Origin of the sequence: Amycolatopsis thailandensis (assembly GCF_002234405.1) — a bacterium.
Taxonomy (GTDB): Bacteria; Actinomycetota; Actinomycetes; order Mycobacteriales; family Pseudonocardiaceae; genus Amycolatopsis; species Amycolatopsis thailandensis.
In genome coordinates, this window is record NZ_NMQT01000093.1 from 1 (window position 1) to 50,981 (window position 50,981).

General features: G+C 68.2%; 48 protein-coding genes. 25 read left to right on the plus strand and 23 right to left on the minus strand.

The window, feature by feature from the left end; all coding sequences use genetic code 11:
* Positions 1-363: 363 nt before the first annotated feature.
* The 8 genes from CFP71_RS25215 to CFP71_RS25250 all read right to left on the minus strand — a co-directional run bounded on the left by CFP71_RS25215 (position 364) and on the right by CFP71_RS25250 (position 9,772).
* Positions 364-1,998 carry an ArnT family glycosyltransferase gene (locus tag CFP71_RS25215; RefSeq protein WP_244199821.1) on the minus strand — a complete coding sequence of 545 codons (1,635 nt, stop codon included), beginning with the start codon at positions 1,996-1,998 and terminating at the stop codon, positions 364-366.
* Positions 1,999-2,394: 396 nt separating this feature from the next.
* Positions 2,395-3,348, minus strand: a complete 954-nt coding sequence (locus CFP71_RS25220; protein WP_093936421.1) for a squalene cyclase — start codon at positions 3,346-3,348, stop codon at positions 2,395-2,397.
* A gap of 10 nt (positions 3,349-3,358) precedes the next feature.
* Entirely contained in the window at positions 3,359-4,090 is a 732-nt protein-coding gene (locus CFP71_RS25225; protein WP_244199822.1) for an HpcH/HpaI aldolase family protein, read from the minus strand.
* A gap of 20 nt (positions 4,091-4,110) precedes the next feature.
* Positions 4,111-4,896, minus strand: a complete 786-nt coding sequence (gene hpaH, locus CFP71_RS25230) for a 2-oxo-hept-4-ene-1,7-dioate hydratase (RefSeq protein WP_093936423.1) — start codon at positions 4,894-4,896, stop codon at positions 4,111-4,113.
* Between the two features lie 100 nt (positions 4,897-4,996).
* Complete coding sequence (gene hpaD / locus CFP71_RS25235; protein WP_093936424.1) at positions 4,997-6,091, minus strand: 3,4-dihydroxyphenylacetate 2,3-dioxygenase; 1,095 nt, start codon at positions 6,089-6,091, stop codon at positions 4,997-4,999.
* Positions 6,092-6,121: 30 nt separating this feature from the next.
* Positions 6,122-7,627, minus strand: a complete 1,506-nt coding sequence (gene hpaE, locus CFP71_RS25240; protein ID WP_093936425.1) for a 5-carboxymethyl-2-hydroxymuconate semialdehyde dehydrogenase — start codon at positions 7,625-7,627, stop codon at positions 6,122-6,124.
* A 13-nt stretch (positions 7,628-7,640) separates the two neighbouring features.
* Positions 7,641-8,312 (minus strand): GntR family transcriptional regulator, encoded by a 672-nt coding sequence (locus CFP71_RS25245; RefSeq protein WP_093936426.1) that lies wholly within the window; start codon positions 8,310-8,312, stop codon positions 7,641-7,643.
* Entirely contained in the window at positions 8,294-9,772 is a 1,479-nt protein-coding gene (locus CFP71_RS25250) for a fumarylacetoacetate hydrolase family protein (protein ID WP_093936427.1), read from the minus strand. The genes CFP71_RS25245 and CFP71_RS25250 overlap by 19 nt, the downstream gene beginning before the upstream one ends.
* 150 nt (positions 9,773-9,922) lie before the next feature.
* On the opposite strand from CFP71_RS25250, the gene CFP71_RS25255 reads away from it, so the two are divergent.
* Positions 9,923-11,296 carry an MFS transporter gene (locus CFP71_RS25255; RefSeq protein WP_093936428.1) on the plus strand — a complete coding sequence of 458 codons (1,374 nt, stop codon included), beginning with the start codon at positions 9,923-9,925 and terminating at the stop codon, positions 11,294-11,296.
* An 18-nt stretch (positions 11,297-11,314) separates the two neighbouring features.
* Here CFP71_RS25255 and CFP71_RS25260 read toward each other — a convergent pair whose 3' ends face one another.
* Entirely contained in the window at positions 11,315-12,004 is a 690-nt protein-coding gene (locus CFP71_RS25260) for an IclR family transcriptional regulator (RefSeq protein ID WP_093936429.1), read from the minus strand.
* A gap of 71 nt (positions 12,005-12,075) precedes the next feature.
* Here CFP71_RS25260 and CFP71_RS25265 point away from each other — a divergent pair, with 71 nt between their 5' ends.
* The 5 genes from CFP71_RS25265 (at position 12,076) to CFP71_RS25285 (ending at position 17,861) form a co-directional block, all read left to right on the plus strand.
* Positions 12,076-12,606 (plus strand): flavin reductase family protein, encoded by a 531-nt coding sequence (locus tag CFP71_RS25265; RefSeq protein ID WP_093936430.1) that lies wholly within the window; start codon positions 12,076-12,078, stop codon positions 12,604-12,606.
* 19 nt (positions 12,607-12,625) lie between these two features.
* Positions 12,626-14,080, plus strand: a complete 1,455-nt coding sequence (gene hpaB / locus CFP71_RS25270; protein WP_093936431.1) for a 4-hydroxyphenylacetate 3-monooxygenase, oxygenase component — start codon at positions 12,626-12,628, stop codon at positions 14,078-14,080.
* 237 nt (positions 14,081-14,317) lie between these two features.
* Positions 14,318-14,749 carry a Fur family transcriptional regulator gene (locus tag CFP71_RS25275; protein ID WP_093936465.1) on the plus strand — a complete coding sequence of 144 codons (432 nt, stop codon included), beginning with the start codon at positions 14,318-14,320 and terminating at the stop codon, positions 14,747-14,749.
* 33 nt (positions 14,750-14,782) lie between these two features.
* Complete coding sequence (gene katG / locus CFP71_RS25280; protein ID WP_093936432.1) at positions 14,783-17,017, plus strand: catalase/peroxidase HPI; 2,235 nt, start codon at positions 14,783-14,785, stop codon at positions 17,015-17,017.
* A gap of 88 nt (positions 17,018-17,105) precedes the next feature.
* Positions 17,106-17,861, plus strand: a complete 756-nt coding sequence (locus tag CFP71_RS25285; RefSeq protein ID WP_093936433.1) for a ZIP family metal transporter — start codon at positions 17,106-17,108, stop codon at positions 17,859-17,861.
* Positions 17,862-17,864: 3 nt separating this feature from the next.
* On the opposite strand, the gene CFP71_RS25290 is transcribed toward CFP71_RS25285, so the two are convergent.
* The 4 genes from CFP71_RS25290 to CFP71_RS25305 form a co-directional block, all read right to left on the minus strand.
* Positions 17,865-19,307 (minus strand): alpha/beta fold hydrolase, encoded by a 1,443-nt coding sequence (locus tag CFP71_RS25290; protein ID WP_093936434.1) that lies wholly within the window; start codon positions 19,305-19,307, stop codon positions 17,865-17,867.
* A 98-nt stretch (positions 19,308-19,405) separates the two neighbouring features.
* On the minus strand, positions 19,406-19,861 hold the full coding sequence (locus tag CFP71_RS25295; protein WP_093936435.1) for an ester cyclase: 456 nt from the start codon (positions 19,859-19,861) through the stop codon (positions 19,406-19,408).
* On the minus strand, positions 19,858-20,754 hold the full coding sequence (locus tag CFP71_RS25300; RefSeq protein WP_093936436.1) for a hypothetical protein: 897 nt from the start codon (positions 20,752-20,754) through the stop codon (positions 19,858-19,860). The genes CFP71_RS25295 and CFP71_RS25300 overlap by 4 nt, the downstream gene beginning before the upstream one ends.
* Positions 20,755-21,384: 630 nt before the next feature.
* Positions 21,385-22,395 carry an SdiA-regulated/phytase-like domain-containing protein gene (locus CFP71_RS25305; protein WP_093936437.1) on the minus strand — a complete coding sequence of 337 codons (1,011 nt, stop codon included), beginning with the start codon at positions 22,393-22,395 and terminating at the stop codon, positions 21,385-21,387.
* Positions 22,396-22,587: 192 nt separating this feature from the next.
* Between CFP71_RS25305 and CFP71_RS25310 the strand changes: the two genes are divergently transcribed.
* The 4 genes from CFP71_RS25310 to CFP71_RS25325 are packed head-to-tail and all read left to right on the plus strand — an operon-like array spanning position 22,588 to position 26,018.
* Positions 22,588-23,988: a fatty acid desaturase gene (locus CFP71_RS25310; protein WP_093936466.1), complete on the plus strand. Its 1,401-nt coding sequence runs from the start codon at positions 22,588-22,590 to the stop codon at positions 23,986-23,988.
* Complete coding sequence (locus tag CFP71_RS25315) at positions 23,985-24,179, plus strand: ferredoxin (RefSeq protein WP_093936438.1); 195 nt, start codon at positions 23,985-23,987, stop codon at positions 24,177-24,179. The genes CFP71_RS25310 and CFP71_RS25315 overlap by 4 nt, the downstream gene beginning before the upstream one ends.
* 2 nt (positions 24,180-24,181) lie before the next feature.
* Positions 24,182-25,390: an NAD(P)/FAD-dependent oxidoreductase gene (locus CFP71_RS25320; protein ID WP_093936439.1), complete on the plus strand. Its 1,209-nt coding sequence runs from the start codon at positions 24,182-24,184 to the stop codon at positions 25,388-25,390.
* Between the two features lies 1 nt (position 25,391).
* Positions 25,392-26,018 (plus strand): TetR/AcrR family transcriptional regulator, encoded by a 627-nt coding sequence (locus CFP71_RS25325; RefSeq protein ID WP_093936440.1) that lies wholly within the window; start codon positions 25,392-25,394, stop codon positions 26,016-26,018.
* Here CFP71_RS25325 and CFP71_RS25330 read toward each other — a convergent pair.
* Entirely contained in the window at positions 25,992-26,573 is a 582-nt protein-coding gene (locus tag CFP71_RS25330) for an AAA family ATPase (protein WP_093936441.1), read from the minus strand. The two genes, CFP71_RS25325 and CFP71_RS25330, sit on opposite strands and share 27 nt — an antisense overlap.
* A gap of 58 nt (positions 26,574-26,631) precedes the next feature.
* Between CFP71_RS25330 and CFP71_RS25335 the strand changes: the two genes are divergently transcribed.
* Positions 26,632-26,934 (plus strand): DUF1905 domain-containing protein, encoded by a 303-nt coding sequence (locus tag CFP71_RS25335; RefSeq protein WP_093936442.1) that lies wholly within the window; start codon positions 26,632-26,634, stop codon positions 26,932-26,934.
* A gap of 3 nt (positions 26,935-26,937) precedes the next feature.
* Here the strand turns inward: CFP71_RS25335 and CFP71_RS25340 are convergent, their stop codons facing one another.
* Complete coding sequence (locus CFP71_RS25340; RefSeq protein WP_244199823.1) at positions 26,938-27,918, minus strand: ArsR/SmtB family transcription factor; 981 nt, start codon at positions 27,916-27,918, stop codon at positions 26,938-26,940.
* A 66-nt stretch (positions 27,919-27,984) separates the two neighbouring features.
* Here CFP71_RS25340 and CFP71_RS25345 point away from each other — a divergent pair, with 66 nt between their 5' ends.
* Positions 27,985-29,172 carry an MFS transporter gene (locus tag CFP71_RS25345; RefSeq protein WP_093936444.1) on the plus strand — a complete coding sequence of 396 codons (1,188 nt, stop codon included), beginning with the start codon at positions 27,985-27,987 and terminating at the stop codon, positions 29,170-29,172.
* Here the strand turns inward: CFP71_RS25345 and CFP71_RS25350 are convergent.
* Positions 29,159-29,380: a hypothetical protein gene (locus CFP71_RS25350; RefSeq protein WP_093936445.1), complete on the minus strand. Its 222-nt coding sequence runs from the start codon at positions 29,378-29,380 to the stop codon at positions 29,159-29,161. The two genes, CFP71_RS25345 and CFP71_RS25350, sit on opposite strands and share 14 nt — an antisense overlap.
* A 47-nt stretch (positions 29,381-29,427) precedes the next feature.
* Positions 29,428-31,458, minus strand: coding sequence for an MMPL family transporter (locus tag CFP71_RS25355; RefSeq protein ID WP_093936446.1), 2,031 nt, complete (start codon positions 31,456-31,458; stop codon positions 29,428-29,430).
* A 106-nt stretch (positions 31,459-31,564) separates the two neighbouring features.
* Here CFP71_RS25355 and CFP71_RS25360 point away from each other — a divergent pair, with 106 nt between their 5' ends.
* The 5 genes from CFP71_RS25360 to CFP71_RS25380 all read left to right on the plus strand — a co-directional run bounded on the left by CFP71_RS25360 (position 31,565) and on the right by CFP71_RS25380 (position 37,046).
* A complete protein-coding gene (locus CFP71_RS25360) occupies positions 31,565-32,047 on the plus strand; it encodes a MarR family winged helix-turn-helix transcriptional regulator (RefSeq protein WP_093936447.1) in 483 nt (160 codons plus the stop codon).
* A gap of 48 nt (positions 32,048-32,095) precedes the next feature.
* The gene (locus CFP71_RS25365) at positions 32,096-33,568 is read left to right on the plus strand and encodes an SDR family oxidoreductase (RefSeq protein WP_093936448.1); all 1,473 of its coding nucleotides are present in this window, start codon (positions 32,096-32,098) and stop codon (positions 33,566-33,568) included.
* Positions 33,569-33,796: 228 nt separating this feature from the next.
* On the plus strand, positions 33,797-34,474 hold the full coding sequence (locus CFP71_RS25370; RefSeq protein WP_093936449.1) for a response regulator transcription factor: 678 nt from the start codon (positions 33,797-33,799) through the stop codon (positions 34,472-34,474).
* Complete coding sequence (locus tag CFP71_RS25375; protein ID WP_093936450.1) at positions 34,467-35,861, plus strand: sensor histidine kinase; 1,395 nt, start codon at positions 34,467-34,469, stop codon at positions 35,859-35,861. The genes CFP71_RS25370 and CFP71_RS25375 overlap by 8 nt, the downstream gene beginning before the upstream one ends.
* A 57-nt stretch (positions 35,862-35,918) precedes the next feature.
* Positions 35,919-37,046: an acyltransferase family protein gene (locus tag CFP71_RS25380; protein ID WP_093936451.1), complete on the plus strand. Its 1,128-nt coding sequence runs from the start codon at positions 35,919-35,921 to the stop codon at positions 37,044-37,046.
* 1 nt (position 37,047) lies between these two features.
* On the opposite strand, the gene CFP71_RS25385 is transcribed toward CFP71_RS25380, so the two are convergent.
* Positions 37,048-38,496 carry a DHA2 family efflux MFS transporter permease subunit gene (locus CFP71_RS25385; RefSeq protein ID WP_093936452.1) on the minus strand — a complete coding sequence of 483 codons (1,449 nt, stop codon included), beginning with the start codon at positions 38,494-38,496 and terminating at the stop codon, positions 37,048-37,050.
* Positions 38,497-38,718: 222 nt separating this feature from the next.
* Between CFP71_RS25385 and CFP71_RS25390 the strand changes: the two genes are divergently transcribed.
* Complete coding sequence (locus CFP71_RS25390) at positions 38,719-39,570, plus strand: maleylpyruvate isomerase N-terminal domain-containing protein (protein ID WP_341866902.1); 852 nt, start codon at positions 38,719-38,721, stop codon at positions 39,568-39,570.
* Between the two features lie 65 nt (positions 39,571-39,635).
* Here CFP71_RS25390 and CFP71_RS25395 read toward each other — a convergent pair whose 3' ends face one another.
* The 3 genes from CFP71_RS25395 to CFP71_RS25405 all read right to left on the minus strand — a co-directional run bounded on the left by CFP71_RS25395 (position 39,636) and on the right by CFP71_RS25405 (position 42,904).
* A complete protein-coding gene (locus tag CFP71_RS25395) occupies positions 39,636-41,459 on the minus strand; it encodes a fibronectin type III domain-containing protein (protein WP_093936453.1) in 1,824 nt (607 codons plus the stop codon).
* A gap of 83 nt (positions 41,460-41,542) precedes the next feature.
* On the minus strand, positions 41,543-42,451 hold the full coding sequence (locus tag CFP71_RS25400; RefSeq protein ID WP_244199824.1) for a helix-turn-helix domain-containing protein: 909 nt from the start codon (positions 42,449-42,451) through the stop codon (positions 41,543-41,545).
* 60 nt (positions 42,452-42,511) lie between these two features.
* Positions 42,512-42,904: a winged helix-turn-helix transcriptional regulator gene (locus CFP71_RS25405; protein ID WP_093936455.1), complete on the minus strand. Its 393-nt coding sequence runs from the start codon at positions 42,902-42,904 to the stop codon at positions 42,512-42,514.
* 98 nt (positions 42,905-43,002) lie between these two features.
* Here CFP71_RS25405 and CFP71_RS25410 point away from each other — a divergent pair, with 98 nt between their 5' ends.
* Positions 43,003-43,410, plus strand: a complete 408-nt coding sequence (locus tag CFP71_RS25410; RefSeq protein ID WP_093936456.1) for a RidA family protein — start codon at positions 43,003-43,005, stop codon at positions 43,408-43,410.
* Positions 43,411-43,413: 3 nt separating this feature from the next.
* Here the strand turns inward: CFP71_RS25410 and CFP71_RS25415 are convergent, their stop codons facing one another.
* Together CFP71_RS25415 and CFP71_RS25420 are read right to left on the minus strand one after the other, a co-directional pair.
* Positions 43,414-43,893: a cupin domain-containing protein gene (locus tag CFP71_RS25415; protein ID WP_093936457.1), complete on the minus strand. Its 480-nt coding sequence runs from the start codon at positions 43,891-43,893 to the stop codon at positions 43,414-43,416.
* Between the two features lie 487 nt (positions 43,894-44,380).
* On the minus strand, positions 44,381-44,812 hold the full coding sequence (locus CFP71_RS25420) for a VOC family protein (protein WP_093936458.1): 432 nt from the start codon (positions 44,810-44,812) through the stop codon (positions 44,381-44,383).
* Between the two features lie 111 nt (positions 44,813-44,923).
* Here CFP71_RS25420 and CFP71_RS25425 point away from each other — a divergent pair, with 111 nt between their 5' ends.
* The 6 genes from CFP71_RS25425 (at position 44,924) to CFP71_RS25450 (ending at position 50,766) form a co-directional block, all read left to right on the plus strand.
* Positions 44,924-45,580: a GntR family transcriptional regulator gene (locus CFP71_RS25425; RefSeq protein ID WP_093936459.1), complete on the plus strand. Its 657-nt coding sequence runs from the start codon at positions 44,924-44,926 to the stop codon at positions 45,578-45,580.
* Positions 45,581-45,582: 2 nt separating this feature from the next.
* On the plus strand, positions 45,583-46,110 hold the full coding sequence (locus tag CFP71_RS25430) for a hypothetical protein (RefSeq protein WP_244199825.1): 528 nt from the start codon (positions 45,583-45,585) through the stop codon (positions 46,108-46,110).
* 190 nt (positions 46,111-46,300) lie between these two features.
* Entirely contained in the window at positions 46,301-47,614 is a 1,314-nt protein-coding gene (locus CFP71_RS25435) for an ABC transporter substrate-binding protein (RefSeq protein ID WP_093936460.1), read from the plus strand.
* Entirely contained in the window at positions 47,614-48,570 is a 957-nt protein-coding gene (locus tag CFP71_RS25440; protein WP_093936461.1) for a carbohydrate ABC transporter permease, read from the plus strand. The genes CFP71_RS25435 and CFP71_RS25440 overlap by 1 nt, the downstream gene beginning before the upstream one ends.
* Entirely contained in the window at positions 48,563-49,402 is an 840-nt protein-coding gene (locus tag CFP71_RS25445) for a carbohydrate ABC transporter permease (RefSeq protein WP_093936462.1), read from the plus strand. Before CFP71_RS25440 ends, CFP71_RS25445 begins: the two co-directional genes overlap by 8 nt.
* Before the next feature lie 32 nt (positions 49,403-49,434).
* The gene (locus CFP71_RS25450; protein WP_093936463.1) at positions 49,435-50,766 is read left to right on the plus strand and encodes a GH1 family beta-glucosidase; all 1,332 of its coding nucleotides are present in this window, start codon (positions 49,435-49,437) and stop codon (positions 50,764-50,766) included.
* Positions 50,767-50,981 lie beyond the last annotated feature (215 nt).

The following is a 50,981-nucleotide window of genomic DNA, read 5'->3' on the forward strand; positions in this document are numbered from 1 at the left end:
GTCGAGCCTTCACCACGGTCATGTCTCCCGAACGCAGAGTCCGTGAAGGCCTCCTTGAGGGACCCAGGGTCCCTCAAGGAGGCCTTCACGGACCGGTGCTCCTCGGCGGCGACTGGCAGGGCGAAGGGGACTTTCCCCTCATCACACGAGCGGAAAGTCCCCTTCACCCCAGGGCAGGCAGTCTCCGGGGTGGCGGCGACACGAGGCTGGCGTGCAGGCAAGCGATTCACAGTCATTGCGGCACCACGAAATACCCGGACAGGCGACGAGAGCGGGCGACGCGGCTGGCGGAACCCGGCCTCAGCCGGTGAGGCGATCAAGCGGATAGCCGACCCGCAGCTCCGCACGCGACGCGTGCCCGGCTCACCCGCCTGCCCCGTTGGCCGGGGCGGGCGGCGCGGCGGGGATCCGGCCCGACTCCGGGCCGGCATTGGCGTCGAAGGACATGCCGGAGTAATCGGGGTCCAGCACGGAGATCGCGTATGTGGCGGGTGCAGCCATCACGGCCGCGACCCCGACGGCGAGCCCGGCGGTGACCAGGCGGGGCGAGACGGTCTTGACCACGCGCGTCAGAACCAGCGCGACGACAGCGGCCACGCCCAGCGCGAGCGCACCCCATTTCGCCCATGGCAGGAAATTCGGGTAGTGCGACCACAGCCACGCGGCCCAAGCCACCTCGGCCGCCACCGCGAGTGGCAACAGCCAAGCCTGCTTGCCGCCCTCCCGATACGCCCGCCAGAACAGCACGATGCCCAGGGCGGAGAGCGCGGCGACCGCGGGCGTGAGCGAGGCCACGTACGCGGTGTGCGGCACGTCGGCGACGCTGAAGACCAGGCCGAAGGTCAGCAGCCACACTCCCCACATCACCAGCCCACCGCGCACCGGATCGGAGCGTTCGGCCCTACGCCGCCACCACAGTCCGCGCAGCAGGGTCAGCAGCACGAGCGGGTACAGCCAGCCGACCGCGACGGCGAGGTGGCCGTCGAACAGCTTGGCCCCACCGTGCTGGACCGGCCTGCTCGTCGCCTTCGTCGGGTCCTCATCGGGATTTCCCCGTTTGGCGGGAATGATGTCACGCTGCTGCGGGTCGATCGCGCCGCCGTCGTTGTCGAACTTCCTGGCGCCAGGCAGTTCGATGCCCAGGTGGCTGAGGCCGTTGTAGCCGAACACCATCGCGAAGGCGCTGTTGTTCGTGCTGCCGTCGACGTAGGGCCGGGAACTTGCCGGGGTGAGGGTGAACAGGGCGATCCAGGACAGCGACACCGCCAACGTCACCGCACCGGCGATCGCCACGTGCTTCACCCGGCGGCGCAACCCGGTCGGCGCGCTCAGCAGGTAACCGATCGCCAACGCGGGCAGGATCATCCACGCCTGCAGCATCTTCGCCTGGAAGCCCAGCCCCACCCAGACCCCGGCCCACACCAGCGACCGGAGCCGCCCTTCCAGGACGGCGCGCTGGTAGGCGTCGACGGCGAGCACCAGGCACATCGTCAGCAGACCGTCCTGCATGCTGTGCCCGAACATCGACGCGGCGACCGGCGTCAGGGTGAAGATGCCCGCGGCGAGCAGGCCGGGAACGACGCCCGCCCAGCGCCGCACGACCCGGTACATCACGAGCACCGAGATCACGCCTTCGATCACCTGCGGCAGCGCGAGCGACCATTCGCTGTAGCCGAAGATCTTGGCCGACACGACCTGCGGCACGAACGAACCGGCGAGCTTGTCCAACGTGGCCGTCGCCTCCGCGTCCACGGCCCCGAACAGGAAGGCCTTCCAGCTCCCGGACATGCTCTTCACGGCGTCCGAATACAGCGGCGCTAGGTCCACCACCGGCAGATTCCACGCGTACAGCACCGCCGCCACCGCCGTGATTCCCAGCAACACAGGCCGGGCCCAGCGGGGCTGATCGGCAGGCGAATGCCACACCGCCCAGCGCGGGGACGTGCTTTCGGACACGACGTCCGGCGACAACGGACGACGAGCAAGTGTTTCGGACACTCCGATACCTCCAGGCACGGGTAAACCGGCCGAGTCATTTTCAGTGCATTCCCCAGTGCGCGAATTCGTCCCCGCACGCGCGCTACGGCCGGAACTCTCGCGGACTCCGACGTTATCCGCGGATGATCACCACCCATACCGCCGATCGGATTCGCAAGCGCCGGACATGCGTTACGCAGAGCCCCATTTCGGCTGAGGATCGCGGATCCCGACGGATGACGTTCAGCCAGTCGGTGTAGGCATCAGCCACCGCGTGAAGTCATCCGGCCACGGCGGTGACGGCTTATCTCAGCAGAAAATCGAGTTAATGCGAACGAATTCATTCGGTATCGAAGGCTTTGCGGACCAGTTTCGCGGATTCCGTCGGCTTTGTGCGATACCGGGTCATCCCACGTCCTAGCGCGATCCGGAGTCCCACCAGTTCAAAACCCGCGTCCCGTACAGAGCCAGCCACTTCGAAGGCACACCCGCCGCGACATCGACCTCGAACCACACCCGCCCGGCATGCCGATGTGCCTGTAGCCAGGTGCCGTCCGGCTGCCGGGCGGAACGGATGAGCTCGACGGCTTCGGCCATCCGCCGGTCCGGAGCGGTGCCGTCGTGCAGCGAGGCCTCACGGAAGTAGTCGGCCGCGTTCAGCACGTCGTAGAACCAGCGGAACGGGTAGGCGAAGACGGCGATCCACGGCGCGATGACCGCACCGGTCGACAACCGCCGGAACAAGCCGCGTTCCAGCAGGTACTCCTCACCCGTGCGCCGGGCGGCCCGTGAGGCCGAGGTGCCACCGGTCGCCGCCTCGAACGAGAGCAGGCCCTTGAGCGAGTTCAGCGTCGAGTGGACGGACGACCGCTTCGAACCCGAGACCCATTCGCAGTTCCAGCCACCGTCGGGCTGCTGATGTTCCGTGAACCACGAGGCGAGCGAAGTGACGTCGGCGCCGAGCCACAATCCGTTCGCGAGGGTCCACGCGTTGATACAGCAATCGACCTCGCCGCCCCAGTACGGCAGGTCGTCGTACTCCCACCGGCTGTTCGCGGCGAGGAGGCCGGCGGTCCCGCGCAGGACCCCGGCGTCCATTCCCCACTCCCGCAGGGTGTTCAGCGACCACGTCGTCGCCGTCCACGGCTGCCCGATCTCCTCACCCGAAGACAAGCCGGAGAACCCGGCGGGGAAGAACGCGCCGCCCGCCCACTGGCCGTCCGGATCCTGGTGGGCGAGCAGACGCGCGCCGAAGCCCTCGGTCGCGATCCGTGCCCGCGTCGCCTCCCAGACCTCGGGCGGTTCGTGCGCGAGGTCGCGTTCCACCTGCCAGCGCAGGGCCGGATCGGAGTCGAGCAGCCACGGGATCATGTGCGAGAGATTAACCCGGATGCCGCCGCGCGAGCGCCTCCGAACCTTGGGCGAGCAGGGTGACGTCGGCGCCGACCAGGACGAACGACGCACCGGCGTCGAGATAGCGCTGGGCCTGCGCCGGATCGAACGCGTTGACGCCGACCGGTTTTCCCTGCGCTCGGACGGCCTCGAAGGTGCTCAGGACGGCCGCGGTGACGTCGGGATGCGTCTGCTGTCCGAGCAGGCCCATCGACGCGGCCAGATCGGACGGTCCGACGAACACGCCGTCGACGCCGTCGACAGCGGCGATCTCGGTGGCGGCCGCGACACCCGCCGTCGACTCGATCTGGACGAACAACGAGGTGAACTCTTCGGCGTTCGGCAGATAGCCCTCGACCCTGTTCCAGCGTGCCGATCGCGAGAGGGCGCTGCCGACGCCGCGCACGCCTCGCGGCGGATAACGGACGGCTCGCACGACGGCCTCCGCCTCGTCCGCGCTGTCGACCATGGGCACGAGCAGATTTTGCGCGCCCAGATCGAGCAGTTGCTTCAGCGCGACGGCGTCGCCGGACGGGGCGCGCACCATCGGTGTGCTGGGGTACGCGGCGATCGTCTGCAGCAACGACTGCACCGTCTCCAGCCCGGTGGGGGTGTGCTCGGTGTCGATGAGCAACCAGTCGAGGCCCGACCCCGCGCAGATCTCCGCGACGACCGGGCTGCCCGAGGTGACCCACATGCCGATCAGGGGCCCTTCGGACAACCGATCCCGGAAGGGCGGGTCTAGACGAAGCGGCATGTGATCGCCCCCAGGTCCCGGTAGTCGGCGGTCACCGTGTCTCCCGGGTGCACCCACATCGGCCGGGTGAACGAGCCGGCCAGCACGATGTCACCGGGATCGAGTTTGTCGCCGTGCTGCGCGAGTTTGTTCGCCAGCCAGGCGACGCCGTTCGCCGGGTGGTTCAGCACCGCGGCGGCGACGCCGGACTCCTCGATGGTCTCGTTGCGGTACAACAGCGCCGAGACCCACCGCAGGTCGACGGCGTCCACGGCGACGGGGTTGCCGCCGTAGACCATGCCGCCCATGGCCGCGTTGTCGCTGATCGTGTCCACGATGGTCCGCCCCGCCATCTCGATGCGCGACGACAGGATCTCCAGCGCGGGCACGACGTACTCGGTCGCCCGCAGCACGTCGAACACCGTGGTGTCCGGTCCGGCGAGGGACTCACGGAGCACGAAGGCCAGCTCGACCTCGATGCGCACGTTCGAGAACCGGCTGTGCTCGATCACGGAACCGTTCTCGAACACCATGTCCGCGAAGATGGCGCCGTAATCGGGTTCGGTGATCCCGGTGGCGGCCTGCATGACCTTCGAGGTGAGCCCGATCTTGCGGCCGACCGGACGGCGCCCCGCCGCGATACCCCTGCGCCGCCATTCGTTCTGCACGGCGTAGGAGTCCTCGACGGTCATGTCCGGGTAGCGCGCCGTCAGCAGCGGGATCGTCTCCCGGGCTTCCTCCGCGGCCGCCAGTTCGTCGGCGATCGCGGTGATCGTTTCCTGTTCGAGCATGTCCCCGCCCTATTGTCTGTTGGTGAACCGCCGCTGCGATCGAGTGGGTTCACACGTTCGGTCGCCTTTCGGGTACATCTGCAGCTCCGCCGCCCGGCGCTCAGAGCTGGTTGCCGAGTTTGTACTCGCCCTGTTTCCAGGCCGGCAGTTCTCCGTCGTCGTCACCCTTGCGGGTGTAGGAGAAGCCGTCGGCGCCGATGGTGACCTCCAGTTCGCTGTCGTCGGTCCGCGCGACCACCGGCTGCGGCTTGCCGTCGAGGTCGAGCACCAGCGAGGCGTCGGTGTACCACGACGGGACGACCGGGGTGCCCCACCAGTCGCGACGCTGGTTGTCGTGCACGTCCCAGGTGACGACCGGGTTGTCCGGGTCGCCGGTGTAGTAGTCCTGCGTGTAGATCTCGACGCGGTGCCCGTCGGGGTCGCGCAGGTAGAGGTAGAACGCGTTCGAGACGCCGTGCCTGCCGGGACCGCGTTCGATGTGGTCCGACATCCGCAGCGAGCCGAGTTTGTCGCAAATGGACAGGATGTTGTGCTTCTCGTGCGTGGCGAAGGCGACGTGGTGCATCCGCGGCCCGTCGCCGCCGGTCATCGCGGTGTCGTGCACGGTCGACTTGCGGCGCATCCAAGCCGCGTACGTCGTGCCCTGATCGTCCTGGATGTCTTCGGTGACGCGGAAGTTGAGATCCTCCATATGCCTCACCGCGAGCGGCACGTCCGGGGTGACCTGGTTGAAGTGGTCGAGCCGGACCAGCGCGCCCGGGATGTGCAGGTCGTAGCGCCAGCTGAGCCGATCGACGTGCTCGACGTCGTGGAAGAACTCGATCGGGAAGCCGAGCGGGTCCTGCACGCGCACCGAATCGCCGATGCCCTTGGTGTAGCCCTCTTCGCGGCGCTCGACCCGGCAGCCCAGTTCCGTGTAGAACGCGACGGCCTTGTCCAGGTCCTCGGGCGAGCGCACCCGGTAGGAGAAGGCCGCGACCGCCGCGATCGGGCCTTGGCGCAGCACGAGGTTGTGGTGGATGAACTCGTCGATCGTGCGAAGGCTGACGGTGGTCTCGTCCTCTTCGGTCACGGTCAGGCCGAGGATGTCGGCGTAGAAAGCCCGCGAACGCGCCAGATCGGTGACGACGAGTTCCATGTACGCGCAGCGCAGGACGTCCGGCGGTGGCGAGCTCGGGGTGGGGATGGTGGTCATGGAATCATCCTTTGTGGACAGGGAGTGGGGTCAGCCCTTGCCGAAGGCGGGGTTGTGCACCTCGCCGAGATTGATGTGCACCGCCTGCTGGTCGGTGTAGAAGTCGATCGAGCGGTAGCCGCCCTCATGTCCCAGCCCGGACGCCTTGACCCCGCCGAAGGGCGTGCGCAGATCGCGGACGTTGTTCGAGTTGAGCCACACCATCCCGGCCTCGACGGATTGCGCGAAGTTGTGCGCCCGCTTGAGGTCGTTGGTCCAGACGTAGGCCGCGAGCCCGTACTTCGTGTTGTTCGCCAGCGCCAGTGCTTCGTCTTCACTGTCGAACGGCGTGATCGCGACGACCGGGCCGAAGATCTCCTCCTGGAAGATCCGGGCGTCCGGTTTGACGTCGGCGAACACCGTCGGCGCCACGTAGTTCCCGTCCGGGAAACCGTTCGGACGGCCGCCGCCGGCGACCAGCCTGCCCTCGGTCTTCCCGATCTCGATGTACTTCATGACCTTGTCGTAGTGCTCGGGGTGCACCAGCGCGCCGACCTCGGTCTTGGGGTCGCTCGGGTCGCCGACCACGACACGTTTGGCCTGCGCGGCGTAGCGCTCGACGAACTCGTCGTAGATCGCGCGCTCGACCAGGATCCGGCTGCCCGCGGTGCAGCGTTCGCCGTTGAGGGAGAACACGCCGAAGATCGTCGCGTCGATCGCGGTCTCCAGATCGGCGTCGGCGAAGACGATGGCGGGGGATTTGCCGCCCAGCTCCATCGACAGTCCTTTGAGGAACGGCGCCGCGTTGCCGAAGATCAGGCTGCCGGTGCCGCTTTCGCCGGTGAACGAGATCAGCGGGACGTCCGGGTGCTTGACCAGCGCGTCGCCGGCGTCCTCACCGAAACCGTTGACGAGGTTGAACACGCCCGGCGGCAGTCCGGCCTCCTCGAAGATCTCCGCCCACAGCGACGCGGACAGCGGCGTGAACTCCGCGGGCTTGAGCACGACGGTGTTGCCGGTCGCCAGCGCGGGGGCGAGTTTCCACGACTCCAGCATGAACGGCGTGTTCCACGGCGTGATGAGCCCGGCGACGCCGATCGGCTTGCGGTTGACGTAGTTGATCTGACGGCCGGGCACCTTGTACGTGTCGTCGGCCTGCGCGACGATCAGATCGGCGAAGAACCGGAAGTTCTCCGCCGCGCGGCGGGCCTGGCCCAGTGCCTGCGAGATCGGCAGGCCCGAGTCGAAGCTCTCCAGCGCGGCCAGGCGCTTGTCCCGCGACTCGACGAGATCGGCGATGCGGTTCAGCACGCGCGAGCGTTCGCGTGGCAGCAGCTTCGGCCAGGGGCCCTCGGTGAACGCCTTCCGCGCGGCGGCGACGGCGCGGTCGATGTCGGCCTTCTTGCCCGCGGCGGCCTGGACGTAGACCTCGTTGGTCACCGGGTCGAGCACGTCGAAGACGGCGCCGTCGGCCGAGTCGGCGAGTTCGCCGCCGATGTAGTGCCGGATCCGTTCCGGGACACCGTCGGGGATCGGCCGGGGAGTCGTGGTGGTCAAGATTCCTCCTCAGTCAGCGCTTCGCGCGCTCTCGAGCGTCCAGAAAGGCCTGCATGGTGGCCCAGCGGTGATTGCGCGCGGCGAATTCGATGTCGAGCGGGTCGGCTTTCTCGGAGATCAGCCGGAGGATCTCTTCGTGTTCTTCGACCGACCGGTGCGCGCGGTCGGGGACGAACGCGAAGGTCGAGTCACGCAGACCGGACAGTCGCGTCCAGCCCTGGTGCACGAGATCGAGGATCTGCGGGTTGGGGCAGCATTCGAAGAGCAGCGAGTGGAACTGCTGGTTCAGCGCGGTGAACTCGTGCGCGTCGAAATGGTCCAGCAGGGCGATCATCCGCTCGTTCACCCGGCGCGCCTTCGCGATGTCCTCTTCGGTCAGCCCCGGTGCGGACAGTGCGGTGGCGACGCCTTCGACCACGCCGAGGGTCTGCATGGCGTGGACGTATTCGTTCTGGTCCACCATTGCCACGCGGGCGCCGACGTTGCGCTCGAAGGTCACCAGCCGTTCGGCCTCCAGGCGCCGGATCGCCTCGCGCACCGGGACGACGCTCATGTCGAGCGCGCCGGCGATCTCCGCGAGGACCAGCCGGTAGCCGGGTCCGTACTCGTGCCGGGCGATCCGCTCACGCAGCCACTCGTAGGCGAGTTCGGACTTGCTGGTCGTCTTCACTGCTTCTTCAGCCATGCCTCATACCTTTCCCGCCACAACGGGTTCAGCGGGAAGAGCCCCTCGATCGGGCGCCCCTGGCCGACCTGCTGCGCGATCCAGGAGTCCTCGTCCTCCTGGACGAGCGTCGCGTCGGCGATCTCTTCGGCCAGCGACGGCGGGATGACGACCACGCCGTCGTCGTCGCCGACGATGATGTCGCCCGGCAGCACGGTGGCCCCGCCGCAGGCGACCGCGACGTCGGTGTCCCACGGCACGTGCTTGCGGCCGAGGACGGCCGGATGCGCGCCCTGGGAGAACACCGGGAGCCCGGTCTCCGCGACGGCCTCGAAGTCACGGACACCGCCGTCGGTGACCACTCCGGCGGCGCCGAGGTACCGGGCCCGCAAGGCGAGGATGTCCCCGAGCGTGCCGGAACCCTTGTCGCCGCGGGCCTCGATGACGATCACCTCGCCCGCGCCGACCGAATCGAAGAGGCGTTTCTGCGCGTTGTAGCCACCGCCGTGGGATTTGAACAGGTCCTCACGGTTCGGGACGAAACGCAGAGTCCTCGCCGTGCCGACGATCTTCGAACCGGGCAGGTTGGGACGCACGCCGTCGATCGCGACGTTGTTCAGCCCGCGCTTGCGCAGCTGCGCGGACAGGCCCGCGACGGGCGCGCGAAGGAGCTTGGCCCGAAGCTCGTCACTGAGCCCGTTCTCTTCGGCAGGCTCGTCCGTGGGCGTGCCCCAAGCTTCGGCGCGCTGCTTTTCGTCGACCTCGGGCAGGCTGCCGACGTCCGAAAAGGACCGGATGCCCTGGGAAACCGTGGTGTGGAGCCGTCCGCTGCTGACGGAGGTGCCGGGAACGTCGACCTCGACCACGACGACGTCGCCGGGGGAGACCACCGTCGACCCGGCCGGGGTGCCGGTGAGGATGACGTCGCCGGGTTCGAGCGTGAAGTGCTGGGAGAGATCGGAAACGAACTGCCGCAACGGGAAGATCAGTCCGGCGGTGGTGTCCTCCTGCACCAGGTCGCCGTTCACCCAGGTGCGGACGCGCAGCGACGAGGGGTCGACGTCGCGCGCGTCGATGAGACCGGGGCCGAGCGGGGTGTAGCCGTCACCGCCCTTGGACCGGACGTTGGAGCCCTTGTCCGCGGTGCGCAGGTCGTAGAGGCCGAAGTCGTTCGCGGCGGTGACCGCGGCGACGTGGTCCCACGCCTCGTCCGGCTTGACCCAGCGGGCCGCCGTGCCGATGACCAGCGCGATCTCGCCCTCGAAGGCCAGCAGTTCGGTCCCCGCCGGACGTTCGACCGTGCCCCCGGACGTACCGATCGAACTCGACGGCTTGAAGAAGTACGACGGGTTTGCCGGACGCCGCCCGCGTTGCTCGGCCCGTGACGCGTAGCTGAGATGGACGGCGATGATCTTGCCCGGCCGGGTGCCCAGCGGACCGGACCCGCGACCTGATGGCGCCGTTGCCTCGTAAGTGCCCATGTTTCCCTGAATCCCTCGACCCTTGCTTCGTATCTAATAACGTATATGATTCCGTGCCACAGTGGCAAGGCGGTCACCGAGTGGCTTTCGCCTCGCCCGAGGATCCCTGCGGGCCGCCACTCGCGTCAGGCCTACGTCAAAGGAGTCAAGGTGTCGAATCCAGCGCAGGATGAGCACACGCCCGGCCGGACCGCCCCGCCGTCCTCCGACCGGCGCCGGGTCGCGTTCGCGACCGTCGTCGGCACCACCGTCGAGTGGTACGACTTCTTCGTTTACGCGTCCGCCGCCGGTCTCGTGTTCGGCAAGCTGTTCTTCTCCGGGCTCGGGGCGAACAGCACTCTCGTCTCGTTCGCCACCGTGGGCGTGAGCTTCCTGTTCCGCCCGCTCGGCGCGTTCCTCGCCGGCCACTTCGGCGACAAGTACGGCCGCCGGGTGGTCCTGGTGCTCACCCTGATCCTGATGGGCGCCGCGACCACGCTGATCGGTGTGCTCCCGACGTTCGGCCAGATCGGTGTCCTCGCGCCGGTGCTGCTGATCCTCTTGCGGGTCCTGCAAGGGGTTTCGGCGGGTGGTGAATGGGGCGGTGCCGTCCTGATGGCCGTCGAGCACGCGCCGTCGAAGCGCCGGGGACTCTTCGGCGCCTCGCCGCAGATCGGCGTCCCGCTCGGTCTCCTGCTGGCTTCCGGTGTGCTCGCGCTGACCAGCCTGCTCGTCCCCGGCCAGGCGTTCCTCGACTGGGGCTGGCGGATCCCGTTCCTGCTCAGCGTCGTGCTGATCCTGGTCGGGCACTACGTCCGGCGCCGCGTCGAGGAGAGCCCGGTCTTCCGGGAGATCGCCGAACGCCGCGAGCAGACCCGGACGCCGATCGTCCAGCTGTTCCGCAAGCACGCCGTGCTGGTCCTGGTGGCCGCGCTGGTGTTCGCGGGCAACAACGCCGTCGGCTACATGACCACCGGCGGCTACATCCAGAACTACGCCACCAACCCGAAGGGGCCGATCGGTCTCGACCGCGGACCGGTGCTGTGGGCGGTGACCGCGTCGGCGGCCACCTGGCTGATCTCGACGTGGGCGGCGGGCGTGGTGTCCGACCGGATCGGCAGGCGGCGTACGTACGTGCTCGGCTGGATCGCGCAACTGGCCGGCGTCGCGGTCCTCTTTCCGCTGGTGGACACCGGGAACATCGTGCTGCTGGCGCTGGGCCTGATCATCCTCAGCGTCGGGCTCGGATTCACCTACGGCCAGCAGGCGGCGTTCTACGCCGAGCTGTTCCCCGCGTCGATCCGGTTCTCCGGCGTTTCGATCTCCTACGCGATCGGCGCGATCCTCGGTGGCGCGTTCGCGCCGACGATCGCGACCGCGCTGGTCGACGCCACCGGAACGTCGGTGTCCGTGGCCGTCTACCTGGCGGGGATGACGGTCATCGGCCTCATCGCCACCTTGTTGCTGCGCGATCGATCGGGGATCCCGCTCGGGCCCGACCACGAAGCCGAGCAGGCGGTGAGCCCGCTGCGGTTCTCGAAGTGACCAGTCCGTCCGTGACGCTCACCCGCCGAGGGCGTCACGGACGGCTTTCGCCGCCGCCTTGAGCCGCTCCGCGAGCTCGGAGGGGGCCAGGGTGCTGGACAGGTAGACGACCGCGAGCGCCGCGGGGTCGTGGCCTCGCAAGGGAAGTGGCACCGCGACGGCGCTGAGATTCTCGATCACCTCACCGTGGCTGTCCGCGTATCCGCGGGCGGCCACTTCTCGTATTCCCTCCGGCCATCCCGCCTCCGGAAGCTGCGACAGGATCGCCCGGCCGGGGGCGCCGACGGTGAACGGATGCCTGGACCCCGGGCGCTGCGCGACGGACGCGACGGCGTGCCGGGGTTCCACGCTGACCAGGGTCACGCACTCTTCGCGGTCCATCACCGCCACGAAACACGTCATGCCGAGTTCGTTCGCGACCGCGGTCAGCTCGGGCAGTGCCGCGGCCTGCAGATCGTGCTTGATCCCCGCCGCGAGCGCCGCCAGCCGCGTGCCGAGCTCGAATTTCCCGGCAGGCTCCCGGGTGAGGAGCCCGTGGTCTTCGAGCGTGCGGATGAGCCGGTACGCGATCGACCGGTGGACGCCGAGTCGTTCGGCGATCTGGTCGACACTGAGCGCTTCTTGAGCGTCGGCAAGGACTTCGAGGACGCGGATGCCTCGGCTGAGTGTCTGCGACGCGCTCGAAGCCTTGCGGGAGTCCGAAACCATCGTATACGATCCATTTCGATAGTTGAACTGGCTGTTCGATTATAGAACAGGAACCGACAGTGTCGCCAAAGATGTCACGCGAAACCAGTTTTCCGCCGGGTTCGAACCTCTATCGGCCGCCCGCGCAGTTCTTCCGAGGCTGTCTCGGCCGGTTCGCGACCGGCGTGGCGGTGGTGACCTTCGACGCCGCCACGAAACGGCACGGCCTGACGGTGAACTCTTTCACCGCGGTCTCGATGGACCCGCCGCTCGTGCTCGTGTCGATCCAGCGCACCGTGAAGAGCCACGACCTGCTCGCGGACTGCCCGTTCGCGGTCAACGTCCTCGGCGCCGAACAGGAGGCGCTCGCGATGAACTTCGCCGGTCGCCCGACCCCAGAGGGCGCGCCGGTGTGGGTCGAAGGCGGGCATGCGCCACGGCTCGGTGGCGTGCTCAGCTGGTTCGACTGCACGCCGTGGGCCGCCTACGACGGTGGCGACCACACCCTGTACCTCGGCGAGGTGCGGGAGTTCGACTACCGCTCGGGCGACGCGCTCGGCTTCGTCGACGGACGGTTCTCGACGATCCACGAATCAGCTCAAGGCCACGAATCTCTGTTCTGACAAGAGTAAGGAGCCCGACATGGGAGCCCGCACCGGACAGCAGTATCTCGACAAGCTCAACGCGATGACGCCGGAGTTGTACGTCGACGGCGAGAAGGTGACCTCGAAAGTCGCCGAGCACGCGGCCTTCCGCAACAACGCGCTGACCTACGCGAAGCTGTTCGATCTCCAGCACGACCCGGCGCACCGAGACGTCCTCACCTACGAGTCGCCGACGACGGGGGAGCGCGTCGGCACCTCGTTCCTGGTGCCGCGTACCGAAGAGGACCTCAAGCGCCGCCGGGCCGCCTTTTCCGTGTGGGCCGAATACTCCAACGGTTTCCTCGGCCGGACCGGCGACTACATGAACTCGTCGCTCACCGCGCTTTCCGCCGCGAAGAAGTTCTTCTCCCCGGCCGATCCCGTCTTCGGCGAGCGCATCGAGAAGTACTACGAGATGGCACGCGAGAACGACCTCCTCGCGACGCACACCCTGATCCCGCCGCAGGTCAACCGTTCGGTGTCCGGCAGCCAGCAGGGTGGCGGGAACCTGTCCGCGAAGGTGGTGGAGGAACGGGAGGACGGCATCGTCGTCCGCGGCGCCCGGATGCTCGCCACGATCGCGCCGATCGCCGACGAACTCCTGGTGTTCCCCTCGACCGTTTTGCGCGGCACCCCCGAAGACGCGCCCTACTCCTACGCTTTCGCGGTCCCGAACGACGCGCCCGGGCTGAAGTACTTCTGCCGCGCCGGACTCGACCACGGCCGCTCGGCCTTCGACGAGCCGCTCGCCTCCCGGTTCGAGGAGATGGACGCGGTCGTGGTGTTCGACGACGTCTTCGTCCCGAACGAGCGGGTCTTCCTGCTGGGGCATCCGGAACTGTGCAACGCCTGGTACTCCGAGACCGGGGCCGGCGCGCTCATGACCCACCAGGTCGTCACCCGCACGCTGGCCAAGACCGAGTTCTACCTCGGCCTCGCCAGTGAGATCGCCGCCGCGATCGGCATCGGCGGCTTCCAGCACATCCAGCAGGATCTGTCGGAGCTGATCTCCTACGTCGAGATCGAGAAGGCCGTGCTGCGGGCGGCGGAGGCCGACGGCAAGCTCAGCGAGGACGGCGTCTTCCTGCCGAAGTGGGAAGTCCTCAACGCCGCCCGGAACTGGTATCCCACCAAGGTCTCGCCGCGGCTGACCGAGATCATCCGCAAGTTCTCCGCGTCCGGCCTCATGGCCCTTCCGGGTGAAGCGGACTTCGAGTCGGAGGGGCGCCCCGACATCGACGTCTATCTCCAGTCGGCCACCCTGCCCGCGAAAGACCGCGCGCGGCTGTTCAAGCTGGCGTTCGACGCGTCGGTGTCGAGCTTCGCCGGGCGGGAGACGTTGTACGAATACTTCTTCTTCGGCGACCCGGTGCGGATGGCGGGCGCCCAGGTGAACGCGTACCCGAGGGAGGCACTTCAGGAACGGGTGCGGGAGCTGCTGGCGCGGGACTAAACGTGAGGGCCGCGGTCCTCAGGGGGTGGCGGAGTCCCGGGTTCGGCGTAGTGCGAGCGAATGCGCCTGATGTGGCTGTGGCGACCCCTGAAGTCCGTGAAGGCCTCCTTCACTACCCTCAGGGTAGGCAAGGGGGCCTTCACGGACTTGGCTTCGGTCGTGACGCAGGGTCCGCGACGAGACACGCCCGGGATCCGCGAACTTGATTCATTCCAGAAAATGGGCCAGACTGCGCCCGTGCCCATGACCCAGGACTTCGAGCGGATGCTGCGCGGGGCCTCCCTGCGCGTCACGCGTCCCAGGGTGGCCGTGCTGACCGCGGTGCGCGACCACCCGCACGCCGACACCGACTCGATCATCGGTGCCGTGCGTTCTGAGCTCGGAGAGGTCTCTCACCAGGCCATCTACGACGTGTTGCGGGCACTGACCGCCGCGCGCCTCGTACGGCGGATCCAGCCGTCGGGGTCCGTGGCACGTTATGAGTCCCGGGTCGGGGACAACCACCACCACGTCGTCTGCCGATCATGTGGTGTCATCGCCGACGTCGACTGCGCCGTCGGTCCCGCACCCTGTTTGAGCGCGTCGGACGACCACGGCTTCGTGATCGAAGAGGCCGAGGTCATCTACTGGGGCCTGTGTCCCGAATGTGCTACCGAACCCCGTTCCTGAGCCCTGCAAGCCCTGATCCTCGGAAGGATTCCCGTGTCTGACAGCCCGGACGCCGTCGTCGGCGAAATGAACGAAGAGAGCGCGGGCGGCTGCCCCGTCTCGGCGGGGCGACGCAACCACCCCACCGAAGGCGCGGGCAACCGCGACTGGTGGCCGAATCAGCTCAACCTGAAGATCCTCCGGAAGCACACCGCCGCCTCCGACCCGATGGACGCCGGGTTCGACTACGCCGCCGAGTTCAAGACCGTCGACCTCGACGAGCTGGCCAAGGACGTCGACGCCGTCCTCACGACTTCGCAGGAGTGGTGGCCCGCGGACTTCGGCCACTACGGCGGCCTGATGATCCGTATGGCATGGCACAGCGCCGGCACGTACCGCATCGAGGACGGCCGTGGTGGCGCGGGCGCCGGCATGCAGCGCTTCGCCCCGCTCAACAGCTGGCCGGACAACGGCAACCTGGACAAGGCCCGCCGTCTGCTGTGGCCGGTCAAGAAGAAGTACGGCCGCAAGATCTCGTGGGCCGACCTGATGATCTTCACCGGCAACCGCGCGCTGGAGACCATGGGCTTCAAGACCTTCGGCTTCGCCGGTGGCCGCGCGGACGTGTGGGAGCCGGACGAGGACGTGTACTGGGGTCCCGAGCGCACGTGGCTCGGCGACGAGCGCTACAGCGGTGACCGTCAGCTCGAAGGCCCGCTGGCCGCCGTGCAGATGGGCCTCATCTACGTGAACCCGGAAGGCCCGAACGGCAACCCGGACCCGCTGGCCGCGGCCCGCGACATCCGCGAGACCTTCCGCCGCATGGCGATGAACGACGAGGAGACCGTCGCGCTGATCGCCGGCGGCCACACCTTCGGCAAGGCGCACGGCGCGGCGAACCCCGACGAGTACGTCGGTGCCGAGCCCGAGGGCGCTTCGATCGAGGAGCAGGGCCTCGGCTGGAAGAACTCCTTCGGCAGCGGCAAGGGCCGGGACGCCATCACCAGTGGTCTCGAGACCACCTGGACCTCCACGCCGACCCAGTGGAGCCACGGCTTCTTCCAGAACCTCTTCGGCTACGAGTGGGAGCTGACCAAGAGCCCCGCCGGTGCCCACCAGTGGCAGCCGAAGGACGGCGCGGGCGCGAACACCGTGCCCGACCCCGAGACCGGTGAGCTCAAGCGCCCGCCGACGATGCTCACCACCGACCTGTCGCTGCGGTTCGACCCGGTCTACGAGCAGATCTCGCGCCGCTTCCTGGACAACCCGGACGAGTTCGCGGACGCCTTCGCCCGCGCCTGGTACAAGCTGACCCACCGCGACATGGGCCCGATCCAGCGTTACCTCGGCCCGCTGGTGCCGCAGGAGACGCTGATCTGGCAGGACCCGGTGCCCGCCGTCGACCACGAGCTGATCGACGACGCGGACATCGCCTCCCTCAAGGAGAAGCTGCTCGCTTCGGGCCTGTCGGTCTCGCAGCTGGTCTCGACCGCGTGGGCGTCGGCCTCGACCTTCCGCGCCAGCGACAAGCGCGGTGGCGCGAACGGTGCCCGCATCCGCCTCGAGCCGCAGCGCGACTGGGAGGTCAACGAGCCGGCGAAGCTCGCCCAGGTGCTGAAGACGCTGGAAGGCGTCCAGGAGGCGTTCAACAGCGCCCAGACCGGTGGCAAGAAGGTCTCGCTGGCCGACCTGATCGTCCTCGGCGGCGTCGCGGCCGTCGAGAAGGCGGCCAAGGACGGCGGCCACGACGTGACCGTGCCGTTCACCCCGGGCCGCACCGACGCGACGCAGGAGCAGACCGACGTCGAGTCGTTCGCCCCGCTGGAGCCGACCATCGACGGCTTCCGCAACCACCGCGGCAAGGGCCACCGTCTCCCGACGGAATACCTGCTCATCGACCGCGCGAACCTGCTGGACCTGAGCGCGCCCGAGCTGACCGTCCTCGTCGGCGGTCTGCGTGTCCTCGGCGCCAACGTGCAGGACTCGAAGCACGGCGTGTTCACCGAGAAGCCGGGGTCGCTGACCAACGACTTCTTCGCGAACCTGCTCGACATGGGAGTTCAGTGGACCGCCGCGAACGGTGACGCGGAGACCTTCGAAGGCCGCGACACCGCGACCGGCGAGGTCAAGTGGACCGGTACCCGTGCCGACCTCGTGTTCGGGTCGAACTCCGAGCTTCGCGCGGTGGCGGAGGTCTACGCCAGCGACGACGCGAAGGAGAAGTTCGTCCGCGACTTCGTGGCGGCGTGGGACAAGGTCATGAACCTCGACCGGTACGACGTGGCATGATCCGAGCCTGAACCTGGCTTGACACCGGGCCGGCCGCGTTTCGCGGCCGGCCCGCTGTGTTTCCGCCGGACGAAGGGAGACGATTCACGTGTGGGACTTGCTGGCGGCGGGTGGCTGGGGCCTGCTGGCCGGGTCGGCGTTGCTGCTCGGGGCGATGCTCGGTTTCCTGATCCGGATCCCGGGCAAGGCCGTGGCCAGTGTGATGGCCTTCGGCAGCGGCGTGCTGATCTCCGCCGTCTCCTTCGAACTGATCGCCGAGGCGCACGAAAAGGGCGGCTTCCTGCCGACCGCTCTCGGCGCCCTGGGTGGTTCGCTCATCTACACCCTCGCCAACATCGCGCTCGCCCGGCGAGGCGCCCGGCATCGCAAGCGCTCGGGCGGCCAGCAGCCGTCCGAGACCGAGCAGGCCGGGTCCGGTACGGCCATCGCGCTCGGTGCCCTGCTGGACGGCGTCCCCGAATCGATGGTGATCGGCACCAGCCTGCTCGGCGGCGGAAGTGTCAGCGTCGTGACCGTGGCCGCCGTGTTCATCAGCAACGTCCCGGAAGGGCTGTCCAGCGCGGCCGGGATGAAGCGGGCGGGCCGCAGTCCGCGCTATGTCTTCACGCTTTGGAGTGGTATCGCCGTGATCAGTGGTGTGGCGGCCCTGCTCGGTTACGGCGTTCTCGGAGGCGCTTCCGGTGCCGTCCTGGCCGTGATCACCGCGGTCGCGGGCGGCGCGATCCTCGCCATGATCGCGGACACGATGATCCCCGAGGCCTTCGAAGACGCGCATCTCTGGACAGGGCTGATCACGGTCGCCGGTTTCCTCACCGCGTTCGGCCTTTCGCGCATCGAGGGCTGAGCGTCACCGGCCGGACGGCGGCGGGATCGGCGCTCCGGCGCAGGACCCGTCGTCGGTCTTGCCCGTCGAGAAGAATTCGACGGCCCTGCTCGCGCAGGGGAGCGAGGAAAGCGAACCGTGGTGGTCGTCCTCGATGGTGAGCAGGGCGCCGCCGATCCGTTCGCGCATGGCCACCGCCCAGCCGATCGGCGTCACCGGTTCGTAGGTGTGCCCGACCAGTTGCAGCGGACTGGTCCCCGGCGTGAACTTCCACGGCTGGACCGGCAACGGCCAGCCCGCGCACCGGCCGTTCCAGAAACCGGGGGAGGCGATGGCCGGATACGCGCTGATGCGCTCCAGCCTGCGCTGCCAGATCGTCTCGAAGTCCCGCGGACCTTCGGACGCGTTGCAGAGGATCGCCGTCTGCTGGAAGGTGTTGAACCCGTTGGGGTTCACGTCCCAGCCGAATCCGCGACCTTGTCCGGCAACGGGTTTCGTGGAGGGGGCGCCGCCGTCACGCAGGGCCGCGAGCGCCTTGGCGGCGTTCGCCCACTCGCGGCGCGGGCCGGCGAGGTGGTTCGTCACCGTCTCGCCGTGTTCGTCGCGGAGTTTCAGCAGCGCTTCGAGCACCGCGGGCTGCCGGTCGCCGAAGTGGTAGACGGCGTCGTACCGGGCGATCCACGCGGCGAAGTCCCTGGCCGTGATCTCGCCCGCCGCGACCATAGCGTCGTCCATCGCGCCGACGTCGAAGGTCGGCGACATGACCGAGTCCAGCAGCATGCGGTCCACCCGGGAGTCGAACGCGGTGCGGTAGGCGGCGCCGAGGGCGGTGCCCCAGGAGACGCCGTAGAAGCCGATCTTCGCCTCGCCCAGCGCCTCCCGGATCCGGTCCATGTCGCGGGCGACGTTCTCGGTGGTCAGGTTGCGGACGAACTCGGGATCGGCGGTGACGCAGCGCTGGTTCACCTTCGCGTCCCGTTCGAACACGAACCTGGCTTTTTCCTTGTCCGGCAAGGAAGACGGCGGTTCGGCGTCGTCGCCCGGGAGCGGCGGGCAGGCGACGTCGTCGGCGCTGTAGTCGACACCGCGCGGATCGAAGCCGATCAGGTCGTGGTCCACGCCGATCCCGGCGGCCTTGCTGTCGGTGATCCACCGAGGCTCGTGGATCCCGGACTGGCCGGGGCCGCCGGGATTCAGCAGTACGACGCCTCGCCGCCGCGCGGGATCGGTCGCCTTCCGCCGCGAGACCGCGATGTCGATCTTCCGGCCTTCCGGCTGCGCGTAGTCGACCGGGACGGGCACCATGGCGCATTCGGTGCGCTGGTCGTCCGCGGGCTCCCAGCCCTTGGCGACGTCCTTGCAAAGCTTCCAATCGAGCGAGGCGGGCGACGCGGACGCGAGCGCCGGTGCCGTCAGCGCGGCCATCGTCGTCGCGAGCAGCACGATCGCGACCCGGTTGCGGGGCATGGGCGGTTCTCCAAGGCTCGGCGGCGGGGCTTCGCCAGCCTCGCCGCGAGCCCCGTCCGTCCACATCGGCCGAACGGCCGAGGGCGCCGGCCGTTCGTTCAGACCTCGCCCGACGCCAGAAGGTTCAGCAGTTCGGCGTGCCCGGCCTGGGTGATCAGGCTGGCGGCGTCGAAGTAGACGCGCTCGTTGGTGATCCTGTCGCCGTCGAAGAAGAACACCGCGATGATCGGCACCCGGAACGCCTTGCCGGTGGGCGGGCGGCCGTAGAACTCGCCGAGGTTGGTGCCGAGCAGGTCGAATTCGACGATGACCGACTCGTCGGCGAAGTGGTAGCGGACGTTGTCGTGCCGCTGATCCGGGAAGGCCGTGCGGGTCATGCGGTAGTAACCCATGACCTCTTCGTCGCCGTCGAAGATCTGCCCCGTCGCCATGATCTCGTAGTGCGGATGGCCGTTGAAGGTGCCCAGGGTGCGGTCGAACTCCTGGGTCACCTCCGTGTCCATGTGCTCCTCGATGATCTTGTGGCGGCGCTCGCGCAGGTCTTCGTTGATCACTGGTCCTCCGGGTCGTCACTGGTCGCGATCCGGAGCCTACCGCCCGCGGCTTCGTCGTCGGTCCCGTAGAGGAGCGTGCCGCACGAGCGCGAGAGGCAGGTCATGGCCTCGATCTTGTGGCCGGGGAAATCGCCGATCTTCGCCGGAGCGGGGGAGAGGGCGATCGAACCGTCGGAGCGGAGTACACCCGCCGCGTACACGGCCGAGTCGAACGGGCCGTCGTCGCCGGGGTCGGAGGCGGCCGAGATCAGGACCTGGCCGTCCGCGGTGATCTCGACGTCCGAGGTGTGCCGGACGTTCGCGGTGGGGTATGGGACGCGGAACGGTTGTGACTTCGGCTTCTTGAAGGACAGTTTCGAGACCGAGAACTCCGCGGAGTAGAGCGTGGCCGGACGGGCGTCCTGCCCCCGGTCCGCCCAGACCGCGAACAACCGGTCATTCACCTTTTTCAGGGCGAAACCCTCGTAATTGTCGTCCGGATCGCCCTTCGGTACCCGGAACGTGCCGAGAATCTTCAGCCGCCGGTCTTTCAGGTCGAGGTGAAAGCCCTTGCCGTCGCTGGCCAGCGCGATGAATTCGCCTGACTTCCCCGGTACGGCTTCGGCGGCCTCCAAGTCGACCGGGAGCTCGCCGGGCCAGTCGATCTTGTCCACCTTGGACACCTCACCGCGGTCGAGCCGGACCCTGACAGCTCGGTTCTCGCCGGACTTCTTGTTGTCCCGCAACACAAGTGCGTCCACCCTGTCGCCGTCCTTGTCGAGGACGGCGATGCCGCTGGCGCCCGAGGTCATCCCGGTGCCGATGGATTCCCAGCCGTCGCCTGCCAGTGCCGCGGACGGCAGGAACAGTGGGAGGGTCAATGCCGGAAGAATCGCGAGAGAGGCGAATTTCATGCCGACAAACTAGTCCAGGAACGGGATGGCGAAAAGGCAGGAATCGGTGCACTCCAGTGGCAAGCGGTGGCGAGGCGGGTTCGTGTGATCAGATGGACGGCACCGGTGACCGAGCGGACGACACGTGTGATCAGATGGACGGCACGTGTGATCGGACGGACGGCACGTGATGGGGGCCCGGTGGCGAGAGTGGCGTCCAGTCAGTCACGCGTGTCGTCCGTCTGATCACACGTGCCGTCCCTTCAGTCACGCGAAAGCTCCGGGTAGGTTGGGCGGCAGGTCAAATCAGCAGGATCGATCCTGCTGAGTAGGCCATCTTCGCCCCCTGAGGGCACGGTTTGGGACCTGGCCGCCGACCGCCGCGTCCCGAGCGTCCACATAGGACGTTCGGCGACGATTGAGCGTCCGATTTATGCCTGTATAGGCTGTTCCGTGCGGGGTCGTGAGTGATAAAGAGGGTTAGAACGCTCTTTATCACTCACGACCCCCTTCGCAAGGCCACGCAAAGTACCCAAAACGGGCGTACCGGCTGAAAAGAGCGTCTCTTGTGGACGGTTGAGGTCGCGATCGACTCCCGCGGACCAGTTCAGGCCGTGCCGCGAAAGCTCCGCCTTGCACGACCCCCTGTGCTCAGCCGCAGGAAAGCGTGCCGGCCCGGAGGGCGTGGCTGCTTTCGTTCCCGTCGTCGGCCCAGACCACCTGCTTGCTCCCGGAGGCGCAGGTGGGCGAGATGGCGAAACCTTCGTTGTTGTAGTTCGGCATCGCGCTCGGCCGGTCGAAGGTGCTGGTCACGGTGAACTTGCCCTGCGTGTTGCCGGCGAGCGTCGTCGAGTTCCCGTCGCAGTTGTCGTCGCAGATCGCCCACAGCTTGCCGGTCGAGCCCTCGTATTCGAGCTCCATGATCGAGTCGAGGCCGCTCGCGAAACTCGCGACACGGGTGTACTTCCCGCCCGCCTGGTCGAGCGCGTAGGCGTAGATCATCCCGTTGCTCTCGAGGCCGACGAGGTAGAGGCCGGTGCCGTGGCCGGGGTAGGTGCTCGGGTTGTACGGCGCCTTCGTGCGCTCGTCCACGAACCCCTTCGCGGTGAGCGCGCTGTCCGGGATCCACGACACGGCTTCGAGCCCGTCGTTGGCCGAGACCTTCGGCAGATCCGCCGTCAGATCCCATTCGGCCTTGGCGGTGAGGGTCTTGGCCGAGCCGGAGACGTCATAGCGGAGCACTTTGAGCGCGCTCTTCTTGTCGTTGTCGCCGTCGCGTTCGGTGGCCGCGACCACGCCGTCCGGGGTGGCCACGACGGCTTCGGCGTCGGGGTCGCCCTTGCCGCTGCGGTAGCGCAGCTGCTTGCCGGACGACCAGCCGTTGGCGGTGTCCGGCTTCCACTTCGAGCCATTGCGCACGAGGCGGTAAAGCGTGCCTGGCCCGTTCTTCACCGCCCACAGGACGTCGGCGCCTTGGAAGGACAAGCCGCTCATGTTGCCGCCCAGAACGTCCGAATCGTCGGCGTTCGACACGGCTGAGCCGCCTGGCCAGGGGCTGTTCGCCGTTGTGCTCGCGGTGGCGGTCGTGGCGGGCAGGACCAGCAGGGCGGCGGCGACGGTGGCCACGGCGACCGGGCGGATCGGGCGAGGTGATCGGGGCATTCGCGCTCCTTCGGGGCGGACGAAGTGGATCGCGGCGTGTCGTCACAAGTTAAGTAAGTTTCCTTACGAATACAAGATATCGCCAAGTTCTCACGAAATGAAGCAACGGCGGGTTTACAAAAGATGTCTACTTGTCAAACCGGGTGTACATCGCCTATAGTTTTGTAAACCCAGCCAATGGAGGAGGGTGCGATGAGCGAGATGACGGGCACGATTCCGGTGGGCTCGACCGACCGGTGGACCGACCGCAAGCGGTATCTGTGGCTGATCGGCCTGGTGGTGCCCTCGCTCGCGTTCCTGGCCATCGGACTGCACGCGGCCACCGGATGGGGCGTGTGGTTCTGGATCGGGCCGATCGTGATCCTCGTGGTCGTCCCCCTGATCGACCTCGTCGCCGGGCTGGACCGGGACAACCCGCCGGACGACGTCATCGAACGGCTGGAAAAAGATCGCTACTACCGCTGGATCACCTTCGCGTTCCTGCCCATCCAGTACGCGGGTTTCGTGGCCGCCTTCTGGCTGATCGCCCGGGGTGATCTGTCCGTTGTGGACAAGGTCGGCCTGGCGATCTCGATCGGCTGCATCGGTGGCATCGGCATCAACACCGCGCACGAACTCGGGCACAAGAAGGAGAGTCACGAGCGCTGGCTGTCGAAGATCGCGCTGGCGCAGAGTTTCTACGGCCACTTCTACATCGAGCACAACCGAGGTCACCACGTCCGGGTGGCCACCCCGGAGGATCCGGCCAGCAGCCGGGTGGGGGAGAGCTTCTACCGGTTCTGGCCGCGCACGGTGTTCGGCTCGCTGAAATCCGCGTGGGGCCTGGAGCGCAAGCGGTACGCCCGGCGCGACCGGCATCCGTTCCGGATCGGCAACGACGTGCTCAACGCCTGGCTGATGTCCGCGCTGCTGTGGGCGGCGATGACCGTGTGGCTGGGCCCGGGAATCCTGCCGTACCTGGTGATCCAGGCCGTGATCGGCTTCTCGCTGCTGGAGGTCGTGAACTACATGGAGCACTACGGCATGCGGCGGCAGAAGGTCGGCCCGCCGAACCGCCGTCGCTACGAACGGGTGGATCCCAGCCACAGCTGGAATTCCAACAACATCGCCACCAACGTCCTGCTCTACCACTTGCAGCGGCACAGCGATCACCACGCGAACCCGACCCGCCGTTACCAGACGCTGCGTGATTTCGCGGAATCGCCGGTCCTGCCGACGGGGTACGCCGGGATGATCGTGCTGGCGCTGTTCCCGCCGGTCTGGCGTCGTGTGATGGATCCGCGAGTGCTCGCGCACTTCGACGGCGACATCTCCCGCGCGAACATCCAGCCGTCCAAACGCGGCAAGATCCTGGCGCGCTACGGAACCCGCGTCACTTCGTCGTCCACGGTCGCCGAAGACACGCACGGCGACGCGACCGAGGGCGGGATGTGCCCTGGCTGCGGCTATGTCTACGACGAGAAGCTCGGCGACCCGCGGGAAGGCTTCCCCGCCGGAACGCCGTGGTCGTCGATCCCGGATTCCTGGTGCTGCCCGGACTGCGGGGTGCGGGAGAAGGTCGATTTCGTGGCACCGGGAAGGGTCGAAGCATGATGAAGATCGAGGCGGACCGCGCGAAATGCGACGGGCTGGGCATGTGCGAGGCGATGGCGCCCGACTTCTTCGAAGTGGGTGACGACGGCACGGTCGTGGTGCTCGACGAACAGCCGGGCGAGGAGCACCGGCAGGACCTGGCGGCCGCCGTCGACGCTTGCCCCGTCCTCGCCCTGAAACTGCGGGACTGACCATGGCGCTGGTCGTCGTGGGCGCGTCACTGGCCGGACTGCGCGCGGTGGAGGCCGCGCGCCGGGACGGGTACCGAGGGCGGATCGTGCTGATCGGCGCTGAGGATCACCCGCCCTATGACCGGCTTCCGCTGTCGAAAGCGTTTCTCGACGTCGAAGGCCCCGAGAAGGTCGAACCGTTCCATGGTGAGACAGCGTTGCGCGACGAGCTCGGCGTCGAACTGATGCTCGGCGCTCCCGCGGACGGGCTCGACACCGCCGCTCGCGAGGTCGCGGTGGCGGGGAAGACCGTTCCCTACGACGCGCTGGTGATCGCGACCGGCGCCACCGCGCGGCGGTTGCCCGGCAGCGAAGGGATCGCCGGGGTCCACGCGCTGAGGACCGCCGAGGACGCCCTGGCCGTCCGGGCCGCGCTCGACAACGGGGCCCGGACGGTCGTGATCGGGGCGGGTTTCATCGGTTCGGAGGTCGCCGCCGCGGCCCGCAAGCGCGGGCTGACGGCCACGATCGTCGAGGCGCTCGACGTCCCGCTCACGCGTTCTGTCGGAGCCGAGGCCGGTGCGATGTGCGCTTCGCTGCACCGGGAGGCGGGCACGGAGCTGCGGTTGTCCACGAAGGTCACCGGCCTGGAATCCGATGGTGGCGTGGTGACCGGCGTCCGGCTTTCGGACGGCGAGGTACTGCCGGCGGACCTGGTCGTCGCCGGCATCGGCGTCGTCCCGGCCACCGGGTGGCTGTCGGGGAGCGGGGTCCCGCTGCACGAGGGCGACGGCGGCGTGGTGTGCGATGCCACGCTGGCGACCGGGGTGCCCGGCGTGTACGCCGCCGGCGACGTCGCCCACGCCGCGAACCCGCTGTTCGACGGCGAACTGATGCGGCTGGAGCACTGGACGAACGCCGCGGAGCAGGGTGCCGCGGCCGCTCGTCACGCGCTGGCACCGGAGTCGGCCCGCGCGCTGGCTCCGGTGCCGTACTTCTGGTCGGACTGGTACGACCATCGGATCCAGTTCGTCGGCACCCCGCGGGCGGACGAGGTGGTGACCGCGGTCCCGGCTTCCGGTGGTTTCACCGCGTTGTACCGGCGCGGGGACCGGATCGTCGGCGCGCTGACCGTCGACCGGCCGCGCGAGATCATGAAGTACCGCCGCCACATCGCCGGACGGGCGCCGTGGCCCGAGGCGCTGGCTTTCGCCGCCGAAACGGCTGCTTAGAATGACGATCATGAGCGAGGCACCGGTCTCTGGAGGGCCGTACCGGCAGCCGATCGTCGCGTCGGCGATCGAGCTGACCGTGCGTTCCGGCTGGTCCTCGGTGACGATGAGCAAGCTTGCGGAGATCGTCGGGGTCAGCCGTCAGACCGTCTACAACGAACTCGGCTCGAAGACCCAGCTGGCCGAAGCGATGATCTCGCACGAACTCGCGCGGTTCCTCTCGGTCGTCCGTGATGCCTTCGAACGGCACCCCGAGGACCTGGTCGAGGCGATCCACGACGCCGTCCGCGGCGTTCTCGAACTCGCCGACGACAATCTCCTGCTGCGCGCCATCGTCTCGGCCACGCATGGTGCCGACACCGAACTGCTGCCGCTGCTGACGGTCCGGGCGGGCAGCCTCCTGGGCGAAGCGACGATCATGCTGCGCGGCCGTGTCCGCGCCTACGACCCGCCGCTGGACGGCGAGCATCTCGACGTCGCCATCGACGTCGTGGTCCGGACCGTGCTGAGCCACATCATGCAGCCGTCGGACACTCCCGCGCGCACGGCGGACGCGTTGGCGTGGATGGCCTCACGCGTCCTCGGCGCGAGCACGAGCCGCTCACTGCGGCATCCGACGCTGGATTAGCGCCGCGGTCTCGGCCGGGCTCAAACGCGTGTTGTCGATACGTAGGTGACCGTGCCGCTCGATCAGGTCCTGGGCATGGACCCGGCGGGTTTCGTCGGTGTTCATGACGTAGTCGCGGTCGAGTTCGAGAAGGTTGGCGTGCGAGAACTCGAGATCGCGTTTGCTGGGCTTGCGGTCGAGACGCAGCTCGGTGGAATTGCGCTTGAGGCGCTCGTCGAGGTCCGAGTACAGCTCGACGAACCGCGTCCGCCCGCCGCGTGACCCCACGATGTCGACGTACGAGCCGATGAGCTCGGCGTCTTCGGGCAGCTCCAGCCCCCAGACGTAGGTGAAGACGAGCCCCGGCAGCTCCGCGTCCGCGGCCTCTTCGATGACCCGGCGGCGGAACTCGTTGACGAGCCTGCCGAATGGCGGCGAGCCGAACGGGAAGATGCCGAGCACCGGCTCGACGGCCATGTGGTTGTGGAAAAGCTTGAACCCCGTGAGTTTGCACAGCTCCTCGCCGACGGTCATCTTGCCGACGGCGGGCGGTCCGAAGATCACGACGAAGTCCACCCGGTCACGTTAGCCTCGCGCCGCTGAAACTGTCGGTGCCGTGTGCGAGGCTCCACCGATGATCGTCGTGTTCGATGCCGAGCTCTGGGTCTGGGACGCCCGCCGTGGGGAGACCTGGACCTTCGTGAGCCTGCCCAAGGACGTCTCCGAGGAGATCCGGGAGATCACCGATGGCCCGCGCCGGGGGTTCGGGGCGGTCCGCGTCCAGGTCGGCATCGGTGGCAGCAAATGGAAGACGTCGATCTTCCCGGACTCGAAACGCGGCGCGTACGTGCTGCCGGTCAAGAAAGCGGTCCGCAAGGCCGAAGGGATCGAGGAAGGTGATGTGGCGAAGGTGACCGTCGAACTGATCGACCTCTGATCGTCAGAGCAGGCGCTCGCCGAGCGGGGTCGTGAGGTAGAGGACGTTGCGACCGGAGCGTTCCCGCGCGACCAGGCCGCTGTCCCGAAGAACCTTGAGGTGCTGGGAGACGGCGCTCGGCGTGACGCCGAGAGTACGGGCAAGGTCGGTCGTGGTGGCGGGGGAGGACAGCGCCGAGAGAAGGTCGGCCCTCGCCCTGCCCAGCAGCCGTACCGTGCCGGCCCCGGGTGATCGGGTTCCGGCCGTCCACAGGGCGCCGGTTCCCCGCGCCGGATAGCGGATCGTGGTCTGGGTCGAGGTGTTCTCCTTGACCAGGACATAAGGCGACCCGAGCACGACAGGCATCAGCACGAGGCCACCCGGCCCTCGCGTGATGACGCGATGCCGATCGCGCCAGCGCTCGCCGGCCAGGACCACCTGATCGTTGTGCCAGCGCAGGTCGGGATGCAGGTCCGCGAACAACCGCTCGGCGCCGCCCGCGGTCAGTGCCCGGGCGTGGTAGGCGACATCGGCCTCCAGCACCGCCCGGATCCGCGGCCAATGCGGCGCGACAAGGCGATCGTGGGCCTCGCGCAGTTCCTCGGCGACCTCCCGCAGACCGGACGCGGGGTCGTCGGCTAGAGCCGCGGCGGCGGGAGGAAGCGTTTCGCCGAAGACCCGGTCGAGGCACGCCCTCACCCGGTCTACAGGGGTTCGCCGCAGCGCGCTGAGGTCGTTTTCGAGGGAATCCCCCGAGTCTCGCGGGGCAGGGACGAGGAACTCCGGCCAGCCGAGCCTGCCGGTCACGAGCAACCGCCAAGTCCGCGAGAGGTCGAGTGGCTCGCGATCGAGTTCCTCGCGCGCCCACCGAAGCCAGGGCAGGTTGACCGCGTTCCGATCGATCCCGGCGAGCTGCTGCAAGCAGGCCACGGTCTCGGACAGCGGCGAGATCGCGAACCGGGTCGCGGCCAGCTCGGCGACACCGAGTTCGATGGTCATCGGCATCGTCCGAGTATGTAGCCCAGAGCTGAATGGTGTCTCCGGAACACCGGACGTCGCCACGATCCGATCATGACCGACCTGCCCAACGCCTACCGACGACTGTGGCGGGCCACCGCGATCGACAGCCTCGGAAACGGCGTCTTCACCGCGGCGCTGCCGTTGCTGGCCGTGACGGTGAGCCGCGACGCGCGGGACGTAGCTCTTGTGTCCGCCGCGACGTACCTCCCGTGGCTCCTACTGTCCCTCGTCGCGGGATCCGTCGTCGACAGGGCCGACCGAATCACCCTCATGTGGCGAACGCAGACGTTCCAAGCCCTGATCGTCGGGGTGCTCACCGCGCTCGTCGCGGCCGAACTCGTCAACGTAACGGCGCTCGTCGTGTTCGCGTTCGCTTTGGGGTCGTGCGACGTCTTCTACGACAACGCGGCGCAAACGGCGCTCCCGGACCTCGTCCCGAAAAGCCTGCTGCACCAGGCGAACGGCAGTCAGCAAGTGGCGTTGATCGTCGGCAGGCAGTTCCTGGGACCGCCTCTCGGGAGCCTGTTCTTCGCGCTCGCCTGGACGCTTCCGTTCGCCGTCGACGCCACGTCGTTCATCGTCGCCGCAATCCTTCTGGCCGGGTTGCCGAGAAGGCGGCATGTACCCACTGAACGGGCGAAAGTTCGCGACGGACTCCGTTGGCTGAGGAAACACCGGCTGCTACGCACACTCGCTTTGCTGCTCGGCATCAACACGTTCTGCGGCCAGTTCGGGAACGCGACTCTCGTGCTGTTCGTGACCGACGTGCTGCATCTCCGGGCGGGGGTGTTCGGTCTGCTGCTCGCCGGGGCGGCGATCGGTGGCGTCGTGGGCGGGCTGGTAATCACCCGGCTGGTCGCCCGGCTCGGCGACCTCCGCGCGCTCCTCGTCTCGCTCGCCGTGAACGCCGTCGTCTTCGTCGGTATGGGGTTCAGCCCGAACGTCGCCCTGCTCGGCGGGCTCTTGGCGGTGAGCGGTTTCGTGACGACCATCTGGAACGTCGTCACCGTCAGCGTCCGGCAGCGGGAGGTGCCCGCGTCGTTGCTCGGCCGCGTCAACAGCGTGTACCGGCTGCTCGGCTGGGGGCTGATGCCGCTCGGCGCGCTGACCGGAGGGCTGCTCGCGCACAGGTTCGGGCTTCGCGTTCCCTACCCTGTCGCGGGTGTCATGCGGGGCCTCGCGCTCGTGGCCGCGCTTCCCATGCTGATCCCCGCGATGCGAGAAGCTACTCCTCGGTGAGCTCGGCCAGCTGATCGGCGGCGTCCTGGTTACCGCGTCCGGCCAGCCGCCGCAGCTCGTCCAGCGCACCCAGCTCGGTCGCCGTCTCGATCAGCTGGTCCGCCGCGTCACTGCTGCCGCCGTCGGCCAGCCGCCGGAGTTCGGCCAGGTCGCCGCGTTCGCCGGCGTCCTGGATCCGCTCGTCGATGGCGTCCTGCTCGTCGCTCATGTCACCAGGCTACGGCCAGGGGCGCTCGTTCACCGTGATCGCCGCGTTCATTCCCGGCCGGTCTTCGCCAGCTTCGACGGCCACCAGATCTTCCGTCCGACGTCCACCGTCAGCGCCGGTACCAGCAGCGAACGCACCAGCAACGTATCGAGCAGAACGCCGAACGCGACGATGAACGCCAGCTGAGCCAGGAAGAGGATGGGGAGGACGGCCAGCGCGGCGAAGGTCGCGGCGAGCACGACGCCCGCGGACGTAATCACGCCGCCGGTAACGCGCAGGCCGCGCAAGGTGCCGTCCCGGGTTCCGATCCTTCCCGCCTCTTCGCGAACCCGGGTCATCAGGAAGATGTTGTAGTCGATTCCCAGCGCTACGAGGAACACGAAGCCGAACAGCGGGACGACCGGGTCGGCGCCGGGGAAGTCGAAGACGTGGTTGAACACCAGCGCCGAGACCCCCATCGTCGCGGCGAACGACAGCACCACCGTGCCGATCAGCAGCAGCGGCGCGAGCAGCGATCGCAGCAGCAGGGCGAGCACGAGGAAGATCACCACCAGGACGATCGGGATGATCACCATACGGTCGTGCTCGGAGGTCTCCCTGGTGTCGAGCAGGGTCGCCGTCGGTCCGCCGACCTTGGTGCCGTCGACGGTGTGCACGGCTTCGCGGATCCGCTGGACCGTCGCGACGGCCGCGTCCGAGTCCGGGGGATCGGCCAGCACCGCGTCGATCTTCGCGAGCCCGCCCGCATCGGCTCTTTGACGGACGTCCGAGACGCCTTCGACGCGCGCCAGCACGGTCACCGCTTGAGCCTGGCCCGCCGGGGTGATGATCACCGTGGGCGAACCGGAGCCGCCGGGGAAGTAGCGGGAAAGGACTTCCTGTCCCGCCACGGAATCGACGGGGGTGAGGAAGACGTCGGACTGCGCGGTGCCGGAAGCCTTGAGCTGCGGCAGGAACGCGCCGCCCGCGAGCAGGACGACGGTCGTGACGATCCAGACCGTGCGCGGCGCACGCGAGATCCAGCCCGAGACGCGGCCCCAGAGCCCGCCGGTTTCCTCCTTCGGCGGGGCCACCGCCGGTCGGAAGGGCCAGAAGGCGTTGCGCCCGCACAAGGCCAGGACGGCGGGCAGGAACGTGATGGTCGTGAGGAACGCGGCGCCGATGCCGATCGCCGCCACCGGGCCGAGTCCCTTGTTGGAGTTCAGGTCGCTGAACAGCAGGCAGAGGACGCCGAGGATCACGGTCCCGGCCGAGGCCGCGATCGGTTCGATGGTCGAACGCCAGGCCGTGCGGAGCGCGGACCGGGCGTCGTCGGTCGTCCTGAGTTCTTCGCGATAGCGCGAGATCATCAGGAGCGCGTAGTCGGTCGCGGCGCCGAAGACGAGGATGAACAGGATTCCCTGACTCTGCCCGTTCAGCGCCAGCACGTCGTGGTCCGCGAGCAGGTATACCGCGAGACTCGCCGTTCCCAGCGCGAACACCGCCGACAACAGGACGAGCAGCGGGAGCAGCGGGCTCCGGTAGACGACGATCAGGATGAGGGCGACCACCGCGCCCGCGACCAGGAGCAGCAGCCCGTCGATCCCGCCGAACGCCTCCTTCAGGTCGGCGACCTGTGCGGCGGGGCCGGTCACGAGGACTTTCAGCCCGTCGGGGGTGTCGCGGGCGAGCGCGTCCCGCAGTGCCTCGACGCCGTCCCCGGGGTCGCTCGTGGCGTCCAGGAGCACGACGACCTGCGCGCCCGCGTTGCTCTGCGGTGCGGGGATGAGCCGCGTGCTCGACGTCCGGTCGGTGAGGAACCGTTTGTCGGCCTCGGTCAGGCCCGACGGCCGTTCGGCGACGACGATCGCCGGGATGACGGAAGAGCTGGAGAACTGCTTCTGGAGCTCGCCGACCTCGGTCGCCTCGGCCGAAGCGGGCAGGAAACTACTGCTGTCGTTCTCCGTGACCTGGCTCAGCTTGCCCGCGAACGGGCCGCTGAACCCGCCGAAGAGCAGCCAGGCGACCGCGACGAGGGCGGGGAGCAGCCACCGCAGACGTGACCGCGTGCGGGTGGGTCGTTCGACTTCCGAGATCATGGACGGATGGCTCCCGTGGCAGTGCTACTTCGACGAGTGAATATTTCGACCATCGAAATAGTAGAGTGGTCACCCGGACGGGGCAACAGGAGGGGAGGTTTCGGACATGCCGGAGGGCGCTGAAGAGGTCGAACAGGTCACGGACGACCTGCTGGTTCTCCTGCTGCGGCAGCTGACCGTCGAGTCGGACCGGTTCGCCGAGATGTTCGGCGAGGCGCACGGCCTGCACCGGACGGACCTCAACGCGCTCGCGGTGATCATGGACGCGGCCAGGATGGGGACCCCGATGAGTCCGAGCATGCTCGCGAGCGCGCTGCACCTGAGCGCGTCGGCGACGACGTCGGTGCTGGACCGGTTGGAGCGGGCGGGGCACCTCTACCGGGACCGGAGCGCGACCGACCGGCGCAAGGTCGAACTGCGGATGCACGACCAGGCCCGCGAGATCGGCGCCGAGTTCTTCCTGCCGCTCGGCCGGAGCTACGCCGCCGCGTGGCAGGACATGGGGGAGGAAGAGCGGCGGACGGTCGCCCGGTTCCTGCGGAGCAGTATCGCCGCGACCGTGGAGGTCCGCGGTCGACTGGCGCACTAACGGGCCACTCGGACTGCGGGGCGCGCATTCCCCGGGAACACTCGGGGCATGCGATGTGTGGTGCTCGGGGCGACGGGTTATGTCGGCGGACGGCTGGTGCCGCAACTGCTCGACGCGGGTCACGAGGTCCGCGTGGTGGCGCGTTCCCCGGAGAAGGTCGCGGAGGAGCCGTGGCGCGACCGTGTCGAGGTCGAACGCGGTGACGTCACCGATCCGGCCTCGATCGAGACGGCGCTGACCGACTGTGAGGTCGTCTACTACCTCGTTCATTCCTTGGCGCGCAAAGACTTCGTCGAGGTCGACCGGGAGGCGGCGCGAACCGTCGCCGAGGCCGCGAAGACGGCGGGCGCGCGGCGGCTGGTGTACCTGGGCGGCATCGTGCCGGACGACGAGGACTTGTCGCCACACCTGGCGTCCCGTGCCGAAGTGGGCCGGGTCCTGCTGGACTCCGGGGTGCCCGCGCTCGTCCTGCAGGCCGCGGTGATCATCGGCTCGGGATCGGCGAGCTTCGAGATGCTGCGCTACCTGACCGAGCGGCTCCCGGCGATGGTCACCCCGCGCTGGGTGCGCAACCGCATCCAGCCGATCGCCATCCGCGACGTGCTGCACTACCTCGTGCACGCCGCCGAGCTGCCGTCCGAAGTGAACGGTGCCTTCGACATCGGCGGCCCGGACGTGCTGACCTATGTGGACATGATGCGCCGTTACGCCGTCGTCGCCGGACTGCCGAGGCGGGCCGTCGTGCCGGTGCCGGTGCTGACCCCGTGGCTGTCCGCCCAATGGGTCAACCTGGTCACCCCCGTGCCGAAGTCGATCGCCGTACCGTTGATCGAATCGCTCGTGCACGAGGTGATCTGCCACGACCACGCGATCGCCGAGCACATCCCCGACCCGGCCGAGGGCCTGACCCATTACGAACACGCCGTCGAACTGGCGCTGACCCGGATCAGGAACGCCGACGTGCCGACCCGCTGGTCGGACGCGTCGACCGCGTCCGCGCCGTCGGATCCGCTGCCGAGCGACCCGGACTGGGCGGGAGGGACCGTCTACGAGGACAAACGCGAGCAGCGGACCGACGCCTCACCGGAAGCGCTGTGGGACGTCATCGAGTCCATCGGCGGGGAACACGGCTGGTATTCGTTCCCGCTCGCGTGGTCGGTCCGCGGCTGGGCCGACCGGCTCGTCGGCGGTGTCGGGCTGCGCCGCGGACGGCGGGATCCCCGGCGGCTTCATCTCGGCGAGGCGCTGGACTGGTGGCGCGTCGAATATCTCGACCGGCCGCGGATGTTGCGTTTGAGGGCGGAGATGAAGTTGCCCGGGCGCGCCTGGCTCGAACTCAGCGTCGAGTCCGATGAGGACGGTGGGACCGTCTACCGGCAGCGGGCGGTGTTCGAGCCGCACGGCCTGGCCGGGCACGCGTACTGGAAGGGGATCGCGCCTTTCCACGGCGTCGTCTTCGGTGGCATGGTCCGCAACATCACCGGTGCGGCGCAAGGCGTCGTGAGTGGCAAGGCCGGTTAGAGCCGACCGTGTCTTTGGTGCCTGCTGGGTTCTGGCTGTGGCGGAGCGCGAGTCGGGTCCGTGAAGGCCTCCTTGCCTACCCTGAAGGTAGTGAAGGAGGCCTTCACGGACTTGCAAGCGGGCAGGAACGGCGGTGACCGTTCGGCCGGGGTGGTCGTGAGTGGCAAGGCCGGTTAGAACCGTCCTAGCCACTCACGAGGCTGTCGGTCCGTGTGGGATTCTGACCGGATGAGGATCTTGCTCGTTGAGGACGAGCGACGGCTGGCCGAATCGCTGCGGGCGGGTCTGAGCGCCGAGGGCTACGCCGTGGACGTCGCGCACAACGGCCGTGACGCGCTCTGGTACGCGGCCGAGCATCCGTACTCCGCGATGATCCTCGACATCATGCTGCCCGGGATCAACGGCTACCGCGTCTGCCGGCGGTTGCGCGAACGCGGCGACACCACCCCGATCCTCATGCTGACCGCGAAGGACGGCGAGGACGACGAGATCGAGGCGCTGGACACCGGCGCCGACGATTTCCTGCCGAAGCCGTTCTCCTACGGCGTCCTGCTCTCGCGGTTGCGGGCGCTGATCCGGCGCGGGGGAGCGACGCGCCCGGGCACACTGCGGCTCGGGGATCTCGAACTCGACCAGGCGAGTCACACCTGCCGTCGCGGGGTCGCCGAGATCTCGTTGACCACCAAGGAGTTCGCGCTGCTCGCGTACCTCATGAAGCGGCAGGGCGAAGTGGTCACCAAGGCCGAACTGCTGGAGAACCTCTGGGACTTCGCGGCGTCGGCGACCGCGAACCTGGTCGAGGTCCACATGAGCGCGCTGCGGCGCAAGGTCGACCTGCCGTTCGGGGCGGAGACGTTCCGGACGGTCCGCGGCGCCGGCTACCACGTGGTGGGCTCCGGTGCCTAAGGCCTTGAGGTCGACCCGTTTCCGGGTCGCGCTGACGTCGTTCGTGACGTCGCTTGTCGCGCTCAGCGTGGTGTCGGTCTGGCTGGTGCTCGATGCCCAGAACCGGCTCGGCGCGGGAGCGGTGCAGGTGGCGCGGGCACGCGCGGCGGCGATCGTGCAATTGCTCAACACCGGCGCCGCACCGGCCGACCTGCTCCTGCTCGTCCGGGACTCGGCCTATGAGGTGGTCGACCAGTCAGGCCGGCGCGTCATCGGCTGCCCTGGTATGCGAAACGGCCTGCTCGTTCAAGCGGACAGCTACCAGCGTGGGGATTCCGTTTCGGTTCTCGAGGCGGGCGCCGTCGACGAGAAGATGGCGGGGTCGGTCGGCTGCCGGGGAGTGCTCGGCAGGGACGTCGAGACCACCGAGACGCGGGTGCACGTCGCGGCCGAGACGAGCGGTGACAGCAAGTACCGGATCTACGGCGCCGCCGTCGTCGACGAGTCCGGGCAGGCGGCCCTCGATTCGGTGCGCGTGACACTGCTGGCCGGTGTCCCGGTGATCGCGCTGCTGATCGGGGCGATCGCGTGGTTCGCGGTCCGCCGGTCGCTGCGCCCGGTCGAGGCGATCCGCTCGGAGGTCGCGGAGATCGGCGCGCACGACCTCTCCCGCCGCGTCCCGGCCCCGGACAGCGCAGACGAGATCGCCAAGCTGGCGGAAACGATGAACACGATGCTCGCCCGCCTGGACACCGCGGTCGCCCGGCAGGGCCGCTTCACCTCGGACGCGTCGCACGAACTGCGCACGCCACTCGCCTCCCTGCGGACCCAGCTGGAAGTGCTGCTCGCGCATCCGGACCGGCTCGACTGGCGCGACGCCTGCCGGAACGCGCTCCTCGACATCACCCGGTTGCAGGATCTCGTCGGCGATCTCGTGCTGCTCGGCAAGCTGGACAACGCCGAACCGGAACGGCTCACGCCGGTGCGGCTGTCCGAAGTGGTCGAATCCTGCCTCTCCGGACGACAGGACGTCCGCGCGGAGATCGACGGCGACCCGACAGTCCTCGGCAACCGCGGCAGGCTGGAACGGTTGCTGCGGAACCTGGTGGACAACGCGCAGCGCCACACCAGTACCGGTGTCGACGTGCAAGTGTCCACAGTGGACGGATTTGCCGTGCTGACGGTCACCGACGACGGACCCGGCATTCCCGCCGAGGACCGCGAGCGGGTGTTCGGCCGGTTCGTGCGCTTGGACGACGGACGAGCGCGTGACGACGGTGGCGCGGGCCTCGGACTGGCGATCGTCGCCGAGATCGCCCAGGCGCACGGCGGCACCGTCGAGGTCGCCGACCACGACGGCGGCGCCCGTCTCGTCGTCCGCCTTCCGTTGGCGGAAGCGCGAAGCTGAAGACGTCTTCAGCTTCCTTAAGCTTCGTTTCAGCGTCCGGGCCCGAACCTACGGGCCATGTCCGATCTCTCGCGCCGCTCCTGGTGGCGGCCGCTCGGCCACGCCGAGTACCTGGCTTCGTCGTGGTTCCCCGGTCTGACCGGCGTGCGCGCGCTCGCCGCCGTGGCCGTCGTGTTCTTCCACTACGGCGGTCCCGTCGTGGACCGCCTTCAGGGCTGGATCGCGGTGCAGCTGTTCTTCGTGCTGTCCGGCTTCCTGATCACCACCCTGGCGTTGCGCGAAGAGGGCCGTACCGGCCGGATCTCGCTTCGCGCGTTCTACCTGCGCCGGGTCTTCCGGATCATGCCGGTGTACTTCCTGCTCCTGGCGCTGACCACGCTCGCGGTGCTGCTCGGCGGCACGTACCAGAGCAGCAGGCTCGCCGACGCCATGCCGTACTACCTCGTCTTCGGCAACGAACTCGTCGACTACAACACGCCGTATCCGACATCCTGGTCGCTGGGGGTGGAGGAGAAGTTCTACCTGGTCTGGCCCGCGCTGCTGGTACTCACGTCGTTCGCGCGCGGCGGGAAGACGGCGTTGCGCCTGCTGCTGGGCTCGTCGGCCGTTCTCGGGGTGGTGCTGTTCGCGTTGCCGGTGGCGCCGGCGCACACCTGGGCGAGCCTTTCGGTGCACTACTGCTCGCTGCTCATCGGCTGTCTGCTGGCGATGACGCTCCACCACCCTCGCGGGTTCGCCCTGGTCCGGCCGCTGACCAGCCCGGTCGTCGCGGCGGCGATCGGCTGCGGATTCGTCGTCCTGCAGTTCTCCGTGGGCCCGTTGGCGAAGGCGCTCGGCGGGCACTGGCAGTTCGTGGTCCCGGTCTACGCGGTGGGCTCGGCACTGCTGCTCGTGGCCGTCGTTTCGCCGGGCCCGGTCCGGAACCTGCTGTCCAGCAGGCCGATGACCTTCGTCGGTGATCGTTCGTACGCGCTGTACCTGGCCCAGACCGGAGCGGCCGGCGTCACGGGCTGGCTGTTGCCCAGCGGTCTCGCGAAGGCCGCGGCGACCACCGGCGTCGCCCTGCTGTTCGCCTGCGCCCTGCGCCGCTGGGTCGAACAGCCCGCCATCGCCTACGGCCGGAAGGTGCTGGAACGCCGAACGCCCGCCGGGCCTCGGGTGGAGGCCACGGCGGGCGTGAAGTGAATCAGTGGTGGGCCGTCACCGCGGCGCCGTTTTCGCCCTTCTTGACGAAGAGCGAGCCGAGGAACGCGGCCACACCGACGCAGCCGGCGACCATGAACGTGGTGCGGATACCCGCCGCGTCCGGGCTGGCCGCCCCGGCCGTGGTGGTGCTCGCCGTGGCCACCGCGATGAACACGGCGGTGCCGAGGGCGCCGGCGAGCTGCTGCAGGGTGGCGAGGATCGCGCTGCCGTGTGAATAGAGGTGCTCGGGCAGCGAACCGAGGGACTCGGTCATCAGGGGCGTCATCATCAGGCCGAGCCCGCCCATCAGCAGGACGTGGATGGCGATGACCGCGATCAGCGGCGATTCCGCGCCGAGCAGGGCGAACAGCCACAGCGAGACCGCCATCGCGGCCGCACCGGGGATGACCAGGGGCCGGGGGCCGAAGCGGTCGTACAGCGCGCCGACCGGGCGGCCGAGCAGCCCGAGGACCAGACCGCCGGGAAGCACCGCGAGCCCGCTGACGAACGTGGTCGTGTGCAGGACGGTCTGGAGGTACAGCGGAAGCAGGATCGCCGCCGCGCCGAGCAGGCACATGAACAGCAGCGCCGTCAGCACCAGCGAGACGACGAAACTGCGGTGGGTGAACGGGCGCAGGTCCAGCAGCGCTCGGTCTTCCTTCTGCAAGCGCAGCTGGCGCCAGGTGAACACCGCGAGCGCCACGACCCCGACGGCGATCGGCACCCACGGCGGCACCGGCTGGTGCCCGCCCGCCGACTCGCCGGACGTCGAGAGGCCGTACAGCACGCCGCCGAAACCGATGGCGGACAGGATCACCGACGGCACGTCCAGCGGCACCTTGCGGGTTTCACTGTCCAGCCGCAGTTGCAGCACGCCGACCACCAGGGCGGCGAGGGCGAGCGGCAGCACGATCCAGAACATCCAGCGCCAGCCGAGCGAGGAGAGCACGGCACCGCCGATGGTCGGGCCGATGGCGGGGGCGACCGCGATGACGATGGTGATCGTGCCCATCGTCGCGCCGCGTTTCTCCACCGGGACCAGGCGCATGACCGTCGTCATCAGCAGTGGCAGCATCACCGCGGTACCGCACGCCTGGATGACCCGGCCGGTCAGCAGGAGCCCGAAGCCCGGGGCGAGCGCGCTGACCAGGGTGCCGGTGCTGAACAAGGTCAGTGAGGCGAGGAAGACCTGGCGCGGGGTGAACCGTTCGAGCAGGAACCCGGTGATCGGGATGACGACCGCCATGGTGAGCAGGAAGCCACTGGTCAGCCACTGCACGGTGGTGGTCGGGACCTTGAGGTCGACGGTCAGATCACGCAGCGCGACGCTCAGGATGGTCTCGTTGAGGATCATCACGAACGCGGAGAGGACCAGGACCCCGATCAGGAGCCCGGCGCGTGCCGGTGCCCGTTCCTGGTCGTGGGTGGTTTCGGGCATGGTCTCGGTCATCTGTGTGGGGCTCCTGGAGGGGCGCGGTTCCGCGTGGGCCGCCTTCGGTGCCGGCAACGGTGGCAGCGAAGGCGAAGCTGATTCGGTGTTCAGTCTGCCTGTGCGGGTCGGTGCGTGTCACGTCGATTTCCGTAGTGAGTACGGTCACTCCGTTCCCGGAAGAGGTCGGAACCGCACGAAAGCAGAACGGAATTCCTGCTCCGGGGCGATAAAATTCGTGCCGTGACCAGAGCGATCACGGCTGATCAATGGAAATCGGTACGCCGCGCCTACCGGGTGACGGGCGCGCGATTCGCGGAAATGGTGTCCCGCGTCCCGGATCCGGGCGCGATGGTCACCACGGAGTGGACAGCGGCCGACACCGTCGCCCATGTCGCGATGATCGCGAAGATGTACACGGCGCTCGTACGGCCGGACGGTGCCCCGCCCTTGGACGCCCGTGGGCAGGATCAGATCGAAAAGACCACTGTGGACACGGTTTCCGTGTTGAACACCATGGTTTTACGGGATTTTCCCGAACGCGACATCAGTGTGCTGGTGACCGGGCTGCTCGCCGACATCGAGGAAGTGCTGAGGGTGACCGAGGACGCCGACCCGGCGACCCCGCTGGGCTGGCTCGGTGACTCGAAGGTCCCGCTGGCCGGTGTCCTCGCGCACCTGGTCAACGAACTCCAGATTCACGGCTGGGACATCGCCCGGGCGCTGAGGCTGCCGTGGACGATCCCGCCGGCCGACGCGGCGCTGTTCTTCGATCTCTTCATGGTCGGCGTGCTGACCCAGGACACCGGGCACCTGCTGGACACGGACGAGCCGCCGCGGGAAAGGCGGATCGCCGTGGCCTTCCGCTCGGCGTACACGACCCCGGTCGTGCTGGTGCTGCACCGGGGGCTGGTCACGGTCGAGGAGCCCGGCGGGCCGGTCGACGCGCGGATCTCGTTCGACCCGCCGTCGCTGAACCTGATGATGTTCCACCGGGTCGGCCGGGTGCGCACCGCGCTGACGCGCAAGATCGTCGTCAGTGGTCCCCGGCCGTGGTTGTTGCCCGCCTTCCTGCGTGTTGTGCGTCTGCCTTAGGGCGAAGTCCGTGAAGGACTCCTTGAGGGACCCAGAGTCCCTCAAGGAGTCCTTCACGGAACTCCCTAGAGCGTCAGCGACCAGGTGTCGAGCACTCCCGTGTCACCGGGCCCGTAGTCGGTGACCCGCAGCTGCCACTTCCCGCCCGCCGGGGACGACGCGCCGGGCACCGTGAACGTCCGCGCGCCGTTCCACGCCGTGCACACCGAACCGCCGCTGTACTTGAGCGGGTAGGCCTTGCCTTTCGGGTCCAGGAGCGTCACGCCGAGGTCCTCGGCACAGGTGTGCCGGATCGTCACCGAGATACCGAGCGACGTCGAGGCCTGTCCGGTGAGGGGCGAGGTCACCGGGCTGAACACCTGCTGATGGTCGCGGATCGCGAAGTCGGTGTCGTTGCTCAGGGTCCGGACGCCACCGTTGCCGGGTGCCGTCTTGGCGGACACGACACCGCTCGCGGGCGACAGGTTCCCCGCCGCGTCACGAGCCTTCACCGTGAAGCTGTAGGAGGTGTCGGGGCTGAGACCGGTCACGGTGGCGCCGGTCTCCGTCACGGAAGTCGCGAGCGCCGAGCCGTTGTAGACGTCGTAACCGGTGACACCGACGTTGTCGGTCGCAGCGTCCCAGGCAAGCGAGACGCTGGTCGACGTCGCGCCGATGGTCCGCGCGTTGCCGGGCGCGGTCGGCGCCGTCGTGTCGCCGCCGCCACCGGTCACCAGCTTGAGGTTCCACTTGTTCAGCGCTTCGATCACCGGCTGGAAGAGGGACATGTCCCCGTCGCTCGGGTTCTCCACGCATTTCGACGGGCCGCCGTCGTGCAGGCCGACCGCCTTGGTGCCGAGCAGCCAGCCGCCGCCCGAGTCGCCGCCGAGCGAACAGGCCGTCGTCCAGGTCAGGTCCTCGATGATCAGCCCGCCGCCGTAGTCGACGGACTTGTGCGTGTACTTCACCTCGCCGCACTTCCACTTCGAGGTGTTGCCGGAGTGGCAGACCCGGTCGCCGACCATGGCCTCGGCCGAACCGGTGACGGTGACGGCGGGTTCGCCCCAGGTGTTGACCGCCGCCGAGAGTTCCCAGCCGGATTGCGTCACCGCGACCACGCCCATGTCGCCTTCGCGGGCGTTGACACTGCGCGTCCCGCCGACGTTCGACGTGCCGATCCGGTTCTGCTGACCAGACGCGCCATAGGCGGCCTGGTCACGGTCGTTCGTGCAGTGCCCGGCGGTGAGGAAATGCTTGGCGCCCGCCGAATCGGTCGCGCCGAACCCGACCGAACAGTTGCTCTCGCCGCCCGGCCACCACGGGTTCCCGGTTTGGATCGTGCCGGCCTGCTGCCCCGGCGACGAACCGGTTTCGGTGATCCGCACACCGAGATCCCTTACCCGGGAAAGAAAACTCTCGGTCTCGGCGGTCTTGCGGGAGCGGTCGACCGACACGCCGACCTCGTTGTTCCGGACGTCGACGCCCCAGCCGAACACCCCGGGGACGCCGTCGCCGACCAGCGCGCGGACGGCCTCGTCGGTCCGGTCGAGATCGGCCTTGGTCCGGGACACCAGCCGCGGTTCGGCGCCGGCGGTCCTGGCCGCGTCGGCGTCCGCCACGTTCGTGACGGCCAAGGTCAGCTTGCCCGCGGCCGCGTCGAACCACTGCCCGGCGGAGCGGGCGCGCAGGCCGTCCGGGAGCGAGGCCGCCAGCCGGTGGGCCTCGTCCTGGGCGGCCAGTTGGGACTTCGCTTCGGGGACGGTGAGCCCGAAAGCGGCGGCCACGCCGTTCACTTCGGCGTCCGGATGGACCGGAGCGGGCGGTGTCGCCGCCTCGGCCGCCGGGCTGAGCCACAGCGCGACCAGGGCAAGGACACTCGAATAGGAACAAACTCTGTTGTGCCGTCGCATACGCACTCCTCGAATCGAAAAGCAGGTGCGCTGACGGTAATTCGCTCACCTCGCGGAATCGTAGGTCCGCGAGTCGTTAACAATTAAGAGTTCCAATCCCATTCGAAGCCGAATCGGCCCGGCCCGAAATTCAGTGCGATTCCGTGCACGGAATCGCTGCCCGGCTGGACTTCCGTCCACTCCGCGGGCTGCCCGTCCTGTTCGGAATAGCGGCGGCATCGAGCCGGAAGCAGGCCGGGGGAGAACTGGACCTCGAGTACGTATTCCCGGGCGGGCAGCCGGAACTTGCGTTCGTAGTTCGTCGCGTGCGGGAACGGCGCGGAGTTCGCCAGAGTGTGCTCCGTGATGACGGTTTCGCCTTTCGCGAGCGGCCGTTCGAAGAGCAGTTCCATCACGAGGAGACCGTCTTCGGGGCGGTGCACACTCCGGCCGGGGTGGCAGCCCCGTAACGAGGTCACCGCGGGCAGCGGCCGGTCGTGCTCGTCGATGTGGACGATCATCACCCACCGGTCCGGGCCGTCGGCTTCGGCGCGGAGCACCTGCCGCGACCGGAACGCGAGCTCCTCCTGGCCGGGTCCGACGGAGACGACGTCGTGCTGGCTGATCCTCGACAGCCTTTCGTCCCACCGGGTGTCGACCTCGCTGACGGCCGCGTCGATCCGTGACCGGTCCGGCCAGAACCGGCCGATCTCCGGGAGACCGTCGGCGCGGGCGGGCCACCGGCCTCGTGCGCGTGGCGGGCCGAGCAGCGCGGTCAAACTGCCGGGCGGCACTTCCAGCACCTGTTCGAGGTGGCGGAGTCCCAGTACGGAGTCCCGGCGCTCCGGGCGGCTGCGCCCGGACTGCCAGTAGCTGAGCGTCGCCGCGGTGATCGAGACGCCGCGAGCGCGCAGATGATCACGCAGACGTTCAAGGCTGAGACCGCGCGCCCGGATGGCTTCGCGCAGCGCGCCGGCGAAGGTCCCGTCGTGCGGCAACTGCCCGGAGATCACGCGAGGAGCATAGATCCGGACAGCGGCGAATTGAACCGTTCGAGGCCCTGGCCAGGGCCGTTAACCGTTAACAGGCGCGTCGAACCGGCGGCGCGCGCCTTCGATGTGGCCGAGGAACCGATGGGTCCAGTCGCACATGCCGTCGACCGTCGCGCGCAAGCCGTGACCCGCCTCGGTGAGGGTGTAGTCGACCCGTGGCGGCACGGTCGGATGCACCGTCCGCTCGATCAGGCCGTTGCGTTCCAGCATTCGCAGGTTCTGGGTGAGCATCTTGTGGCTGATGCCCTCGATCTCGTTCCGCAGTTCGGTGAAGCGCCGGGTGCGGTCGCCGATCGTCTCGATGATCAGGAGGGCCCACTTGTTGGCGATGTCGGAGAAGATCTCCCGCGCCAGCGAGTCCGCCCGCATCACGTCCGCGTCGTCCGTCTTGCCGCTGAGCTGCTTGGTCACCATCAGGTTCCCCAGTCACGAAAAGGTGCGTTCTTCCAGGTCGTCGCACACTCTCCTACAGTTCCTGGGTAACCACAAGTGACCACTAGCAAGGAGTACGGATGAGCATCACCCTGGTGAATCCCGCGGGACTGCCGGAGATCCCCGCCTACCGGCAGGTGTCGATCGCGACCGGGTCGAAGCTGGTCTTCATCGCGGGGCAGGTCTCCTGGGACGCGGACGGCGCCGTGGTCGGCGAAGGCGATCTCGCCGCCCAGGTCGAACAGTGCTACCTGAACATCGGCATCGCGCTCGCCGCGGCCGGTGCCACGTTCGACGATGTCGCGAAGATGACCGTCTACGTCGTCGACTGGACCCCGGACAAACTCGCGCTGTTCCTCGAAGGCGTGGACCGGGCCGCCGTGAAACTCGGCGGCACCCCGGTCCCTCCGGGCACGCTGATCGGCGTCGCGGCGCTCGACGTGCCCGAGCACCTGGTGGAGGTCGAAGCGACCGCGGTCATCGACTGACCCTCACTGACCGCGGGCGGCACGCCAGATCGGGCTGTCGACGTAGTGGTTGTCGTACTGCTTCGACGACGCCGCGATCTCCGACGGGTCGGCCTCGCCGCGGGCGACCCTGTCGAGCAGCCGGTAGTAGTCGAAGCGGGCCATGCCGGGCGTGAAGGTCACCAGGACGTCGGCGTCCGAGCCGGCGGCGGGCCCGAACGCGTGCGGCACCCGGGGCGGTACGGCGAGGAAGTCACCCTTTTCCAGCGTGTGCAGGGTTTCCTCGACGAGCACCTGGAGTTTTCCTTCCAGTACGAAGAAGAACTCGGTCGCGCGGGTGTGGAAGTGGGCCGGGGTGCCGAAGACGCCGTCCTTCAGGGTCGCGCGGTTCGCGGTGAAGCCCCCGTCGGTGGTGTCCGAGTCGGCCAGCAACGTGATGTCGCTGCCCGGCGCGTCGCTGACGATCTCGGCGTCGGAGGCCCGGAGAAGGATGGGGTCGAACATGGTGGCGTCTCCTTGGTTTTCCGTGTTCAGCAGGCTCGCTGACAGGACAAGCTTCTCCCGTCTGGAGACCATGATCAATGTGGAAAACCGCACTGATCGATAACTTGTGGATTATCGATCGGGAGCCTGGTGCGGCAAGTGGGCGAGGCGACGGTGAGTGGTGGGCTGGGTGGGTCGCGAGTGGCGATTCGGGTTCTATTGAGCGGTAAGGCAAAGGTGTCCAGCCGGGACTTGTGCTCGGCGGGGAACAGTGAGGTGAAGGGGACTTTCGCCTCATCGCATAAGCGGAAAGTCCCCTTCGCCCGGGGTCTTGTGGTCCTTGGGGGTGGCGGAGTCCTCACGACCCCCCCCAGGCCGGTATGCGGGCGAACGACAGAGCGCGACACCTTTGCCTTATCTCTCAATAGAACGCTCGTTTATCACTCACGACCCCACGTGGAAAGCCTCACTCGCGATCCACCGGACTGCTCGCTTGAGGGCGCTGCCGTCAGACGGCGAACACCTGCGAGTCGTCGGCGAAAGCCTTGAACTCAAGGGCGTTGCCCGCCGGGTCGAGCAGGAACATCGTCCACTGTTCCCCGGTCTGGCCTTCGAAGCGGACGTAGGGCTCGATGACGAACGAGGTGTCCGCCGCGCGCAACCGGTCGGCCAGCTTCCGGAACTCCGGAACGCTGAGGATCAAGCCGAAGTGAGGGACGGGCACGTCGTGTCCGTCGACGGGGTTGTGGATCTGCCGCGGCCGTTCGGCGGCGAGATGCGTGACGAACTGGTGGCCGTGGAGGTTCCAGTCGATCCACTTGTCGGAGCTGCGGCCCTGTTCGAGGCCGAGGACTTCGCCGTAGAAGGTGCGCGCGGCGGCCAGGTCGTCGACAGGCATGGCGAGGTGGAAGCGGGGGATGGGGGAGTCGAGAACGGTCATGACCAGGAGATCCCTTCCGGTGGGCGAGCACTTGTCGCAATGTTAACATTAGGACAAAGTCAGGCTGAGGGCCTCATCGCTACGATCGGCGTTCCAGTGGAGAGGAAGACGATGAGCGAACCCGGCAGGGTGGTGCCGGCGCGGCGTCGCGGGCTGGCGGACGAGGTCGCCGACAGGGTCCGGGACGCCATCTTCGGTGGCGCCTATCCGCCCGGCGCGCAGTTGCGCGAGGTCGAGCTTTCGGCCGCGCTCGGCGTCAGTCGCGGTCCGGTGCGTGAAGCGCTGCTCAAGCTGGAGCGCGAGGGTCTGGTCCGCAGCGAATGGCATCGCGGCGCGATCGTCACCACGCTGTCCGATGTGGACGTCGCCGAGCTCGACAGCCTCCGGTCGGCGCTGGAACAGTTGGCGGTCCAGTTGGTGGTCGCGAAGGCGTCGGAGGCGGACCTGGCCGTGATCGACGAGGTCGTCGAGCGGATGGGCCGGGCGCGCGACGAGCACGAGATGGTCCGCTGCGACATCGACTTCCACGACGCGGTCTACGCGGCTTCCGGTCATCGGCGGCTCGTCGAGGCGTGGCAGGCCATCCGGTCACAGGTGTACCTGTTCCTGCTGACCAGGATCGGTGTGAACTCCGAGGGCTACCTCGCGAGCATCCCGGAGGAGCATCGGCTGCTGGCGTCGGCTCTCCGGGAACGCGACGGCGACAAGGCGCTCGAACTCTTCGCCACGCATCGTGGGCAGGCCCTCGACGTGCTCACCGGGAAGTGAGCATGCTCAACATTCGCTTGAACGACCTTGCGCTCGAGGCGCTCGGTCCGCTTGGGCCCCTCGCCGCGATGCCGCCGGATCGGCTGGCGCCGGGTTTCCGGGAGATCATCGCCGACGGGGTCGTGCTGACCGGTGAGGTCATCACGCTCGGCGAGATCCCCGCCTGGGCCGGACGGCCTCCGGGAAGGCATGCCGATCTGACCGGCTGGGAAGGCTCCGTCACCGGCTTCCATCTCGAAGATCTCCTGCCGATCGTGGCGGGAAGCCTGCCTGACGGCGAGCCGGTGATCTCCGAGGAGGACCAGGTCCTGATGCTGCGTCACGGCCTCGGGTTCGCGCTCGAAATCGCCAAGGCGGCGCCGGTCCCAGTCCGCTGCATCGTTGCCACCAACAGCACGAACGGCACGTTCCGGTTCCACCGTGCGCGACCGGGGGAGTCCTGGCTCCAAGCGGACCTCGACTCCTACCGTCTGGAGAAGGCGATCGTCGTCGATCGCGGCCCCGCGACCCTGGGCGGAACCCCCTGGTGAGCGGTACGGTACTGATCCACTGGCAACGCGGCTGACGGGGTAATCGCCAACCTGCGGTCCGACCGGGACGAATTGGTGCCCAGGGTCTTGACGGCAAGGTGGACCAAGGCTTAACTCAAGCCCTGAAATAAGGCGTGTCCCGGGTCACAGGCTCCGGGCGCGGCTTGGCCACTCACCCCGAGGACCATCGATGCGAATCGGAAAGATCGCTCCTGCGCTCGTCCTGGCGCTGGCGGCCGCCGCCACGACGGCGTGCGGCGGCGGCGACACGTCGTCCAGTGCTCCCAAGGAGCTCGTGTACTGGGCGTCCAACCAGGGCACCAGTCTCGACAACGACAAAGCCGTCCTGCAGCCCGAACTCGACAAGTTCGAGAAGGCCTCCGGGATCAAGGTCAAGCTCGAGGTCGTCCCGTGGACGGATCTGCTCAACCGGATCCTCGCGGCCACCACCTCCGGCAAGGGACCGGACGTGCTCAACATCGGCAACACCTGGTCGGCCTCGTTGCAGGCGACCGGGGCGTTCCTGCCGTTCGACGACGCCGCGCTGGAGAAGGTCGGCGGCAAGTCGCGGTTCCTCGGCCCGTCGCTGGCGGCCACCGGCGCGAGCGGGCAGCCGCCGGTCGGCGTACCGCTCTACGGCCAGGCGTACGGCCTGTACTACAACAAGAAGCTCTTCTCGGAGGCCGGCATCACCAAGCCGCCCGCCACCTGGGAGGAGCTCGTCGAGGACGGCAAGAAGCTCACCAAGCCCGACAAGGGCCAGTGGGGGCTTTCGCTTCAAGCGGGCCAGGTCACCGAGAACAGCCATCACGCGGCGATCCTCGGCGCCCAGCAGGGCGCGCAGTTCTTCACTCCTGAAGGCAAGCCGCAGCTGGCATCGGATCCCTCGGTCGCGGCCGTGCAGCAGTTCGTCGACCTGATGCAGAAGGACAAGATCGTCAACCCGGCCAACGCCGAGTACGCCGACACCGCCAAGTCGCTCAAGGACCTGTCCGACGGCAAGGCGGCGATGTTCATGAACCAGGCCTCCGCGGGTTCGTTCAAGAACATCGGGATGGACATGGCCAACCTCGGTGTCGCGCCGATTCCGCTGCCCGCCACCGCGCCGCCCGGCGGCCGGAAGGTCAGCAGCTTCGTCGCGGGCATCAACATGTCGGTCTTCAAGGGCACCAAGAACCCCGACGCCGCACTGGACTTCGTGAAGTTCATGGTCTCGGCGCCGGAACAGGCGCTCCTCAACAAGACCTATGGTTCGCTGCCGACCGTCCAGGACGCCTACAGCGACGCTGCGTTCCAGACCGAGGACGTCAAGGTCTTCCAGAACGTGCTCGCGAATTCGGCCGAGCCGATGCCGCAGGTCCCGCAGGAATCGCAGTTCGAGACACTGATCGGCACCGCGATAAAGGGGATGTTCGCCGACGTCGCCGCGGGCAAGCCCGTCGACGGCGCCAAGATCCGCGACCAGCTGACCCAGGCGGACCAGCAGATCGCGGCCGGTAGTTGATGCCGACCGCCCTCGACGACGCGCCGGCCGTGAAAGCGGCCGGGGCGCCCGGATCCCGGCGTGTCCGGCGCGGGCGGCGCCGGGTCGCGCTGCCGTATCTGCTCCTGCTCCCCGCGATCCTACTCGAACTGCTCGTCCACCTGATCCCGATGATCGCCGGGCTCGTGATGAGCTTCTTCAAGCTGACGCAGTTCTACATCCGCGACTTCTCGTCCGCCCCGGCAGCCGGACTGGACAACTACAAGTTCGTCCTGGACTTCAACGCCGCGGCGGGAAAATCACTGCTCGGCTCGTTCTGGATCAGCGTCCTCTACACCGTCCTGTCGGTCGGGTTCTGCTGGCTCTTCGGCACCTCCGCCGCCGTGCTGATGCAGAAGAACTTCCGGGGGCGGGGCCTGCTCCGGACACTGTTCCTGGTGCCGTACGCACTGCCGATGTACGCCGCGGTGATCACCTGGTCGTTCATGTTCCAGAAGGACACCGGACTGGTGAACGGCCTGCTGGGCACCGATTCCTTCTGGCTCATCGGGGACAACAGCTTCTGGTCGCTGGTGGTCGTCTCGGTCTGGCGAAACTGGCCGTTCGCGTTCCTGATCGTGATGGCAGGCCTGCAGAACATCCCCGGCGAACTGTACGAGGCGGCGGCGATCGACGGCGCGGGCTGGTGGCGGCAGTTCCAGGCCATCACCCAGCCGATGCTGCGCCCGGTCAACCAGGTCCTGCTGCTGGTGCTGTTCCTGTGGACTTTCAACGACTTCAACACGCCGTACGTCCTTTTCGGAGCGTCCGCGCCGAAGGAGGCGTCGCTGATCTCGATCCACATCTACCAGAGTTCCTTCGTGACCTGGAACTTCGGCCTCGGCTCCGCGATGTCGGTGCTGTTGCTGCTGTTCCTCCTGATCGTCAGCACCGTCTACCTGGGACTGACCGCGCGGAGGAGGAACGCCGTTGTCTGAGCCAAGCTGGGTCCCGTGGGCCCGCCGATTCGTCCTCGGCTTCCTCGCCCTGTTCACCCTGATCCCGCTGTACGCGATGGTTTCGTCTTCGCTGAAGCCGCTCGGGGACGTGCAGGGCAAATGGGAGTGGATCCCGTCGACGCTGACCATCCAGCCGTTCTTCGACATCTGGGAGACCATCCCGCTCGCCGACTACTTCGTGAACAGCCTGGTCATCTCGGGTTCGGCGGCGATCCTCTCGGTGGTGATCGCGATCTTCGCGGCGTACGCGCTGAGCCGGTTCCGCTTCCGGGGCAAGAACTTCTTCAAGATGACCGTGCTCTCCACCCAGATGTTTCCCGGCATCTTGTTCCTGCTGCCGTTGTTCCTCATCTTCGTCAACATCGGCAACACCACCGGCATCGTCCTGTACGGCTCCCGGCTCGGGCTGATCATCACCTACCTGACCTTCTCGCTGCCGTTCGCCATCTGGATGCTCGCCGGCTACATCGACTCGATCCCCAAGGAACTCGACGAGGCCGCGATGGTCGACGGAACCGGGCCGCTCGGCGCGTTGATCCGGGTGGTCATCCCGGCGGCCATGCCGGGCATCGTCGCCGTCGGCATCTACTCGTTCATGACGGCCTGGGGCGAGGTCCTGTTCGCGTCGGTGATGACCGACTCGGGCACGCGGACCCTCGCCGTCGGTCTCCAGGAGTACTCCACCCAGGTCCAGGTGTACTGGAACCAGGTCATGGCCGCCTCCCTGATCGTCTCCGTTCCGGTCGTCGCCGGATTCCTGCTGCTCCAGCGCTACCTCGTCGCCGGACTCACCGCCGGTGCCGTGAAATGACCCGCCCGTCGCTCCGTACAGAGAGGTCCGCCTTGAATCTGCACCTGCCCGCCGATTTCCTGTGGGGTGCGGCCACCGCCGCGTATCAGGTCGAAGGCGCCGTCGACGCCGACGGCCGGCTCCCGTCCATCTGGGACGACTTCGTCCGGGTCCCGGGTGCCGTCCTGAACGGCGACACCGCCGACGTGGCGTGCGATCACTACCGGCGCTGGCCGGAGGATCTCGCCATCATGAAGCAGCTGGGTCTGGACGCTTACCGTTTTTCGGTGGCTTGGCCGCGGGTGATCCCGACCGGCCGCGGCGAGGTCAACGCCGCGGGTCTCGGCTTCTACGACCGGCTTGTCGACGCGTTGCTCGAAGCCGGGATCCGCCCGTTCGCCACGCTTTTCCACTGGGATCTGCCCTCGGCGCTGAAGGGTGGCTGGCCCGAGCGCGACACGGCTTACGCCTACGCCGACTACGCCGCCGTCGTCGCGGCTCGGCTGGGGGATCGGGTCAAGGACTGGAACACTGTCAACGAGCCGTTGTGCTCGGCGTGGCTCGGCTACCTCGAAGGCCGTTTCGCCCCCGGGGTCAAGGACCTCAAGCAGGCGATCCACGCGTCACACCACCTCCTGCTCGCGCATGGGCTCGGCGTGCAGGCGATCACCGCGAACGCCGCCGAGCCCGCCAACGTCGGCCTGGTGGTCAACCTCAGCGGGATCGAACCCGCGTCGGATGCGGTGGAGGACGTCGAAGCGGCGGCCCGGATGGACGGGCACGTCAACCGCTGGTGGCTCGACCCGTCGAACGGTCGTGGCTATCCCGCGGACATGATCGAGGTCTACGGCGTCGAACCACCCGTGATCGGGGACGACCTCGAGGTGATCTCGGCCCCGGTCGGCTTCCACGGGCTGAACTACTACTTCCGGCAGATCGTCGAGGACGATCCGAACGGCCCCGTGCCCCGTGCCCGGCAGGTGCCGGTCGAGGGGGCGGCCACGACCGCGATGGGCTGGGAGATCCACGGCCAGGGGCTCGCGGACCTGATCCACCGTCTCTCCAACGAGTACGGCGCAAGGGCCATCTACGTCACGGAGAGCGGGGCCGCCTTCGACGACAAGGTCGCCGAGGACGGCTCGATCGACGACGCCGACCGCATCGCCTACCTGGAGGAACACCTGGGCGCGGTGGCCGGTGCCGCCGAAGCGGGTGCCCCGGTGAAGGGCTACTTCGCCTGGTCGCTGCTCGACAACTTCGAATGGGACAGTGGGCTGAGCAAGCGGTTCGGGCTCGTGCGGGTCGACTACGACACACAGGTCCGGACGGTCAAGGCGAGTGGTCACCGGTACGCGGAGATCATCGCGGAGCATCACGGCCGCTGACCTGCCCGGGTGTCATGAAAGGGTCGTTCAGGACGGTTCTCTAGGGGTAAGGCAAAGGTGGTGCGCAGTCGCTCGCCCGCACGTTGATCCCGGTGTCGCGAAAGCCACTTTCGGGACGTCTGATGTCGCGAAAGTGGCTTTCGCGACGCTTCTGAGCCTCCGCCGCCCACGAGGACCGCAAGCCCCTGGGTGAAGGGGACTTTCCGCGCGTGTGA

Excerpts from the sequence above, each read along its gene's own strand:
- CFP71_RS25220 (WP_093936421.1), bottom strand. The coding sequence starts at position 3,348 with ATGATCCCGTGGCTGCTCGACTCCGATCCGGCCCTGCGCTGGCAGGTG.
- hpaH (WP_093936423.1), bottom strand. The coding sequence starts at position 4,896 with ATGCTCGAACAGGAAACGATCACCGCGATCGCCGACGAACTGGCGGCC.
- hpaD (WP_093936424.1), bottom strand. The coding sequence starts at position 6,091 with ATGACCACCATCCCCACCCCGAGCTCGCCACCGCCGGACGTCCTGCGC.
- CFP71_RS25245 (WP_093936426.1), bottom strand. The coding sequence starts at position 8,312 with ATGGCTGAAGAAGCAGTGAAGACGACCAGCAAGTCCGAACTCGCCTAC.
- CFP71_RS25250 (WP_093936427.1), bottom strand. The coding sequence starts at position 9,772 with ATGGGCACTTACGAGGCAACGGCGCCATCAGGTCGCGGGTCCGGTCCG.
- CFP71_RS25260 (WP_093936429.1), bottom strand. The coding sequence starts at position 12,004 with ATGGTTTCGGACTCCCGCAAGGCTTCGAGCGCGTCGCAGACACTCAGC.
- CFP71_RS25265 (WP_093936430.1), top strand. The coding sequence starts at position 12,076 with ATGTCACGCGAAACCAGTTTTCCGCCGGGTTCGAACCTCTATCGGCCG.
- hpaB (WP_093936431.1), top strand. The coding sequence starts at position 12,626 with ATGGGAGCCCGCACCGGACAGCAGTATCTCGACAAGCTCAACGCGATG.
- CFP71_RS25290 (WP_093936434.1), bottom strand. The coding sequence starts at position 19,307 with ATGCCCCGCAACCGGGTCGCGATCGTGCTGCTCGCGACGACGATGGCC.
- CFP71_RS25300 (WP_093936436.1), bottom strand. The coding sequence starts at position 20,754 with ATGAAATTCGCCTCTCTCGCGATTCTTCCGGCATTGACCCTCCCACTG.
- CFP71_RS25305 (WP_093936437.1), bottom strand. The coding sequence starts at position 22,395 with ATGCCCCGATCACCTCGCCCGATCCGCCCGGTCGCCGTGGCCACCGTC.
- CFP71_RS25310 (WP_093936466.1), top strand. The coding sequence starts at position 22,588 with ATGAGCGAGATGACGGGCACGATTCCGGTGGGCTCGACCGACCGGTGG.
- CFP71_RS25315 (WP_093936438.1), top strand. The coding sequence starts at position 23,985 with ATGATGAAGATCGAGGCGGACCGCGCGAAATGCGACGGGCTGGGCATG.
- CFP71_RS25320 (WP_093936439.1), top strand. The coding sequence starts at position 24,182 with ATGGCGCTGGTCGTCGTGGGCGCGTCACTGGCCGGACTGCGCGCGGTG.
- CFP71_RS25325 (WP_093936440.1), top strand. The coding sequence starts at position 25,392 with ATGACGATCATGAGCGAGGCACCGGTCTCTGGAGGGCCGTACCGGCAG.
- CFP71_RS25335 (WP_093936442.1), top strand. The coding sequence starts at position 26,632 with ATGATCGTCGTGTTCGATGCCGAGCTCTGGGTCTGGGACGCCCGCCGT.
- CFP71_RS25340 (WP_244199823.1), bottom strand. The coding sequence starts at position 27,918 with ATGCCGATGACCATCGAACTCGGTGTCGCCGAGCTGGCCGCGACCCGG.
- CFP71_RS25345 (WP_093936444.1), top strand. The coding sequence starts at position 27,985 with ATGACCGACCTGCCCAACGCCTACCGACGACTGTGGCGGGCCACCGCG.
- CFP71_RS25350 (WP_093936445.1), bottom strand. The coding sequence starts at position 29,380 with ATGAGCGACGAGCAGGACGCCATCGACGAGCGGATCCAGGACGCCGGC.
- CFP71_RS25355 (WP_093936446.1), bottom strand. The coding sequence starts at position 31,458 with ATGATCTCGGAAGTCGAACGACCCACCCGCACGCGGTCACGTCTGCGG.
- CFP71_RS25360 (WP_093936447.1), top strand. The coding sequence starts at position 31,565 with ATGCCGGAGGGCGCTGAAGAGGTCGAACAGGTCACGGACGACCTGCTG.
- CFP71_RS25365 (WP_093936448.1), top strand. The coding sequence starts at position 32,096 with ATGCGATGTGTGGTGCTCGGGGCGACGGGTTATGTCGGCGGACGGCTG.
- CFP71_RS25370 (WP_093936449.1), top strand. The coding sequence starts at position 33,797 with ATGAGGATCTTGCTCGTTGAGGACGAGCGACGGCTGGCCGAATCGCTG.
- CFP71_RS25380 (WP_093936451.1), top strand. The coding sequence starts at position 35,919 with ATGTCCGATCTCTCGCGCCGCTCCTGGTGGCGGCCGCTCGGCCACGCC.
- CFP71_RS25385 (WP_093936452.1), bottom strand. The coding sequence starts at position 38,496 with ATGACCGAGACCATGCCCGAAACCACCCACGACCAGGAACGGGCACCG.
- CFP71_RS25395 (WP_093936453.1), bottom strand. The coding sequence starts at position 41,459 with ATGCGACGGCACAACAGAGTTTGTTCCTATTCGAGTGTCCTTGCCCTG.
- CFP71_RS25405 (WP_093936455.1), bottom strand. The coding sequence starts at position 42,904 with ATGGTGACCAAGCAGCTCAGCGGCAAGACGGACGACGCGGACGTGATG.
- CFP71_RS25410 (WP_093936456.1), top strand. The coding sequence starts at position 43,003 with ATGAGCATCACCCTGGTGAATCCCGCGGGACTGCCGGAGATCCCCGCC.
- CFP71_RS25415 (WP_093936457.1), bottom strand. The coding sequence starts at position 43,893 with ATGTTCGACCCCATCCTTCTCCGGGCCTCCGACGCCGAGATCGTCAGC.
- CFP71_RS25420 (WP_093936458.1), bottom strand. The coding sequence starts at position 44,812 with ATGACCGTTCTCGACTCCCCCATCCCCCGCTTCCACCTCGCCATGCCT.
- CFP71_RS25425 (WP_093936459.1), top strand. The coding sequence starts at position 44,924 with ATGAGCGAACCCGGCAGGGTGGTGCCGGCGCGGCGTCGCGGGCTGGCG.
- CFP71_RS25430 (WP_244199825.1), top strand. The coding sequence starts at position 45,583 with ATGCTCAACATTCGCTTGAACGACCTTGCGCTCGAGGCGCTCGGTCCG.
- CFP71_RS25435 (WP_093936460.1), top strand. The coding sequence starts at position 46,301 with ATGCGAATCGGAAAGATCGCTCCTGCGCTCGTCCTGGCGCTGGCGGCC.
- CFP71_RS25440 (WP_093936461.1), top strand. The coding sequence starts at position 47,614 with ATGCCGACCGCCCTCGACGACGCGCCGGCCGTGAAAGCGGCCGGGGCG.